The 57,671-nt window shown below is 44.7% G+C and carries 40 protein-coding genes (1 of these 40 cut by a window edge); 20 read left to right on the top strand and 20 right to left on the bottom strand.

Features of this window, described 5'->3' with window-relative positions; genetic code table 11:
* Positions 1–1,215, top strand: partial view of an SUMF1/EgtB/PvdO family nonheme iron enzyme gene (locus GDA45_04155; GenBank protein MBC6414112.1) — the 3' portion only. 789 nt of this gene lie to the left of the window's left edge; 1,215 of the gene's 2,004 nt are visible here — the last part of the coding sequence; the start codon falls outside the window, past its left edge; its stop codon occupies positions 1,213–1,215.
* A gap of 34 nt (positions 1,216–1,249) precedes the next feature.
* Here the strand turns inward: GDA45_04155 and GDA45_04150 are convergent, their stop codons facing one another.
* Together GDA45_04150 and GDA45_04145 are read right to left on the bottom strand one after the other, a co-directional pair.
* Complete coding sequence (locus tag GDA45_04150; protein ID MBC6414111.1) at positions 1,250–1,597, bottom strand: hypothetical protein; 348 nt, start codon at positions 1,595–1,597, stop codon at positions 1,250–1,252.
* Positions 1,598–1,728: 131 nt separating this feature from the next.
* The gene (locus GDA45_04145) at positions 1,729–2,157 is read right to left on the bottom strand and encodes a bacterioferritin (GenBank protein ID MBC6414110.1); all 429 of its coding nucleotides are present in this window, start codon (positions 2,155–2,157) and stop codon (positions 1,729–1,731) included.
* Between the two features lie 205 nt (positions 2,158–2,362).
* Here GDA45_04145 and GDA45_04140 point away from each other — a divergent pair, with 205 nt between their 5' ends.
* From GDA45_04140 to GDA45_04120, 5 genes are all read left to right on the top strand, one after another.
* A complete protein-coding gene (locus tag GDA45_04140; protein ID MBC6414109.1) occupies positions 2,363–2,503 on the top strand; it encodes a hypothetical protein in 141 nt (46 codons plus the stop codon).
* A 13-nt stretch (positions 2,504–2,516) separates the two neighbouring features.
* A complete protein-coding gene (locus GDA45_04135; GenBank protein ID MBC6414108.1) occupies positions 2,517–3,290 on the top strand; it encodes a MotA/TolQ/ExbB proton channel family protein in 774 nt (257 codons plus the stop codon).
* Between the two features lie 13 nt (positions 3,291–3,303).
* A complete protein-coding gene (locus GDA45_04130; GenBank protein ID MBC6414107.1) occupies positions 3,304–4,374 on the top strand; it encodes a VWA domain-containing protein in 1,071 nt (356 codons plus the stop codon).
* Positions 4,365–5,315: a hypothetical protein gene (locus GDA45_04125; protein MBC6414106.1), complete on the top strand. Its 951-nt coding sequence runs from the start codon at positions 4,365–4,367 to the stop codon at positions 5,313–5,315. The genes GDA45_04130 and GDA45_04125 overlap by 10 nt, the downstream gene beginning before the upstream one ends.
* Before the next feature lie 315 nt (positions 5,316–5,630).
* Positions 5,631–6,722, top strand: a complete 1,092-nt coding sequence (locus GDA45_04120) for a Fic family protein (protein ID MBC6414105.1) — start codon at positions 5,631–5,633, stop codon at positions 6,720–6,722.
* A gap of 27 nt (positions 6,723–6,749) precedes the next feature.
* Here GDA45_04120 and GDA45_04115 read toward each other — a convergent pair whose 3' ends face one another.
* Genes GDA45_04115 through surE form a run of 7 tightly spaced genes read right to left on the bottom strand, consistent with a single transcriptional unit; the run spans position 6,750 to position 13,044 of the window.
* Positions 6,750–7,868 (bottom strand): threonine synthase, encoded by a 1,119-nt coding sequence (locus tag GDA45_04115; protein MBC6414104.1) that lies wholly within the window; start codon positions 7,866–7,868, stop codon positions 6,750–6,752.
* A gap of 7 nt (positions 7,869–7,875) precedes the next feature.
* Complete coding sequence (locus GDA45_04110) at positions 7,876–9,195, bottom strand: homoserine dehydrogenase (GenBank protein ID MBC6414103.1); 1,320 nt, start codon at positions 9,193–9,195, stop codon at positions 7,876–7,878.
* Between the two features lie 5 nt (positions 9,196–9,200).
* Positions 9,201–10,376 (bottom strand): alanine transaminase, encoded by a 1,176-nt coding sequence (gene alaC / locus GDA45_04105; protein ID MBC6414102.1) that lies wholly within the window; start codon positions 10,374–10,376, stop codon positions 9,201–9,203.
* Entirely contained in the window at positions 10,366–11,043 is a 678-nt protein-coding gene (locus tag GDA45_04100) for a peptidoglycan DD-metalloendopeptidase family protein (GenBank protein MBC6414101.1), read from the bottom strand. The genes alaC and GDA45_04100 overlap by 11 nt, the downstream gene beginning before the upstream one ends.
* A 5-nt stretch (positions 11,044–11,048) precedes the next feature.
* Positions 11,049–11,627, bottom strand: a complete 579-nt coding sequence (locus GDA45_04095; GenBank protein ID MBC6414100.1) for a DedA family protein — start codon at positions 11,625–11,627, stop codon at positions 11,049–11,051.
* A gap of 3 nt (positions 11,628–11,630) precedes the next feature.
* A complete protein-coding gene (locus tag GDA45_04090; GenBank protein MBC6414099.1) occupies positions 11,631–12,296 on the bottom strand; it encodes a protein-L-isoaspartate(D-aspartate) O-methyltransferase in 666 nt (221 codons plus the stop codon).
* A gap of 1 nt (position 12,297) precedes the next feature.
* The gene (gene surE / locus GDA45_04085) at positions 12,298–13,044 is read right to left on the bottom strand and encodes a 5'/3'-nucleotidase SurE (protein MBC6414098.1); all 747 of its coding nucleotides are present in this window, start codon (positions 13,042–13,044) and stop codon (positions 12,298–12,300) included.
* Positions 13,045–13,077: 33 nt separating this feature from the next.
* Between surE and GDA45_04080 the strand changes: the two genes are divergently transcribed.
* Both GDA45_04080 and GDA45_04075 read left to right on the top strand, forming a co-directional pair.
* Positions 13,078–13,569: a Smr/MutS family protein gene (locus tag GDA45_04080; protein ID MBC6414097.1), complete on the top strand. Its 492-nt coding sequence runs from the start codon at positions 13,078–13,080 to the stop codon at positions 13,567–13,569.
* Positions 13,566–14,828, top strand: coding sequence for a molybdopterin molybdotransferase MoeA (locus GDA45_04075; protein MBC6414096.1), 1,263 nt, complete (start codon positions 13,566–13,568; stop codon positions 14,826–14,828). The genes GDA45_04080 and GDA45_04075 overlap by 4 nt, the downstream gene beginning before the upstream one ends.
* Before the next feature lie 302 nt (positions 14,829–15,130).
* On the opposite strand, the gene pntB is transcribed toward GDA45_04075, so the two are convergent.
* Together pntB and GDA45_04065 are read right to left on the bottom strand one after the other, a co-directional pair.
* Positions 15,131–16,507 carry a Re/Si-specific NAD(P)(+) transhydrogenase subunit beta gene (gene pntB / locus GDA45_04070; protein ID MBC6414095.1) on the bottom strand — a complete coding sequence of 459 codons (1,377 nt, stop codon included), beginning with the start codon at positions 16,505–16,507 and terminating at the stop codon, positions 15,131–15,133.
* A 16-nt stretch (positions 16,508–16,523) separates the two neighbouring features.
* Positions 16,524–18,068, bottom strand: a complete 1,545-nt coding sequence (locus GDA45_04065; protein ID MBC6414094.1) for a Re/Si-specific NAD(P)(+) transhydrogenase subunit alpha — start codon at positions 18,066–18,068, stop codon at positions 16,524–16,526.
* A 190-nt stretch (positions 18,069–18,258) separates the two neighbouring features.
* Between GDA45_04065 and GDA45_04060 the strand changes: the two genes are divergently transcribed.
* From GDA45_04060 to GDA45_04035, 6 genes are all read left to right on the top strand, one after another.
* Positions 18,259–19,080 carry a hypothetical protein gene (locus GDA45_04060; GenBank protein MBC6414093.1) on the top strand — a complete coding sequence of 274 codons (822 nt, stop codon included), beginning with the start codon at positions 18,259–18,261 and terminating at the stop codon, positions 19,078–19,080.
* A 267-nt stretch (positions 19,081–19,347) separates the two neighbouring features.
* Positions 19,348–20,304: a glycosyltransferase family 25 protein gene (locus tag GDA45_04055; protein ID MBC6414092.1), complete on the top strand. Its 957-nt coding sequence runs from the start codon at positions 19,348–19,350 to the stop codon at positions 20,302–20,304.
* 143 nt (positions 20,305–20,447) lie between these two features.
* Positions 20,448–21,125 carry a cytochrome c4 gene (locus GDA45_04050; protein MBC6414091.1) on the top strand — a complete coding sequence of 226 codons (678 nt, stop codon included), beginning with the start codon at positions 20,448–20,450 and terminating at the stop codon, positions 21,123–21,125.
* A gap of 15 nt (positions 21,126–21,140) precedes the next feature.
* Entirely contained in the window at positions 21,141–22,430 is a 1,290-nt protein-coding gene (locus tag GDA45_04045; GenBank protein MBC6414090.1) for an FAD-dependent oxidoreductase, read from the top strand.
* Positions 22,431–22,637: 207 nt separating this feature from the next.
* Entirely contained in the window at positions 22,638–26,087 is a 3,450-nt protein-coding gene (gene mfd / locus GDA45_04040) for a transcription-repair coupling factor (protein ID MBC6414089.1), read from the top strand.
* Positions 26,088–26,684, top strand: a complete 597-nt coding sequence (locus tag GDA45_04035; GenBank protein MBC6414088.1) for a hypothetical protein — start codon at positions 26,088–26,090, stop codon at positions 26,682–26,684.
* A gap of 27 nt (positions 26,685–26,711) precedes the next feature.
* Here the strand turns inward: GDA45_04035 and GDA45_04030 are convergent, their stop codons facing one another.
* From GDA45_04030 to GDA45_04015, 4 genes are read right to left on the bottom strand one after another with little or no spacing between them, the layout of a single operon-like run.
* A complete protein-coding gene (locus tag GDA45_04030) occupies positions 26,712–27,302 on the bottom strand; it encodes a hypothetical protein (protein MBC6414087.1) in 591 nt (196 codons plus the stop codon).
* Complete coding sequence (gene pabB / locus GDA45_04025) at positions 27,299–28,684, bottom strand: aminodeoxychorismate synthase component I (protein MBC6414086.1); 1,386 nt, start codon at positions 28,682–28,684, stop codon at positions 27,299–27,301. Before pabB ends, GDA45_04030 begins: the two co-directional genes overlap by 4 nt.
* Before the next feature lie 4 nt (positions 28,685–28,688).
* Complete coding sequence (locus tag GDA45_04020) at positions 28,689–29,774, bottom strand: hypothetical protein (GenBank protein ID MBC6414085.1); 1,086 nt, start codon at positions 29,772–29,774, stop codon at positions 28,689–28,691.
* 2 nt (positions 29,775–29,776) lie between these two features.
* Positions 29,777–30,763: an ATP-grasp domain-containing protein gene (locus tag GDA45_04015; GenBank protein ID MBC6414084.1), complete on the bottom strand. Its 987-nt coding sequence runs from the start codon at positions 30,761–30,763 to the stop codon at positions 29,777–29,779.
* Between the two features lie 18 nt (positions 30,764–30,781).
* Between GDA45_04015 and GDA45_04010 the strand changes: the two genes are divergently transcribed.
* Positions 30,782–31,444, top strand: coding sequence for a nickel transporter (locus GDA45_04010; protein MBC6414083.1), 663 nt, complete (start codon positions 30,782–30,784; stop codon positions 31,442–31,444).
* Here GDA45_04010 and GDA45_04005 read toward each other — a convergent pair.
* Both GDA45_04005 and GDA45_04000 read right to left on the bottom strand, forming a co-directional pair.
* Positions 31,430–32,155: an ABC transporter permease gene (locus GDA45_04005; GenBank protein MBC6414082.1), complete on the bottom strand. Its 726-nt coding sequence runs from the start codon at positions 32,153–32,155 to the stop codon at positions 31,430–31,432. The genes GDA45_04010 and GDA45_04005 overlap by 15 nt on opposite strands.
* 42 nt (positions 32,156–32,197) lie before the next feature.
* Entirely contained in the window at positions 32,198–33,061 is an 864-nt protein-coding gene (locus GDA45_04000; GenBank protein MBC6414081.1) for an alpha/beta hydrolase, read from the bottom strand.
* Between the two features lie 569 nt (positions 33,062–33,630).
* Here GDA45_04000 and GDA45_03995 point away from each other — a divergent pair.
* The 5 genes from GDA45_03995 (at position 33,631) to GDA45_03975 (ending at position 40,752) form a co-directional block, all read left to right on the top strand.
* Positions 33,631–35,337, top strand: coding sequence for an NAD(P)H-dependent oxidoreductase subunit E (locus GDA45_03995; GenBank protein ID MBC6414080.1), 1,707 nt, complete (start codon positions 33,631–33,633; stop codon positions 35,335–35,337).
* Between the two features lie 12 nt (positions 35,338–35,349).
* On the top strand, positions 35,350–38,115 hold the full coding sequence (fdhF, locus tag GDA45_03990) for a formate dehydrogenase subunit alpha (protein MBC6414079.1): 2,766 nt from the start codon (positions 35,350–35,352) through the stop codon (positions 38,113–38,115).
* Positions 38,116–38,392: 277 nt separating this feature from the next.
* Complete coding sequence (egtC, locus tag GDA45_03985; protein ID MBC6414078.1) at positions 38,393–39,160, top strand: ergothioneine biosynthesis protein EgtC; 768 nt, start codon at positions 38,393–38,395, stop codon at positions 39,158–39,160.
* Positions 39,157–40,311 (top strand): ergothioneine biosynthesis protein EgtB, encoded by a 1,155-nt coding sequence (egtB, locus tag GDA45_03980; protein ID MBC6414077.1) that lies wholly within the window; start codon positions 39,157–39,159, stop codon positions 40,309–40,311. The genes egtC and egtB overlap by 4 nt, the downstream gene beginning before the upstream one ends.
* A gap of 45 nt (positions 40,312–40,356) precedes the next feature.
* Positions 40,357–40,752, top strand: a complete 396-nt coding sequence (locus tag GDA45_03975) for a hypothetical protein (GenBank protein ID MBC6414076.1) — start codon at positions 40,357–40,359, stop codon at positions 40,750–40,752.
* Between the two features lie 395 nt (positions 40,753–41,147).
* Here GDA45_03975 and GDA45_03970 read toward each other — a convergent pair whose 3' ends face one another.
* From GDA45_03970 to GDA45_03960, 3 genes are all read right to left on the bottom strand, one after another.
* Positions 41,148–54,419: a cadherin-like beta sandwich domain-containing protein gene (locus GDA45_03970; GenBank protein MBC6414075.1), complete on the bottom strand. Its 13,272-nt coding sequence runs from the start codon at positions 54,417–54,419 to the stop codon at positions 41,148–41,150.
* 320 nt (positions 54,420–54,739) lie between these two features.
* On the bottom strand, positions 54,740–55,270 hold the full coding sequence (locus GDA45_03965) for a transposase (protein ID MBC6414074.1): 531 nt from the start codon (positions 55,268–55,270) through the stop codon (positions 54,740–54,742).
* Positions 55,271–55,944: 674 nt separating this feature from the next.
* Positions 55,945–57,594, bottom strand: coding sequence for a cadherin-like beta sandwich domain-containing protein (locus tag GDA45_03960; protein ID MBC6414073.1), 1,650 nt, complete (start codon positions 57,592–57,594; stop codon positions 55,945–55,947).
* Positions 57,595–57,671: the final 77 nt, after the last annotated feature.

Raw genomic sequence — 57,671 nt, 5'->3', positions numbered from 1 at the left:
GGCGGACAACTGTTGATTGACGGCAAAACAATGACTATCAACAATAAGCCAGTGGCACTGGATGCAATGCGCGAAAAAATTATCAGCTATTCCAAAGCGGGTTATGCCTCTAAAACTATCAAACGGACATTGAAGCCTGCGCAGCAAGAGAACATTTCTATCTCATTGATTAAGGAATTCGGCACAGTTATTATCAACGCCACCCCGTCAGCCAGCATTAAAATAAACGGCAGAGCCAGTGGAGATACACCGCAAACCGTCACACTGAATACCATACCGCATACTATCGAACTCTCCAAACCCGGCTATCGCAGTGTTAGGAGGACTGTACAGCCTAACAGCCAACGAACAATACAAGTTAACGAAGTACTACTAACCGAACAACAAGCGAACTTAAGTGAAAGCCCTGCACTATTCAAAAACTCCGTCGGTATAGAATTGCTATTATTCAAGCCTGACAAAACACAGCGCTTCGAACTGGGCGCGCATCGTAGCGAAAAAGGACAACGCGCCAACGAAATTTTGCGCACTGTACGCTTAACTAGAGCCTTCTATATCAGCCGTAGCGAAGTGTCAGCACAACACTATCGTGCATACAATCAGCGAACTCCGGTGTCTAATCTGCCAATCAATAATATTACTTGGAACGATGCGGCACTGTTCTGCAACTGGCTGAGCGCGCGAGAAAAACTACCCTCTTTCTATATCACTGATAATAATACAATTGTCGGCTACAACTCGGCTAGCATCGGATACCGCCTACCCAGCGAAGCGGAGTGGGAATGGCTAGCACGCTACGCAAAACGTAGCGCACCGACACAATTTGTTTGGGGCAACCAAACCACCCTTCCCAAAGCGGTAGGAAACCTTGCCGACGAAAGTGCCAAAAACAATGTTGCGGTTTATATCCCCCGCTATAACGACGGCTATCCAGAACTCGCACCGATCGCATCTTTTCCACCTGATAAAGCAGGTCTATACGACCTAGTCGGCAATGTCTCTGAATGGACCCACGATGTCTACAGCGTGGACACTACTAACGAAACACGCAACGACCCACTGGGCAATGCTTATAACACTGGTAGTAGCGGTCATGTCGTCAAAGGCTCCAGTTGGCGTTCTGGCACCTTATCCGAACTACGCTCCGCCTACCGCCTACGCGCAGTTGGCAAAGCCGATGACAGAGGCTTTCGTATCGCCCGCTATATCTATTGAGTATATGTAGGAAACCTATCTATAGCCTTTTCAATTAAGACATTATGAAATACAAAGTGATACCCATAGCCGAATAGTTCAATGCCATTATTGCGACAATCAAATAAACTGCCCGCCAACTCAATTTGATTTCCAAATCTTTGATGTCATCCTTAGTTGCCATCCGAGCTTCCAAATCTTTGATGTCATCCTTAGTTGCCATCCGAGCTTCTAAATCTCTGATGTCATCCTTAGTTGCCATCCGAGCCTCCAAATCTTTGATGGCATCCTTGATGGCTGAATTATTCATTTGGGCAAAGCTATCTATTGCCATATTTACCTCCCTATCAGTTGTATCAGGGATTTTTAAAAATATTTTATTTAAGGCTGATTTGTGTGACATTATACACTCCTTAGTCAAAAATTAAAAAGATGTACTTGCCTAACAGCAAGCTATCTGATTATCCCTTGCTAATATGCAGTTTTTCTCACAATACTGATAAGTGGTAGGAAATAGCCGATAAACTGCCAATTTCAGTGTCCGGGAGGCCTGAGCATTTTTTCTACTTCTGATATATGTTGCTCCTCTTCAAGTATTAAGTTCCTTGAAAAATCTTCCAGCCAGATGATTTGGTCTTGTGCTTTTTTAAGAAGCGCATAGTATAGAGCTAGTTGTTGTTGTTCGTGTTCCAGACTTTCTTTTAGAATATCTTCTATTGTGTGCTTATGTGTCTCTAGAAGAGGGCTTATCTTTAATGACGGATGGCCACCCAAAGTCGTTATATGTTCTCCCACTTGTTGTGCGTGCGTGAGAGATTCTGTTGCTTGGGCACGAAGCCAAGAAACAACAGGAATACGGTTATAACCATAAACCATCAAAGAATAGTGCGTATAGCGCACCACACCTGCCAGTTCATGCTCTAAGATTTTATTCATAATTTCAATGATATCTTTGTTTTTCATGGCGTTTACTTCCTCCTAGGTTGACAAAAATAATAGTGTAGTAAAAAAAATGCAACTTGTAAAACAAATGCACGACGCCATCAGATAGAAAAGAGAGTCAATGTTTATAGATGTTTCTAAGATTTGAGAATACCTGATATCACTACCGGTAAGTTCCAATCTCATCCGACTACGCATGCGCTTCGTATTTTGTTATACTTCCATTATGAAATATAAGCTCTACAAAAAGCGTCGGGCTATGCTCGTACTATTAATAGTCTTGCTGATTACTGGTGTTGCGATTGCTGGTATTGCCAGTTATTCAGTGAGTCTTAATTCACCGGCGGCTTTCCCGGTTGACATCTAAGCCAGCGCTATCTATGGTTAAAAATATGGTTAAAAATTTAGGGGCATTGGTTATATCAGTGTTGGCAGTGCATTTGCTGTACATTGGTTTTATTCTACCCAATGCCGAAATTGCCATTGCGCTAGCCGAAAGTCAAGGGCAAGCCGTGCCACGCAACCTCTTTATCATCATAAAGGATTTAGAACAAGAAATATGCATCATTCTCATGCTATGGGGTAGCTATTTAATCGTCGGTAAAATGATTGCGATCAGCAAAGATCGTTATCTCTTTGACGAAAACTTAATTGCGTTTTCGGATATGCTAGACAACAACAAAATTGCCGTTGCCAAAGCGGCGCGTGAGCAACTCGCTGCGTTGCCTGCTGATGTGGTCAAAACTTCTCTGGTGCAAACACTGATGGTAGGTCTAGACCGATTCCTAATCACTAAAGATGTGCATTACACTGCCGAGGCGATCGATGCAAAAATGGATGCATTGGTATTGAGTATAGAGGCAGAAAACTCGATGATCCGCTATTTGATATGGGCTATACCCTCGATCGGTTTTATTGGTACTGTGCGCGGTATAGGACAAGCATTATCGCAAGCTGACCAAGCGCTTGCTGGTAATATCGCCGGCATGACGAATAGCTTGGGAATTGCATTTAATTCCACTCTGGTCGCGCTCATTATCAGCATATTCTTGATGCTCTTACTACATCAACTACAGAGGATACAAGACGGGCTTATCGTTGATATCAGAGCTTATTGCGAGACGCATATTATGAATCCGATAGGAAAAAGTTAATCATCATCTGGTCGTGAGACATCTTAAAAGAAAGACCGAAGGATTTAACATCGCTTTCCTCGATGTTATGTCGTGCGGCTTGGGTGCTGTCATACTGATATTGATGTTAGTCAAATTTCAAACGGAACTACCCGACCAACAATCCTCTGCACTGCAAGCCGACATCGCAGTTTTAGAATCACAAAACCTTCAATCACAACAATCCGTAGCAGTATTGCAGAACCAAGCCGACGCTAGCCAGGCTATGTTGGCAAAGCTCAATGCGCAGTTGTTAAGTCTGGTGGCGAATATCAATACAACAAAAGATACGCGCCAGTCATTGCAAGCACAACTGGAAAAACTACAAGCACAAGCCGACATAGCGACTCAAGCCCCCCCTGCCCCAGTGCCAGTAGTGAACAGAGGATTGGAAGATTACCTGCTGGGTTTAACAGTAGAAGGTAGGAAAATTGTTATATTGGTCGATAGTAGTGCATCGATGACTGAGGAACGTTTGATAGATATTATTCGTTACAAAATTGCATCGCCAGTAGAACGCCAGCAAAGCCCTAAGTGGCAACGCACACAGCGTATCGTTGAATGGTTGGTAGCCAAAGTACCCGCAGGTAGCGACTATCAAATCATTCACTTTGCTGAACAAGCTGCGATCATCGGTGGTAGTGGATGGAAAAAAGGAGGTGATATTAAAGACGCGGCGACGGTATTATCTGACTTCAAGCAACTCGTACCTGAAGGCGGCACTAATCTACACGCAGCCATTGCTTTAATGCGCAATGTTGCAGTCGGTTTTTCAAATGTTTATTTAGTAACCGACGGTTTACCTACTCAAGGCCGTATCGGAAGAATTGGTGCAGTAAAGTCGTTTTTCTCCGGTTGCAACTCTATTATTGGTACCGCAAAAAATATCAGCGGCAAGTGCAGAATCAAATTGCTTAACAATATCATTTTGTCGTACAAAGAAAATGCACCAGTCAATGTGATCCTGCTAGCTTTGGAAGGTGACTCCGACGCTGCCGGTGCATTCTGGCAATGGACAGCTAGAAGCGACGGCATGCTTATATCGCCTGAATCATCATGGCCGTAAAAAGACGCTCTCGCAATTTTGAGATATTCAATCTATCATTCTTAGATGTCATATCTTGTGGCTTTGGTGCCGTAGTACTGCTTGTATTGCTTTCTAAATCAACGATCGTCGGAGGAACAGTTGACATAGAACGCATTGCCGAATTAATCAGAACATTCAGTCAAGCCCAAACATTGGACAGTGATATCAAATCTCAATCACAGCAGCTTTCATCAACGCTGAACCAGCAAAGCAATAAAGAAACGCAACTTAAAAATGCCATTACCAAAGCGACACAAACGCTTAGCGCGATGCAGTCAGAGAATACCAGACTCAGTGCGGAGGTCACTGCACTCAGGCAAAAACTAAAATCACCCTCGGCGACGATCAGTGCCGACTCTAATGTCACAGAAGAAATCTACGCCGGTGGTATACCAGTGGATGCTGACCACATCATATTCATTGTTGACACTTCAGGTTCTATGCAAGAAATCTGGGCTAGAGTGATGCGGGAAATGGAAAATATATTGAATATACATCCCGAAGTCAAAGGTTTTCAGATACTCAATGACAATGGCATACCCCTGATATCCGCATATAAGGGGAAATGGCTCAACGACACACCTAGTCTACGCAGTCGGGTGTTACGGCTACTCAGGACTTGGCAGGCATTTTCAAACAGTAGCCCAGTAGAAGGGTTACAAGAAGCATTGAGGCGTTATGTGAAGCGTGGTATGAAAGTCTCAATCTATATCTTAGGAGACGACTATACCGGCTCATCGTATGATCCGGTGCTGCAAACCGTTGCCAGGTTAAACACCGACCCGTCAACCGGTAAACCCATTGCTCGCATCCACGGCATTGGTTTCTACAATCAACAAGGCGGCGACATTCTTCGCCTTTCAACCTTGATGCGCGAGGTCGCACGGCAAAGCAACGGAACTTTTATTGCACTGGATTAAATTATAAAACTACTTGTCTGTTACAGGCCAGCTGGTAGCACTGCTGAGCATTGTAGTTTACTGGGTAGATATATAAAATATAACAATTATAGCAACTCATTTAGATGTGATTATGAGACACAAAGTTTATAGTGCTTCATACATGAGACACAAAACTGCTTGCTACTCATTTAGATATAATTATGAGACACAAAGTTTATAGTGCTTCATACATGAGACACAAAACTACTTGCTACTCATATTAGTATAAAAATGATACACAAATAGATTATTATGCTATAATGTATCACTTAGCCATAAATTTGATACAAAAGTATGAAAAAAGCGCATATACCCGAACAATTACCATTACAATCTTTAACTTGGAATGAATTACTTTCATTTATAAGCAGAGGACATCGTGGGCTGGCATATTTTGATGCATTACTGCAAAATTTGCCTGATGCAAATCTATTATTATCACCTCTTGAGATGCAAGAAGCCACTCTCTCTTCCCGCATTGAAGGCACTCAGGCAACCCTAGACGAAGTATTGCGGTTCCAAGCAGGTGGACAAATAGAGACAGAAAAAAGAGACGATATACAAGAAGTTATCAATTACCGTGCCGCTGTAGTGTCTGCATCTAAAGACCTTGAATCATTAAAATTGTCAGGTCGGGTATTGAAAAAAGCGCATCGGATGTTGTTGTCTGGCGTGCGAGGTAAAAATAAGACCCCGGGCGAGTTCCGCACTGGTCCAGTATTCGTAGGCCCCTTAGGCGGAACGCGTGAGCAAGCAAGTTATATCCCACCAGATGCACAGCACATTGAAGCGTTATTTTCAAATTTAGAAAAATACATGAACGATGATGAAAAAGATGTATTAGTCCAAGCAGCTATCGTTCATGCTCAATTCGAGATTATTCATCCCTTTTGGGATGGCAACGGTAGAATCGGGCGTCTTTTAATCCCGCTATTTCTTTATTCCAAAGGGATTATATCGGCACCTTGCCTTTATCTCAGTGAATATCTAGAAGCGCATCGCGACGACTACTACAAGCATCTGAATAATATAACCACCCATGGTAATTGGCAACAATGGATTATTTTTTTTCTGAAAGCGGTCATCGCACAATCGCAACGCAATGCTGAAAAAGCACAAAAAATTATCAATATAAAAGACGAGCTCATAGGTGAAATACAACAAGTCACTCACTCACAATATATTACAAATATCGTCTATTTTATTATTCCAAACCCTATTTTCACAAGCTCTCAACTTAATAGACAAGCAAAAATTCCTCGCCCCAGCATAGCACGACTGCTACTCACCCTAGAGCGAGCGGGAATTATTAGCAAAATATACCCCGGCAGAGGACGGCGGCCGTCGCTGTACGCTTTTGAGCCAATACTGGAAGCTATTGAATAGCTACCTAGTAACCAACCTTATCAATGATCAGTTTTGATTGATTAAATCGTTGATTAAATTGAACTCAGGTGCTACGGTTTGTGTTGCACGATGGGTAGATTGACGAATAGCGACATCAGGGTCTTTGAGACCGTGTCCGGTTAATGTGCAGACAATACGGCTACCGGCTTTTATTTTCTTTGCTACAATATCTTTCATTAAACCGGCAATGGAAATCGCCGATGCTGGTTCGCAAAAAATACCTTCTTTATCAGCCAGCAAACTTTGTGCAGCTAGAATCTCGTCGTCGCTGCAGGTAGCAAGCCAGCCTTCCGATTCTTTGCTTGCATGCAACGCCATTTGCCAGCTTTGCGGGTTGCCTATTCTAATTGCAGTAGCCACGGTCTCCGGTTGATCTACTTTATGTCCAGTGACGATTGGTGCCGCACCTTGTGCTTGATAACCCAACATTTTAGGTCGCTTAGTGGCGATAATCGATGCTGATTTATAATCGTCACCTAGTGACGAACGCGCCTGCTCTATGCAGAAGCTCTGTTGTCCGGCGGCCTCGCTATAACCCATCCAATATGCCGAGATATTGCCAGCGTTACCGACCGGCAGGCAATGATAATCGGGGGCATCACCGAGTGTTTCTATAATCTCTAAAGATGCAGTCTTCTGTCCTTGCAGGCGGTAAGGATTGATAGAATTAACGACTGCTACAGCCGATTGTTGTGCTATTTGCTTGACAAGCTCCATGCCCTGATCAAAGTTTCCTTTAATTTGTATAACCATAGCTCCCTCGATCATTGCTTGTGCGAGTTTGCCAGTAGCAATTTTACCTTCCGGAATTAGCACAAAGCAGCGCATCTCGGCACGCGCTGCATAAGCCGCTGCGGATGCCGAAGTATTGCCGGTCGATGCGCAGATCACTGCCTTTTGTTTTTGTGCAACTGCGTGACTAACTGCCACCGTCATACCGCGATCTTTGAAAGAACCGGTAGGATTCAAGCCTTCATATTTAACATAAATATCAAGTTCTGTATCAAATAGCTTGGGGATATTACGCAATCGTATCAACGGCGTTGACCCTTCGCATAGCGATATTGCTTCGGCATCAGCCGCTAGCGGCATACACTCTCTATATTTCTCTATCAGTCCGCGCATCACTTTGCTAACCAGTTTCTAGGCGATAACTGATGACCTGATCAGCCACTTCTGGAAGTGCCTCTATCTTAGATAATGCTTCTTTGAAATCGCACTCTTTAACTGGATATATCAGCAACACCAGCGGCACCAGTGGGTTATTAATAGTGGCAGTATCCTTTTGCAAAACTGCTTCTATACTAATATTAAACTCGCTCAATATGCGGGTGATGCCAGCCAACACACCGGGCTTATCTTCTACTTGTAAACGTAAATAGCGCGCAGTTTTGGTTTGCCCTATCGCTAAAATAGGTGAATCTGATAATTCATCGGGCTGGAAAGCAAGATGCGGCACGCGGTACTCGGGAGCGGCATTCAAAGCTCTGCTAACATCAATCAGATCGGCAATGACCGCTGAAGCCGTCGCTTCGCCGCCAGCACCGGCACCGTAATACAAAGTCTCACCGGCCGCGTCGCCATCTATCAATACGGCATTCATCACCCCTGATACATTTGCCAGCATTGAGTGTAATGGTATCAACGCTGGATGTACGCGCAACTCTATGCCATCTCCGTTGCGCTTGGCGATACCCAAATGTTTAATTTTATAACCTAATTCTTTAGCGTAAGCAACATCTTGCACTTCTATATTGCGAATGCCTTCGATGTGCACTGCATTGAATTGCAGTGGAATACCAAACGCAGTAGCTGCCATAATCATTAGCTTGTGTGCAGTATCAATGCCGTCGACATCATAGCTAGGATCCATTTCAGCATAGCCTAGTCGCTGTGCTTCGGCTAATGCTTCAGCGAAGCTCCGCTGCTTGTCCTCTACTTCGGTTAGTATATAGTTGGATGTGCCATTTATAATCCCGACTATGCTATGAATACGGTTTGCCGCCAACGACTCGCGTATGGCTTTAATCACCGGTACCCCACCAGCAATTGCCGCCTCGTAGCTTACCATCACACCACGCTGGCGAGCAGCATTGAATATCTCGTTGCCATGATTGGCAATCAACGCTTTATTTGCGGTCACTATATGCTTAGAGTTTTCAATCGCTTTCATAATCAAACTGTAGGCTGGCTGATTGCCTCCTATGAGTTCAACAACGGTATCAATTTCCGGATGTTCAACAATTTGTCTAGCATCGGCAACCAACGGTGTCGCTGATAAATCTACCGCTCGTTGCTTGCGCAGATCTCGCGCGGTCGCTGCCACCACTTCAAGCCTACACCCGGCCCGCCTTTCTATCTCGGCGGTGTTGCGGTTCAACACCTCAATCATACCGCAACCGACCGTGCCTAAACCTAGCAAGCCGATTTTCATGCGCTTATTTTGTTTCATTATATCTATCCTAGTGCTCGTTTAATATTCCTAACTGCCTGCCTGATGCGTTGTTTATTCTCTATCAAACTAAAGCGTACATGGGTGTCACCGTTCTTACCGAAACCAATACCCGGCGACACCGCAATATTTGCTTCTTTGAGCAAAAATTTTGAAAACTCCAATGATCCCTTATCGGCATAATCCTGCGGTAGCGGTGCCCAGGCAAACATGGTTGCTTTAGGTTTTTCAAAATGCCATCCTATTTTATCCAAACCGTCGCATAATACATCACGCCGACTTTCATATAACGCAATAGTCTCAGCGACACACGCCTGAGAGTTTTCCAAAGCACTAATAGCTGCAACCTGTATAGGTGTAAATAAACCGTAATCTAAATAAGATTTCATCCTTGCCAACGCCTGCACCAAAGTGCTGTTGCCACACATAAAGCCAACCCGCCATCCCGGCATATTATAAGTCTTTGATAAAGAGTAAAATTCGACGCCTATCTCCTTAGCCTCTGGCACTTGCAACAAAGACGGTGCTTGATAACCATCAAAGACAATCTCGGCATAAGCAATATCGTTGACGACCCAAATATTATGCTCTCGCGCAATAGCAACCACTTTTTCAAAAAAATCTATCGTCACGCACTGTGTAGTCGGATTACATGGAAAATTAAGTATCAACAGCTTAGGGCGTGGCCAGCTATTTTGTATTGCTCGTTGTAAGCTATCGAAAAAATCATCGTCGCTATTGAGTGTAAGATATTGCACATCGGCACCAGCAATGACGCAACCGTAGGGGTGTATAGGATAGGCCGGCGTAGGTACCAACACACAGTCGCCGGGACCTAGCATCGCCAGCGCAAGATGTGCTAAACCTTCTTTAGAACCTATCGTAACGATTGCTTCACTTTCGGCATCCAGCTCAACATTGTATTTACGCTTATACCAGTTACAAATCGCCGCGCGCAGCCTAGGAATACCTTTAGACATAGAATAACGATGCGTATCTTTACGCTGACAGGTTTCAATCAGTTTGTTGATGACATGCTGAGGCGCTGGCTGGTCGGGGTTGCCCATGCCCAGATCTATGACATCCTCGCCGCGCCCACGCGCTGCTTGCTTTAATTCATTAACGATATTGAAAACATAAGGCGGCAGCCGTTGTATTCTGTAAAATTGCTCAGTGGACATCGCTGATAGATACTTTTATATTCGGTAAATAATTGGCTAATTTTAGTAGTTTATTCGCTTGTCTTAATTCAAAATATAGCTTTGCATCGTCTTGTTGGTCGGATAACCGAGCAATCTCTTGCCCTGATTCAACCTGCTCTTTTTCGGCGACGAAAACCTCTTTATTATGCCCATACACACTAAAAACATCATTTTCATGTTTAATAATAATCAACCCGCGATAATGTTTCAAATTAAAACCACTGTAGACTACAGTACCGTTGGCTACTGCGTGCACAGCTTCAGATGGTGTGCCTTTCATAAAAACCGCATTAGAACTCGGTAATTGTTTGACTTCAGGATTATCTAATGGCCATTGCCAGCCGGATGGCTTGACTGCTTTGCGAGGTGCGATTTTCACCGGCAGCGTAGCTGATTCTGGTGCTTTCAAGCGCAATTTTTGACCGGGATAAATCAAATAATTCGGTGCTTTGATATTGTTCCACTGTGCTAAGTTACGATAATCTAATTCGTATAACCAGGCGATGCTATAAAGTGTATCATCTTTTTTTACCGTATAAGACTCGGCAAATAAACGAACTTTTACTTCATCTATCCAGTATTCCTGCTGCGTAGCACACGCCGACAATAAGACAGCCATCAATAATATCGTTAATAGTTTAGACAAAACGCTCATATTACATACGAGATATAGATAACCAATACTAAAACCGCTACGGTTGCCCAACCGAAAATTTCAATACGATCTTCCATGTAAGGCAATAAACGAGGGCTTGCATAGCGCAATAGCAGTGCGATTAAAAAAAACCGTCCACCTCTGCCAACTAAGGACGCGAAAATAAAAATGGGTAAGCTCTGCGCCAATACACCGGCACTGATGGTAAATAATTTATATGGAATCGGACTGAAAGCTGCAATCAAAATAATCCATGCACCCCACTCGTTAAATAATTCTACCGATTGCAAATAAGCCGGATAATAATCAGATAACTTGATGAGAGGTTCTATTTGATTGAATAAAAAATAGCCTATTCCATAGCCTATTAAACCACCGATAACCGAACAGACTGTAACCCAGAATGCAATATACAATGCGCGTTGGGTTTGCATAGAACAGATAGGTATCATTAAAGCTTCCGGCGGCACCGGGAAAAATACCGACTCTGCAACGCTCAAACCGTATAAGTATTTGAGTGCCTGCGGACGCTTCGCCCAAGCCGTTGTTTTTTTATATAATCCTCGGAAAATCATTAGCTAGTCGCGCTTTTCAATTAAAGGTACGAACTGCACTTTACACAACGATTGCTGATTAGATCCGCGTATCGTCGATGTCAACAAAGTAAGTTGCTGTACTTCGTTCTGACGCCCTAGAGGGATAATCATACGACCTTTGGTTGCCAGTTGCTGGTACAGTTTTTCGGGAACAGTGTCGGCTGCAGCAGTTACGATAATCGCTTGATAGGGTGCAAACTGTTTCCATCCCAAACTGCCGTCGCTGATTCTAAAATGAATATTTTTATAGCCTAATTTTTTCAATAAAGCACGCGCTTTGCGCGATAAGTCGGGAATACGCTCAACCGTGAAAACTCGCGGAATAAGTTGTGCCAAAATTGCCGTTTGATAACCCGAACCAGTGCCTACCTCCAACACCACATCAATATCCTTTTCTATCAATGTCTGTGTCATATAAGCGACGACATAAGGCTGCGAGATCGTTTGTTCGTGTCCTATAGGCAGTGATTGATCTTGGTATGCCAAGTGGGTGTATTCAGCATCGGTAAAAAGATGACGCGGCACATCGTGCATGGCTTGCAATACTCGCTCGTCGCGAATACCTTTGTTACGAAGTAAACGGATGAGTTCTTTCCTAGCGTAATCGAATGCGATGTGCGTATTGGGCATAGCCGATTGTGCTTTCATCTTATACGGTATTCCATATTTCACGCAACTCGGCAAGTAGCTTATGATTTGTTAAATCAATATCCAAAGGTGTAATTGAAACTCGGTTATGATTAATTGCATAAAAGTCAGTGCCCGGACCGGCATCTTGTTCGCTACCTGAAGCACCGACCCAGTAAATCGGATTGCCTTGAGGATCGGTGGTTTCTATCACTGGATCAGACTTATGGCGTGCACCTAAACGAGTGATCTCGGTACCAACGATCTGTTCATAAGGTAGATCAGGGATGTTGATATTGAGAATATCGGCTGAAATCGGACTGCTCAGTAGCCTCTTAATCAAATTACAGGCAATACGCACTGCACCGTTTATTTGTGTCGGTTGTCTATTGGTAAGCGAGACCGCAATTGCAGGAAAGCCAAGAAAACGCCCTTCCATTGCTGCGGCAACAGTGCCAGAGTACAATACATCGTCGCCTAAATTGGGGCCGTGATTGATGCCTGAGACAACCATATCCAAAGTGGTGTCCTTGAGCAATCCGGTGAGCGCGAGATGTACGCAATCAGTAGGTGTACCATCAACTGCATAGAAATTCTTATCTATCGTGTAAGTCCGCAACGGACGATCCAAAGTTAACGAATTGCTAGCAGCCGAACGATTGCGTGTCGGTGTCACCGCCGTCACTTGCACAAATTCCGATAGTGCTTCAAAGAGTAATTTAGTGCCACGGCTTAGGTAGCCATCATCGTTACTAAGTAAAATATGCATATAATACGCTATAGTAAAATTTTGAATATTATTATGTCCGATAAAGAATTAAATTTCAGCGAATTATTTGAAAAATCAAAAACCAAGCCGAGACGCAACTCGTCAACTGGCACGGTGTCTAAACAGAACCCGCAACCGATTTATGATGCTCATTATATAGAAAATATTCCTTTTGATATAGATGCTATTCCGAAGGCGTATCAAAAAGATGGCGTCAATCGCGCAAGCCTTCGTCGCTTTAAGAAAAATTACAGCACTATAAAGGCACACAGTATAGACTTGCACCATCATACCAGAATAGAAGCTGCTGAAGCTCTGACTGACTATATTGCGCAATGCCAAAACGACGGAATATCGTATTTTTTAGTAATCTTCGGCAAAGGTTTATCTTCATCAGAAAAACCAGTGCTTAAAAAAATTGTATGCGCTTATCTCATCAATTACCCGGAGGTGCTTGCTTACGAGTTTGCTAAACCCGGCGACGGCGGCGACGGTGCCGCTTATGTTATGTTAAGAAAACAATGACTATTAAAACTGCACCCAGCTGTGCCGATGACTATGACCCGCAAAGCTTGAGCGTCGCTGCTGCACTGCGTACTATCAATGCCAATGCCAACGCAGTCAAAGGCGTAGAACAGCTTGCGTTAAAAGATGCCTTAAACAGAATTCTTGCCGAGGATTTGGTATCGTCTATTAATGTACCAGGACATAACAACTCGGCGATGGATGGTTATGCGATACGATACGCCGATTTAGCAACCGATACCGACACTAGATTCACAATGACAGATACAGCCCTCGCCGGCCATCCTACTGAGAAATCGATTCGCTACCGTGAATGTATACGTATTATGACTGGCGCAGTGATGCCCGAAGGTGCCGACACCGTAGTTATGCAAGAACATGTGATACAAGACGGCAATACCATAACCATTGCCAACAATCAGCACCGCCAAGCCCAGAATGTGCGATACGCAGGCGAAGATATTGCAATTGGCGATATGGTTTTGCAACGCGGCAGGAAATTGACCGCGGCAGATATTGGCTTGGCAGCCTCTTTAGGTATGGCTCAACTCAGAGTATACCGTCGGTTAAAAGTCTGCTTCTTCTCAACTGGCGATGAATTACGCGCAGTAGGAAATCCGTTGGCTAAAGGTGAGATATACGACAGCAACCGCTATACCTTATACGCTATGCTCAAGCGAATCAATGTACAAGTAACCGATTTAGGCATCGTTGGAGATCAGCCTGAAGCACTCAAAGCCGCCTTTGAAGCCGCCGCATTAGAACACGATGTGATTATAACCAGCGGCGGTGTCTCAGTCGGAGAAGCTGATTATTCTAAAGCAGTATTTGAAGCGATAGGCGACATCAGCTTTTGGAAGATCGCGATGAAACCAGGGCGCCCACTGGCCTTCGGCAAGATAGGTCAGAAACTCTATTTTGGTCTGCCCGGCAATCCGGTTTCGGTGATGACGACTTTCTATATATTCGTACAACCAGCATTGAAAAAAATGAGCGGAGATAATACCCAAACTATACTCAAGATCAAAGCAACCGTACTGAATGACCTACACAAACGTCCTGGTCGTACCGAATTTCAACGCGGCAAATTAGTCATGTCTGATGACGGCGACCTGCAAGTCTCATCTACTGGCTCACAAGGTTCGGGCATATTGAGTTCGGTGAGTAAAGCCGACTGCTTCATCGTATTGTCAGAGGATACATCAAAAGTATCGGCAGGTGATTCGGTCACCGTAATACCCTTTGGTGGATTAATTTGAGAGAAACGATACTCTCTAGTATTTCCAACAATTAAACAGATGACTGCTTGGGCGCGTGTAATCGTGTATCCATCGCATCAGATCAAAGCAAGTCTAGCTATATTTGCTGAGAGCCACTAGAAATTAACATGAAGAAATTGATATTATTCGTTGTGGGAGCGGATTGAATACTGTGTGTAAATACTTGTACTGATCGCACAAGATGGCACAACGGCACAACAATAGGGAGGTCAATATTCTCTTCTAAAACTAAATAATTGAGCATATGATCTATGCCTTCAGCTCTACTGACGCATGGTAGTTTATAGATTTTGCAATATAGAGCGCACGCTGGCTTCAGCATCGCCAAATTGCATGCGGGTGTTCTCGTTAAAGAATAGCGGATTATCTATACCAGCATAGCCGGTCGCCATACTGCGCTTGAATACAATCACGGTGGCGGCTTTCCAAACTTCTATCACTGGCATACCGGCGATCAGGCTATTCGGATCTTCGGAAAGTGGATTAACTATATCGTTTGCACCGACGACCATCACCACATCAGTATCAGGCAAGTCAGGGTTTATTTCATCCATCTCCATGACAATGTCATAAGGCACATCGGCCTCAGCAAGTAAGATATTCATGTGTCCTGGCAGACGACCAGCGACTGGATGTATTGCAAAGCGAACATTGATTTTTTGCTCTCGTAATAGTTTGACGAGTTCACTGATAGCATTTTGTGCCCGCGCTACTGCCATACCGTAGCCTGGCACAATCACCACCGACGATGCCTCTTTGAGTATGCGAGCAGTCTCATCGGCGTGGATCTCCTTAATATCACCTTCGACATCGGCACCGCTACCAGCGTCGGTGCCAAAACCACCGAGTATCACACTGATAAAACTGCGGTTCATCGCACGGCACATAATATAACTTAAAATCGCACCGCTCGAACCCACCAGTGCTCCGGTAATAATCAGCAGGTCGTTGTTCAGCATAAAGCCGGTCACCGCAGCTGCCCAGCCTGAATAGCTATTTAACATGGACACCACTATCGGCATATCAGCACCGCCGATTGCTGCCACTAAAAAAACACCCAGCAATAAAGCAAGTGCGGTCATTATCAACAAACTAAACCAGGCGGTATCGGCTGACGCGGTCAAGAACAAATAACCCAAGATAACCGTGACGATAACAATCAGTAGATTGATAAGATGTCGCGCCGGCAGCATCAGTGGTTTGCTTGAAAAAACACCTTGTAATTTCCCGAAAGCTACCACAGAACCGGTAAATGTAATTGCACCGATAAAAATTCCCAAGTAAATCTCTACCGCATGTATCGTATGCTCAACGCCAGTATATTGAATATTCGGATCTAAATGGTTGGCAAAACCGACCAATACAGCAGCGACACCCACAAAGCTATGTAGCAAAGCAACCAATTGTGGCATTTGTACCATTTCCACACGGCTAGCAGCAAAGGCGCCTATAGCCGCACCAATCAGCATTGCCGGCAATAGATATTCAACGCGAATGATTTGCAGAGCAGCCAGTGTCATCGCCAGTGCAATAATCATGCCGGCGATGCCGAATAAGTTGCCGCGGCGAGCGGTTTCTTGGTGGCTCAAGCCGCCTAAACTGAGTATAAAAAATACGCCAGCAATGACGTATGACATAGTGATTAAACCTTGACTAATCATCCGATAAAACCTCTTAACTCTTACGAAACATATTCAACATACGATAGGTAACCAAAAAGCCACCAGCGACATTAATCATAGCGACCAATACAGCAATAATCGCTAACCACAGAACAACTGAAGTACTACTAACGGTTTGTACCAAAGCACCAATGATAATGATGCCGCTGATTGCATTGGTAACACTCATCAGCGGTGTGTGTAGTGCTGGAGTGACATTCCATATCACCTGCCAACCGACAAAGCAAGCCAGTACAAACACCGTGAAATGCGTCATAAATGACGCTGGTGCCACTTGGCCTAGAGCCAATAGAGAACCTAAACCAATGGCACTGAATAGCAGTGTCTTAAATAGCCGTTTGCGCGGTGGCTCAGCGACGGTTTGTTCAACAACCGCTTCCGCTTGTTTCACTTGTGGTTTGGGTGGTGGCTGAGCACTCGCCGGTGGTGGCCACAACACCTCTTTTTTATGCGTGATTATCATGCCGCGCACGACTTGATCGTCCAAATTAATCGCTAAGTTACCGTCTTTCTCAGGGGTCATATCGGTTAATAAATGTTGCAAATTGGCGGCATAGAAACGACTTGATTGAGATGCCATCCGACTCGGCAGGTTGCTATAGCCAATTATCGTAACTCCCTGTTTGACTACCGCCTTATCCATTTCGGTTAACTCACAATTGCCTCCCTGTTCAGCAGCAAGGTCAACAACTACGCTACCAGCCTTTAGTGCTTTGACGGCATCAACGCTAATTAAGCGCGGTGCCGGTTTGCCAGGGATCAAAGCAGTGCTGATAATAATGTCTACTTCCTTGGCTTGCTCTAAAAACAATGCGCGCTCAGCTTCTAGGAATGCGTCGCTCATTTGCTTGGCATAGCCACCACTACCGCTACCAAGCTCTTCCATGTCGATGGTCAAAAACTCTGCTCCCATGCTCTCGATCTGTTGCGCAACTTCAGGGCGCGTGTCAAACGCGCGCACGATAGCGCCCATTGATCGCGCGGCACCAATGGCTGCTAGTCCGGCTACTCCGGCACCAATGACCAGCACCTTAGCCGGTGCTGCACGACCGGCAGCAGTACTCTGCCCACCGAAGAAACGGGTGAAATGATTGGATGCTTCAACGACTGCGCGATAACCAGCAATGTTTGCCATTGAACTCAGCGCATCGAGCTTTTGCGCACGGGTAATACGCGGCACTTGATCCATCGCCAATACCGTACTACCTTTGTGCTTAAGTTTGTCAACCAGCTCTTTGTTTTGTGCCGGCCAGATAAAGCATATTAGTATGCTATGCTCAGTCAGTAATTCGGCTTCTTGTTGTGTAGGTCCTTTAACTTTTAATATTATATCGCTGTGTTGCCATAGTGATTTACTATCGTCGCTGATTTCGGCACCGGCTTCTCTATAGGCAGCATCGCTAAAATCGGCGGCAACACCCGCTCCTTTCTCAACGACGACTTCATAACCTAACTTGATAAAGTGATTGATACTATCTGGTGATGCCGCAACGCGACTTTCACCATCTTGAATTTCTTTCAGAATTGCTATTTTCATTGTAATCGGATTGATTGTCATTCGGATTAAAGCGCATATGATAATCTAAAACGAAAGCAACATCAAACCTTAACAGTACATGATACCTCTCTTGGGTATCGTACAGCTCGTAGCATCTGTGGAGAACATGGTTTAAAATGAAATCTCATCCATGCCATGAACCTGAAAAAAAGAAAGGTCACAATAACAGATGATTATTTCACATAAACTAAAATTCATTTATATAAAATTGATGAAGATAGCAGGGACATCGTTTGAAGTAGCACTCTCAAAATACTGTGGTCCGAAAGATATTATCACACCAATAAATGATCAGGAACACAGACGAAAATCTTTAGGGTTTTGCGGTGCACAAAATTATTCTTATTCAGACAACCCTTATTTAGACTCCTACTTAAAACTAAGGCTTTATTATTTTATACCAAAAGTTATACATCGTCTTTTAGACTTAAACCATCCAATAACAGAGTTTTCGGCTCATACAAGCGCTCGGGAAATAAAACGAAGGTTACCTTCCACAGTCTGGAGAAATTATCTAAAAGTAGCAACTATACGTTGTCCTTACGATACTTATATATCAGCGTACTATTATTTTAAATACTCAGAGTTTGAAATAATACATCAAAAAAATAAACCAATTGAAAATTTCAAAAAATTTGTTACCAAGCATCAAACAGTACTTGATTATATATTAGAATTGCACGATAAAAATGGCAAAATGCTGACAGATTTCTTAATCAGGTATGAACATATAAATGAAGATATTGAATCACTGAGTAAGAAAATAAACACCCCAGGGCTCCTGAGTACATTCGAAGCCCATAATGTAGGAGGCGATTTACGACCTAAACTGAGGGCTTCCTCTTGTGAAATGTATACTAAATATCCTAATGCCAAATTAATATTAGATGAGAAATTCGGCAAATATGCGGATAGATACGAATTTTTCGAACAATACTGGCCGTCATATAAATCTGCATTAGAAGAAGCCATAAAAGAGCATAGCTTATGACGAGCGAATAGTAAAAACGCTGCCACTTTTGCTCGTCTGGGTGAAACGGTGTTCCCCAATCATATCACCCAAAAGATATGGCATCGTACAGCCACATCTTGTAATGGCATGTATAATAGATTGGTGAGAGTATGTAGTATTTGATTCATAAGTAATCTCCTTAGTTAGGTTTTATGATGAAAGAGATTATACAATTACTTACATATCCTCACTTATCAAATTCTGTGACTAAAACTTTCTAGTGCCAAATATGTTTATAACTAAGAAATGTCTTATCCACCTATCTATATTATTAGCTTAAAACGGACACCGGAAAGACGGCTTTCCATATCAAGACAACTTGATGCTTTTAACCTACAGCATCAATTCATAGATGGAATAGATAAATTTGATTTGCACTCTCAAGCATATCGTGAGGCGATAGCAGACCAACTAGACATAGATGAGCAACAGCTAGATTATTTTTTCAAAAAGTATCATAAATCTGATTTAGGTCTTGTTGCTTGTAGCCTGAGTCACATTAAGGCCTATGATTTAATGATAAAAAACAACATTTCCCGAGTTTGCGTATTAGAGGATGATGCCCGGCTATTACCCACTTTTCCGCAGATATTGGCTGAGTCCCAAGTATTTCTGCGCGATATCATAATGTTCGGTCATTTATCCGGTGTTATTAATGCTATATTTAAAGAATATACGCGGGGTTTTAGAAGTAAGGCAGGAAAGAGATCAATAAGAAATATTTTTAGCATTTATGCGTGCAGTATATCTAATTATGCGTGCAATATATCTAAACTGATAAGATATAAAAAGTATTACCCGCAACTACCTTTATATATGGTATATTCCATTTTTTTGGCTATCGTCAGAGGTGCTTTTCTGCGTTTTTTGAAATCAAAAAAAGCCCGAACAAATTCAAGAATGAGCATAGTTAAAATAGGTGGTATACCCTCTTTGGATAAATCTCCTAGGTATAGGTTTAGTTCTAAACACAGCCTTATTAATCCTTGGCCGGCCATGGGTAACGGAACGTCTGGCATGGGTTATATGCTAACGCGTTCGGCAGCGATTAAATGGAAACAGGCTACTATGGATCTGCGTGTAGCTTTTGATATAGTTCACGGGGTATTATATTGCCGAGGAGATTTAGATCTCCTTATTGTTCATCCTCCTTGTATTATGGCACTACCCGCCTACACACACTATCGTGTCCACACTAATTAATAGATAGCCTTTACTCATCAGCCCTTCATTACAACTTTAGACTAACAGCATCGTACAAAACCTTGCACAAAAACATTATTCAAGGTAACATGCCAAATCAAATATCCAATGGCTCAACTTTATCACTAGATTGAGGTTTTATAATGATTAGAAAATTTAATTTAATTTCGACTTCCCTGCTTTTGCTGTTCGGTACTATAGCGGTCGGGCACGCTGAGATGGCATCCCCACAAATGTTAACAAATACTTGTATTGCTTGCCACGGTACTGGTGGCGTTAGCGAAGGTCCTGCTATTCCGTCTCTCGCCGGGATAACCACAAATTATTTTATAGGTGCTATGCTTGCTTATAAATATGCCGACGACGAGCTTGGTTTAGAGAGTACACTACAAACTTTATACCAAGACGAAGCCTATCAAGATCTAGAAGTATACGCTCGCTACAGCACCATTATGTCTCGCATCGCAGCTGGCTATAGCGTTGAAGAAATTATCTCTATGGCACCAGTGTTTGCAGACACCGAGGTAGTCCCAGTTGAGCAAAATTACGACCAATCTAAAGTTGCGATAGGTGAGGAATTGCACGAAGAATATTGTAGTAATTGCCACGAAGACGGTGGTCTTTCAACAGCTGACGATGTCGGCTTGCTGGCCGGTCAATGGTCGCTTTACTTGCAATATACCTTAGAAGATTATATGGCAGAGCCAGAGCGCCGTGAAATGCCCAAGAAAATGCGCTCTAAGCTCAAAGATATGCACGAAGCACACGGCAAGGAAAGCATACATAATTTACTGCAATTCTACAGTAGCGCAGGTAACTAAAAAGGAGATACTGAGATGGCAAATATCAACCGAAGAGATTTTATTAAATTAAGTGCTAGCGGTACTGTTGCTGGCGGTATTGCAACTTTAGGCTTTCCGCATATAGTTCTAGGTGCTGCACACAAAGTCGTGGTCGTCGGCGGTGGCGCCGGCGGTGCAATCGCTGCTAAATATATCAAAATGATGGACGAAGCAGCTGATGTGACATTGGTTGAAGCAAATCCAACCTACTACACATGCTTTATGAGCAATGAAGTGATTGGCGGCGAGCGTAGCTTAGCCACCTTGCAGTTCGGCTACGATGGTCTAAAAGCGCGCGGCATCAAGGTTGTGCACGAAATGGCAGAGACTACTGATGCAGAGAAAAAGGTAGTGACGACCGCCGCAGGCACGCAGCTACCCTACGATAAACTGGTGTTGTCGCCAGGCATAGATTTTCGCTGGGATGCGGTTGAAGGATATATCGAAGCTGCTGCTGAAGTGATGCCACACGCTTACAAAGCAGGTGAACAAACTACGATACTCAGGCAACAACTAGAAGACATGCAAGATGGCGGACTGGTGATCATTGCTCCGCCAGACAATCCTTTCCGTTGCCCACCAGGTCCTTATGAGCGCGCCTGCCAGATAGCGTACTACTTAAAAAATAATAAACCCAAATCAAAAATTATGATTGTCGATGCCAAAGATAAGTTTTCCAAACAAGGACTTTTTATGCAGGCATGGGAAGCTCGTTATCCAGGCATGATTGAATGGGTCTCAGGATCTGATACGGGTGGTAGAGGCGTTGTTGCAGTGGATACCGCGCAGATGATGGTCTCGACTGAGTTTGACGATTTCAAAGCCGATGTCATTAACCTAATCCCACCCCAGAAAGCTGGACGCATTGCCGAAAATAGCGGTGTGACTGATGACTCGGGATGGTGCCCAGTGCATTTAGATACCTTCGAGTCAACGATACAAAAAGATATATACATCATAGGCGATGCAAGCATCGCACTTGGATTGCCCAAATCCGGCTACGCAGCAAACTCAGAAGCCAAAGTCTGTGCATCAGCAGTAGTTGCATCACTAAACGAACAGCCGATGGGCACACCCTCTTATGTTAATACCTGTTATAGTATAGTCGCACCGGATTATGGTATCTCAGTCGCTTCAGTACACAAACTGTCAGCAGATAAAAGTAATATTGAAAAAATAGCCGGTGGTCTCACTCCTAGCGATGCTCCCGACTATGCACTAGAAAGAGAAGTTCAATACGCCTACAGCTGGTTTACGAATATTGCGCACGATATGTTCAGCTGATAAAAAACCACTATCTGTATGAATAGCTTGACAAGACAAGATAGCTACTCTGTAACGCATTAATCAGTAATTTGGCTGATACCAAATTGAATATATAATTACCAAAAGTCTTACCGTCGGCGGCAGTGTCGCAGATGGTCTACGGCAAAATAAAGAGATGTGTTAACAGCACCTCCGTAGTAATTGCTATAATTCTATGCGCTTTATATGACGAAACCTAAATCACTACGCTGGGGTGAATTACTAGGATGTAGCCTCGCCTATCAGATTGCGTGCTTATATCAGCAGCAAAAGCAACCCTTATTACTCATTGCACCTGATGCTACGGCAGTCAACCGCCTATACAATCAGCTACAATTCTTTCTAGCCGATTTTTTGGCCGATAGCAAATTATTGCTATTGCCGGGTTATGAAACACTCGCTTATGACCGCTTCTCGCCGGACGAGAATATTCTTGCCACCCGCCTGGCTATATTGTCACAGCTACTATCTGCAGGTAGTCAAATATGTATTGCATCAGTGGCTACGGTATTACAGAGATTGCCGCCCTGCTCGTTCATCAAAAAAAACACCAGCATTATTACGGTGGGCGATGTTATCGATCGAGAGGATTTTCGCGCGCGGCTATTCACGCTCGGCTATACTTCAGTCTCGCAAGTCCAATCTTACGGAGAATACGCAGTACGCGGATCGATTATCGACTTCTACTCTCCAGCATCCGACTACCCTACGCGTATAGATTTATGGGATGACCGCATAGATAGCTTACGCATATTCAATACCGACAATCAGCAAACTATAAAAAAAATAGCTTCTACCACTATACTACCGGCGCGTGAGTTTTTAATCGACAAAAAGAACATTGAGTCTTTTAGATATAAGTTCCGCTCAACTTTCACTGCGCAACCTGATCAATGCTATATATATACGAGTATCAGCGAGAATATTATTCCGGCAGGTATAGAATACTATCTGCCGCTTTTTCATAACGAGAGCGCAACATTGTTTGATTATCTCGCCGACCACACAGTGTGCATCTATCCGCAAAGCATTAGCGAAGAAGCAACTAAGCATAACGATTATATCGAGGAAAGATACCAATTACTCAGCCACACAAAAGAACGCGCATTGCTAAAGCCGGCACAGCTCTACCTCAATGGCGACGAGTTGCTAGCACAGATAACGAGCTTTGATAGTATTGAAACCCAAACCTTCAAGTATCATAGCGAAACACAGCAAAAATATACTTGCAATTTCAAAACTCGTAAACCACCGCCAGTAGCATTGGATCATCATCAAAAACAACCAGCATTGAAATTGAAAAATTTCATCCGAGATTACGACGGTCACATCTTAATGACTGCACCCACACAAGGATATCTGGAGCAATTATTAGAAATTCTTCGACCGTATCGCATCTCTCCGAAGCCGATAGAAAGCTGGCAGGCTTTTATCAAACAGAAGCCTAAACTAGGCATAACTTGTGCCGACTTACAACAAAGCGTAATACTCAACGACCCGCATATCGCACTGATTGATTACCACGATATCACCGCAACGGCCCACGCCAGCGGGACAAAGTCTAGGCAAGCCCGCAATGCTGCAGCACTGATACAAAGCATAGGAGATTTAGAAATAGGTAATATTACCGTGCATCAAGATCACGGTATCGGTCGTTTCGTAGGTATAAAAACGATGACCGTAGGTGGTTATCTAGCTGAATTTTGCGTGCTTGAGTATGCCGATCAAGATAAGTTATATGTGCCGGTCGCAGCACTACATTTGTTGAGCCGTTATAGCGGCAATACTTCCGAGCAGGTTAAATTGGACAAACTAGGTAGCCGACAATGGAACGCGGCAAAGCGCAAAGCAGCGATGAAAGCATACGATGTCGCTGCCGAATTGCTCGATACACAAGCGCGTCGTAAAGCATCGGCTAATATCCGCTTTGACATAAACCATTCCGATTACCATAGCTTCGCTAGTGATTTTCCTTATCGCGAGACACCTGATCAGCAAAGTGCTATCAATGATGTGTTACAGGACATGAATCTCGACAAAGCGATGGATAGAATCATCTGCGGAGATGTAGGCTTCGGTAAAACTGAAATTGCAATACGTGCAGCCTTCATCGCGGTGCATAACCGAAAACAAGTCGCAGTATTAGTGCCTACTACACTGCTGGCAATACAACATTTTGAATCTTTCAGAGAACGGTTTGCAAAGTGGCCAGTACATATAGAAATGTTGTCGCGCTTTGTCTCCAATAAGCAGAAAAAGAAAATTCTAGCCGATCTACAAAAAGGTCGCGTAGACATTGTCATTGCGACCCATACCTTGTTGCGTACACCACCAGACTTTAATAATCTAGGGCTTATCGTCATCGACGAGGAACACTGCTTCGGTGTCCAGGATAAAGAAAAGATAAAATCGCTGCGCACTTCGGCTGATGTACTGACATTGACGGCTACACCGATACCGCGCACATTGAGCATGAGCCTTGGTGGTTTGAAAGATTTATCAGTCATTGCAACACCGCCACCTGGGCGTCAAGCCATTCGAACTTTTGTCACACAATGGGATGATACGCTCATCTACGAGGCGTGCATCCGAGAACTACGACGCGGCGGGCAGATTTTCTTCCTGCACAATGAAGTAAAAACGATTGACGATGTTGCCGAAAATCTAAAAGAACTTTTGCCCGATGCGACAATTGCGGTTGCGCACGGGCAGCTGCCGAAAAGAGAATTGGAACAGACGATGATGGATTTCTACAACCATAAGTATCATATCTTAGTTTGCACTACTATCATAGAAAGCGGTATAGACATACCCAATGCAAATACCATGCTAATCAATCGCGCTGACCACTTCGGCTTAGCACAACTACATCAACTACGCGGGCGCGTTGGTCGCTCGCATCACGCGGCTTATGCTTATCTGCTTATTCCTTCGCGTAGCGCAATTACCGACGATGCGATCAAACGGCTTGAAGTTATAGAATCGCTTGAGGATTTGAGCATCGGCTTTACTATATCAAGCCACGACTTAGAGATTAGAGGCGCCGGTGAATTACTGGGCGAAGAACAAAGCGGACATATACATAAAGTCGGTTTCGCAATGTATAATAGGCTACTGAGACAAGCTGTTGACACACTCAAAGCCGGCTTAGTGCCCAACATAGATCAACCATTAGATACCGTCACTGAAGTCAACCTGGGTGAACCCGCGCTCATTCCACCCGAATATATCGCAGATGTTAATTTGCGGCTGGTATGCTACCGCCGCATCGCCGCTGCCGATGACGAACGAAGCCTAGCGACTCTCAAAGTGGAGATGATAGATCGTTTCGGTGTGCTACCCGACTATGCAAAAAATCTATATACCAATGCAAGGCTGAGAATAATATGCCACAATATAGGCATACGAAAACTAACTGCCGATGAATCCGAGTTGCATATCTTCTTTGAAGAGCAACCGAGGTTGGATTTAGATAAGCTGATAGCTATGATTAAAAAGGAACCGGCAAAATACCGTTTCATAGGCAAGCATAAATTGATTATTAACGAAGGTGAAAATAGTATGGAAGATATCGCTACGCGTGAATCTAAATTACAAGACTTTCTCGACCTTCTAGCATTGCAGCGGGCTGCTTAAATGAAAGCTATCATCGTTGTAGTATTGCTGCTGGTATGCACCGCTTATGCCCACGCACAAGACAGTGCCGAACTGTATCAAGCAGAGATTATCGTATTCAAGCAAATAGACGCGGATTTAGAGTTAAGACAAATACAAGATATCAGTCCTCTAGCTAGCGAACAAAACCGAGAACGTGCAACTCTAGATTTGTATCAAACCACCGCCCACAGCAGTGTGCGAGCGGTACCATCAAACCGTTTACAACTAGCTGCTGAAGCACAGCGCATTGAACGAGATAGCCGCTACCAACTGCTCTATCACGGTGCCTGGCAACAACCTCCTTATGATCGCTCCAGAGCACCGCATATCAATATCTTAAGAGAACCTCAAAATGGCTTACTCAAAGGCACTGCCTGGATGGGCTATGGGGGTTATTTCAAACTACTGCTGGACTTTCAATACGATCCCGACTATGACCAAGCATCGGAGGTCTTAGATGTGCCGCAAACTTTTTCGGTGCCGATCAGTGTAGATAGGATTATTGCTGAGAACAAGCTATTTTACATAGACCACCCAATCATCGGTGTCATCACCCTCATCACTAAAACACAATGAGGTTTGGCTGAACTTATCAACAGCGCGCTATGAAGCAATCCGATAACGCATCAGTTCGGCTAAGCTATTCAACTGCAGACACTGATCTGCCGATAGACAAATCACTTGCACTGAAGTGTCTCGCATCAAACCGATAAAACATCTATCGACCAGTTTATCAAAAGAATGCGCTTGCTCGACTGATATGGCTTTCAATAATACTAAATACTGTGCGCCTATATTTTTTGCCAAGCAAAGTGATATAGAATCTGAAGTGAAATCCCAATCCAATAGCTCGGCAGGAATATCAGCTAGGCAAGCTGGTATCGGCGTATCGCTCGGCAACCATATAGCACATTGTGCATCATCTGGGTCGTCAGTATAGCGCACCGGCAGTTTTGATAGACCGGCCAATAGCCGACCGTATAACCGCATACCTAATATCGCCATGCGATGTGCTGTCGTATCGTCTAACCGCCATTGCTGGTAGGCAGCGCGCACTTGATCAGCGAAAGGACCACCGCCCGGCACTATCGTAAAGCTGTCACTGGCAAGCGATAGGTCTCGCAGATGCGTCAGTAATTGCGCTAACATTGGATAAGCATACAAACTGCCACCCAACTTTAAGACCCAGTTCATTCGCTGGCCAATTCCTTTAATAAATCCATCATTGAAGAGACTTTATCGATCGTTTCTTGGTATTCCGCTTCACCATCGGAGTCCGAAACGATACCGCCGCCACCGTAAAATACAAATTGTTGGTTTTTATATACTGCAGTGCGTATCGCAATATTGAGTACCATATTACCGTTGCGGCTTAAATAGCCTATCGCACCGCAGTACACGCCGCGTCTATGCGGTTCTAGCTGCTCAATAATTTCCATCGCCCGCAATTTAGGCGCACCAGTGATAGATCCGCCTGGAAAACAGTCTTTTAGCAAATGTAGCGCATCTTTATTCCTTGCCAAAATTCCGCAAACGCTACTCACCATATGATGCACATTATCAAAGCTCTGTATAGTGAATAAATCTTCGGCAATAATAGAACCAGGCATACAGCTTTTACCAAAATCGTTGCGTAATAAATCGACAATCATTAGGTTTTCAGCTTTATCTTTAGCACTATTGGATAATGCTTCTATTTGCTTCTTATCTAGGTGTGGATCACGGTGGCGCGGGCGCGTGCCTTTGATAGGGTTGGTCTCAGCACAACCGCTGTGCAAATCTAAAAACCGCTCAGGGGAAATACTCAAAACTTGAAATTCTCCAAAATCCAAATATGCCGAATAAGGTGCTGAGTTAATCAAGCGCAAGCGACGATATAACTGCCAGGCATCAGCTTGCAGTGCGACGGCAAAGCGTTGCGCTAAATTAATTTGATAGCAATTACCCTGATAGATATGCTCCTTTACCGCATTGAAACATTTCATATAGGTGGTACGATCCATATTTGATTGTAACGGTGCCAATTGTAGGCAGGCAGTTTTAGCCCGCGGCGGTGGCGGATTACTGAGTAGTGTTTGCCAATAGTTAAATTCTTTATCACCAAATTGAGCATTCGGATGGGCGATTAAGTAGGTTCGCTTTAGCGCATGATCGGTGATGACAGCCCAATCGTATATGCCTAGCATAAGTTCCGGTAAATTATCTGCATCAGCGGCATGCTGTGGTAATTTCTCAATGCGCCGACCAAGGTCATAAGCGAAATATCCGATAGCCCCAGTATGAAAAGGCAAATATCTATCACATTCTATGTCGTTGAAAGCAATTTCTGAGCGCACGATCGCAAAGGGATCATCGCGATAGCTTTGTGCACGACCGTCAGCGTAGGTTACGGTCGTGATGCCGTCTTTGCTGTGAATGAGACGCGAAGGCGCAGCTGCTAAAATATCATAACAAGCCCGTTCGTGCGGACGGCTACCACTGTCGAGAAATATCGCCCCAGGTTGTCCGACCAAACAATCGAATAACCGAGTGCTGTCGCTTTGATATTCCAAATCTTTTATCCACAATGCAGACATATCTCTATCCGTATTTTAGGTGCGCCAGTGCAGCAACCGAAACCGCAGTGGCACAACAGCATACGATATCCTCTAAATCATCTGATAAATTATCCCACAAACGATAATAAGGTATAAACTGTATGCCGAGGCTCTCAGCAATGCGCTGGACAATTTTATAGCCTGCTCCGGCACCTATGATGCGCGTACTATTGGCTAGTTGCTCTCTTTGCAGCAATGCTACGATAGCGTGCCTAATCTTTTGCTGCTGCACCTGTGCGATTGCTCTTGCTTTAATGCGCGTCCCCGCGAGATCCTCGTTCCAATCCAAACCAAACATTCGCTCCAATCGCCGAGCACTGCTAGCAATCGTCTTATCGGCATTATCCGAAGTAGGATATAAGTCTCTATCTTCTTCTAAATTATCTAAAATCCTATAAACATCTGCGATTGTCGAAAAACTTTCTGCCATTATAGGATGGCTGATACCATTTATAATAAACTGCTCGGCGATCGCCATAACGGGTGTCCTGCTGATACCGCTGTAAATTAACTCTCCGCACTGCATGCGTGTCGCATCGTCATACCCTCGCACTGCTATGCGCCCAGATTTGAACGGCACTATGTCAGTAGTAGTGCTTCCCATATCAACCAGCATTCCTTCGTCATAACGAACAGCAAGCCATTCGGCGCTCGCCCGCCAATTCATCGATGCAACTGATGCGGTGTCGGTTATAGTTTTATTATTGATGATGCCGCGATCGCTGGTATAAACCAGAAAGGAGTATGCCAACAGTCGTTGCATCGTACTTAGAATACTACACACACCCTGCTCTCTATCGTTAAAGCCATCGGTCAATTCACCGGTCATCGTAACGACATGCACACTGTTTGAAGACACATCAGCCAAAGTTGGAATCTCATTGCATAGCGAGTAGTATGCATCCTCCAGTTTATCAATACCACACCACAACGGGCAGACGATTTGCCGCACCGCTTCAATATTGCCGGTCGATAATATCTGCGCAACTTTAAGATGCGCACCGCCTATATCCCATCCTATATAGCGCTTGGGTTGATTGGAGCCCTTGGGTTGATTGGAAGTGTCCATTTTTATCCGCCGCGAAAATCTATCGTGTGGGTGGTGAACTCGCTACGCATAGGATAGTGTAAAGGGTCACCACGAACTGCCGCTAATAACATCGCACATGGATTCATCGCAATGGTTTTTTCCAGACCGGCAAACGAAGTCGTCACGCGCGGGTTTATTTCCAGCACATAAGGAATGTTATCGTCAATGATAAAGTCAATACCGACATAGCCGATGAGACCGCTAAAGCATCGTTGTAGCGCCACGGCTAAGCCATCAAAATCCAAATCCAAATGAGCCAGTGCATTCACATGACACGCCTGCAATTCAAAACTCCCGTGCTCGTCTATCGTTATTCCTTGGCGATTAACGCCTAAAATACAAGGTTTTGCGTGCGCGCTATAAATGACACTCAAGCTCGCAGTCGTACCGGATAAATAAGGTTGACATATATGTGCATGCCGTCTTTGTTCCGCAGTGGGTGTATCGCCGGCACGAATCAAATAAGTGTGATTACAAGCGATACTGTCGTTTGGTTTAATCACTCTATCCTCAGGCATTGGGAAAACACACTCATCTATGTTACAACAGGCAACGCAAGGAATACCATGCGCTTTTAGTTTTTTTAATGTGTCGTATTTATCGGTGGTTTGATGTACCGTCTCAGCCGCACTGTTTAGCAACAGGCAGTCGGTTGCGGTTGCTATTGCGCATAAGCTTTCAAGCAAAGCATTACTCTCTGGTGCCACTGGTATATAGGCATCAGCACCGTGTAGTGTGTCGGCTAATATCGCGCGCCAATTATCTTTCTCAGTTAGCGCAATAATTTTAGCTTCAAATTGCGGCGGTGGCCAATACGGAGCACGAAACAACAACACCTCGCAACCAGCATCTACCATGCCTTGCCCTAGAGCATTGACCATTAAATCTGCTTCAGCGATTAAATCCGAATATAATAACTCGGATAGATATGCACCACTGCTGACATATTCAAATATAACTACTTTCATGATTCTATATACCTAATAATGAAGCTCATACCGGCAATCGACTTAATGGGCGGCAAAGTTGTTCAAGCACAAGGCGGAATACGCAGAAGATACCGCCCGCTACGCACCAATTACTTCACAGACGCTTCACCTATAAAGGTGATACAAACTCTGTCGAAGATGCTAGACTTGCGTATTATATATCTAGCCGACCTAGATGCGATTACCAAACAAGGCAATCATAATCGGCTGATTGCTGATATTCACCGAAATTTCCCTGAACTTGAATTATGGGTCGACTCCGGCATAGCTACATACACCGAACTCACCACACAGGATCTGTCCGACTCGCTCACTGCCATCGTCGGCACCGAAACACTCAATCAAAACCTGAGCTACTTTGTTGATGAAAATTATATCTTATCTCTGGACTTCCAAGGTAAACAATTACTTGGACATAATGTACTTAGACAAATACAGTACTGGCCCTCTCGCACCATCGTCTTATCGCTGGATCGCATCGGCAGTTGTAGCGGGACGAATATTGAGCGGTTAAAACAGCTACGCACGCGCTACGCTGGCGAGCTCTATGTCGGCGGTGGCATTCACAATCAAGCTGATCTAAAAGCACTCGCTAATTTAGGTGTTAGCGGAGCTTTGGTGGCGACTGCTCTTTATACTGGCACGCTACTGGGCAGTTGAATACAATACCTTGTCTTTAGGCATCTGTAGCAGATAGAAGAATACCGCAATCGCACCCGCGGCAAAAATCATGCCCATAACGACAATTTGATAACGCACCGCTATCAGAGGAGAGATACCAGAGAGTATTTGACCGGTCATCATCCCCGGCAAAGAGACCAAACCGACTGCAAAAAAAATATTCAGCGACGGAATCAATGAAGTTTGCATAGCCGTCTTACGCGCCGCGAAATAATCAGCATTATTGCTGCGTTCAATATCAAATCGTTCGGCAGCCAAGCTCAGCGAGTTCATCGCTTGCGCGTAGACCATCCCAGCCAATGGGATTAAATAATTTGGTGCCAGCCAATTATCTAGTTCTAAAACAAACTCCAGAGTAAAAAATAAAATCAGCGTACCGCTCAACGCTATCGCCGATAAAGATTTAACATAGAGCCGCGAATCTTTGTGTGCCAAAGGACGCAGTGCTATCCACGCCGACACAGATATCATCACACCCAGCACCGCGATAAAAATAATATCTTGTTCGGCAGCAAATAAATAGTTCAATAAATAGCCGACCAATATCAACTGCGAAAGCATACGCACCATAGCATATATAGTGGTGCGTATTTCTATCGTCCATAGATAAAATATAAAAACACTGACCAACAGCGGAATAAAACTTAACGCTAAATTAAACAATGAGATATTAGGAATGGTATTACTCATAAAAATGTCCTTCTAAGTGTTGAAAATAGGATGGAGGTGGGCCTACGAACTGAGAAAGTCCCCTATCCAGCTCCAGTAATCGGGGCCGGCTGAGCGGCTAAGACCATAGTGTCCAGCACCTTTTATGGCTTTGAATGTTTTATCATCCGCAGCATAGCTTAGGTATAAATCGTAGCCCTGATTAAACGGGGTGACGCCATCCTCAGTGCCGTGTACAAAAAGCGCCGGCACTTCGAGATTACGCACTTTGGACGCTGAATCAAAGGGATTATTTAAGCCCGGCACCCATCCCAAGCCTCTGCTCTCAGCCATCCGCCGACCACTATAAAAAGGCGACTCTAGTATCAGTCCTGCGTACTCGTTACGCTGCACCAGTCTCTCCAGCCCACCAATCGCCACTGCTGCCCCCAGCGATCGACCGTATATATAAGTCTGCGTAGTGGCAAAACCCAACTGCTCAGATGCATACTTAAATGCACCTAAGGCGTCTTGGTAAACACCAGCCTCTGAAGGTGTTCCAGTGCTTTTGCTATAACCTCTATAACTCACTGCAAACACATTGGCAAACTTAGATAATCTAAAGTTGTGCGACAGGCGATAATAAATATGCCCACCATTACCGTGGAAATAGATGATCAGCTTTTGCGATTCAGGGTTAGGGAAGAATAGCGCATGCAATTTAATTTGCGGATCCAGAGACGGAATAAAAAACTCTTCAACTTCGTCGTGCTCACAACTACGATGCGGCACCCATTTATAGTAATCGCATACACTGACATCAGCATCCAGCTGTCCGGCTGGAGCAAACGCAATTTTCTCAAAAATCTCATCACCACAACCGTGCAACAACGGCACAAGCATCAACATATAAAGTATCGGCGATACAATAATTTTTGTTTTAATCATATTCAATTGACCATCAATTTTTGAGTACTGTCGCTGTCAGCACATCAGTATGCGACAACATCTACAGACTGCAGAGGACTCATTTTACAACCATTTTCGCATCTGCGTCTTAACTATGCTGATAAATTATTGCGCTATCTTGATAAAGATATACCGCGATAAGTCGAGTGAAAATATAGCCTGGTGGCGCTGAATTTTATTATTCTTGGCTAAGAGAATAGGGGCAATCAACACATGCTCTGATTTATCAACAATCGGTTTATATTCTGGCTAGTCGAGATGTTTTTATCTTCCGCCATTCAGATGTGATCATTTCCTTGTTTTTAGGCGATCATTGAGAGGATCTTTGTGTATGTTATTTTTACATAGGGTATCGATCCTCTATTCAAAACACAGCGTTAAGATCAATTATACAATACGCAATGACCCACTATATACAGTTATCAACTATAAATTTTGTCTAAACTCAAACTTTCTAGCCCTGCTTATTTCTACATTGTAGTACAATGATAGCCAATCTTTTATATATAACCTTGTTCGGTTATGATGTACGCACTCTATAGCAAATAATGACAGAAACAACGATTAAGTTAAAACAAAGTAAACGGCGTAAACGCAAGCGCGGTGAAGCTAAAGGCAGGTGTGCTAGTAGCGCATCCTTATCGGCAATCAGAGCCTTGCTCGGCAACCGCCCTCGGCGACGCGACCTGCTACTCGAATACTTACATTTGATACAAGACCGCTACGGTCATATTGCTGCAGATCACTGTGTCGCACTTGCCGAAGAAATGAAAATATCGACATCAGAGGTCTACGAGGTTGCAACTTTTTATCACCACTTTGATTTAGTCGATGATAATCAAACACCGCCGCCGCCATTGACCGTTAGGGTATGTGACTCTATCACTTGTGAAATGGCAGGATGCGAGGCTTTGATAAAAACACTGCAACAAAAGATAAATCCCAACGAAGTACGCATCCAGCGCGTACCTTGCGTAGGCCGCTGCGAACAGGCACCGATAGCAGTGGTTGGCACGAACCCTATAGAGAAAGCCACCGTGGATAACATTAGCAACGCCATACAGCTAAAAGCATCTGTCTGCCCTGCTACCAGCACACACCTAAGCTATGCGGCATACTGCAAGAGGGGTGGCTATCAATTGCTCAAGGCACTACATAACGGCGAGCGCGACACTGAGTCAGTCATAAAAGCCTTAGAAGATTCTGGACTACGCGGTCTGGGTGGTGCAGGCTTCCCAGCCGGACGCAAATGGCGTATCGTCAAAGACCAACCGGCACCCCGCTATCTAGCAGTCAATATAGATGAAGGTGAACCAGGCACATTCAAGGATCGTTATTATCTAGAGCGAGATCCACATCGCTTCTTTGAGGGTATGCTCATTGCAGCATTTGTCGTAGAGTTGGATGCCATTTACATCTATTTACGCGACGAATACGCCGGTTTGCGCAAAATGTTGGCACAAGAATTGGAATTACTGCAAAAGCAATGCAACTTGCCATTGCCAGCTATAGAACTACGGCGCGCTGCTGGTGCTTATATCTGCGGTGAAGAATCAGCAATGATAGAGTCGATAGAAGGCAAGCGCGGGATGCCGCGCTTACGTCCACCGTTCATAGCGCAAGTCGGCTTATTTGGCAGGCCGACCTTAGAGCATAATATGGAAACCTTATATTGGGTGCGCGATATCGTAGAAAAAGGTAGCGAATGGTTCTCGTCCGAGGGTCGCAATGGTCGCCAAGGATTACGCTCATTTTCGGTTAGCGGACGAGTCAACAAGCCAGGCGTGCATTTGACACCGGCGGGTATCACAGTGCAAGAATTAATTGACGAATATTGCGATGGTATGCAAGCAGGACATACCTTTTATGGCTATTTTCCAGGCGGTGCATCAGGCGGTATTCTGCCGGCATCCATGGGCGATATCCCGCTTGATTTTGACACCTTGAACGAGTACGGCTGTTTTATTGGATCAGCGGCGATTATCATACTATCGGATAAAGACCGCGCACGCAATGCGGCACTCAATGCGATGCGATTTTTCTCACACGAATCGTGCGGCAAATGTACGCCGTGTCGAGTCGGCACATCCAAAGCAGTCAGGTTGATGGAAAAAGAACAATGGGATATACCGTTGATGAACGAGTTGAGTCAAGTGATGGCCGATGCCTCTATTTGCGGGCTTGGTCAAGCCGCTCCTAATCCTTTACAATGTGTGATTAAGTACTTTCCATCCGAGCTAGAGAACAACGATTAGAGAGCTAAAACTATGGCAGCAAATCCCGAATACTTTTCAAATTTGCAAACGATAGAGTTCGCACTAAACGGCAAAACCATAACCGCTTATGAAGGCGAGACCATTTTGCAAGCTGCACAGCGCCACGGTATAGACATCCCGCATCTGTGCTTCAAAGAAGGCTTGCGTGCTGACGGTAATTGTCGTGCGTGTATGGTCGAGATAGAAGGCGAGCGCGTACTGCAACCTTCGTGTGTACGCCAACCGACCGCTGAGATGAAAGTCACTACCGACAATCCTCGCTCTAGACATGCGCAGCGCATGGTACTAGAACTATTGCAGTCCGATATGGCACAGCAAAGTTATACCCTCAACAATGAATTAGATCATTGGAGTAAACATTTAGACCTCGGCTTGCCGCGCTTTGAAAGCCGTAGCAACCCGCAAGCCGATAACTCACATCCGGCAATCGCAGTCAATTTAGATGCGTGCATACAATGCACCCGTTGCTTGCGAGCTTGTCGCGAAGAACAAAACAACGATGTCATCGGCTATGCGCATCGCGGTGCCAGTTCAGCAATCGTCTTTGATTTAGACGATGCAATGGGAAACAGTAGCTGTGTGGGATGCGGAGAATGTGTGCAGGCCTGTCCGACGGGTGCACTGATGCCATCGGCCGAAGCTGGTATGCAAGAAGTAGACCGCAAGGTTGATTCGGTCTGCCCTTATTGCGGAGTCGGCTGTCTGTTGAGCTTCAATATTAAAGACGACAAAATCATCTATGTTAACGGCCGAGATGGTCCGTCCAACCACAGTCGGCTATGCGTCAAAGGCCGCTACGGTTTTGATTATATACACAATACAGAACGGCTGACCAAACCGCTCATCCGAATAGCAGATGCTGAGAAGGTCGCCGATATAGATACGCTCAGCAATGACGATATTGGGCAAATGTTTCGTGAGGCAACCTGGGACGAGGCTCTAGATTTTGCCGCCGAAGGTTTGAAGAAAATATACTCCGAAAGTGGAGCCTCGGCGATTGCCGGCTTTGGTTCCGCTAAAGGTACGAACGAAGAAGCCTATCTATTTCAAAAGCTAATACGCACCGCATTTGCGACTAATAATGTTGACCACTGCACTCGTCTATGCCATGCCTCATCAGTGGCCGCGCTGTTAGAAGGCATTGGTTCGGGAGCAGTCTCTAACCAAGTATGCGATGTCAAAGAATCCGAAGTCATCGTCGTTATTGGTGCTAACCCGACTGAAAATCATCCAGTGGCAGCAACCTTTATTAAGAATGCCGCACGCTCGGGCAAATGCCTGATAGTCATCGACCCGCGTAAAGTAGAACTTGCCAAACACGCCGATTATTATCTGCAGTTCAAACCCGACACTGATGTCGCATTGCTCAATGCACTGATGCATTCAATCATCAAGCAAGGATTGGTCGATGAAAAATTCATCGCTGAGCGCACCGAAGGTTACCAAGCACTGAAAAAACACTTGCAAGATTATGCGCCCGAAGTCATGGCGCCTATCTGCGGTATAGATTCAGAAACAATCCATCAGGTCGCCAGGCTTTATGCCAGCTCTAAAGCATCGATTATCTTCTGGGGTATGGGTATATCGCAACATATACACGGCACCGACAACGCCCGTTGCCTGATAGCCTTATCTTTGATGACTGGACAAATCGGCAAACCCGGCAGTGGATTACACCCGCTACGCGGACAAAATAATGTGCAAGGTGCATCGGATGCTGGTCTAATCCCAATGGTGTTCCCTGATTATCAACGAGTCGACGACACTGCAGCTCTGCAACGGTTTGAAAAGCTCTGGGGCTGCACGCTAGATAAAAAACCAGGCTTGACGGTCGTTGAGATTATGCACGAAGCCGAAAAAAATAAAATTCGCGGTATGTATATTATGGGTGAAAACCCGGCAATGTCTGACCCGAACCTCAACCATGCCCGCAAAGCTCTAGCAACACTAGACCATTTGATCGTGCAAGATCTATTTATGACTGAGACTGCATTATTTGCCGATGTCATCTTACCAGCGTCGGCTTTCCCGGAGAAAACTGGCACTGTAACCAATACTGATAGACGCGTGCAGTTGGGCAGACAAGCCCTCAAACCACCTGGTGAAGCACGACTGGACTTGGATATCATACAAGACATAGCACGGCGCATAGGACTGAACTGGCACTACGAAGATGTCTCCGATGTATTCAACGAAATGCGCGAGTGCATGGACAGCATCAAAGGTATTAGCTGGGATCGCCTTGAGCAAAGCGGTTCAGTCACTTATCCGTGCGCCGATACTGACGACCCCGGACAACCGATACTATTCAAAGAAAATTTCCCCACTACAAACGGACTCGGACGCTTCGTGCCGGCACACTTCAGCCAAGCCGATGAAATACCAGATACAGACTACCCATTCATATTCATCACTGGCCGCCAACTCGAACACTGGCACACGGGTGCGATGACGCGACGGGCTAGCGTGTTGAACACAATAGAACCCCACCCAGTAGCTTCGGTGCATCCCGACGATTTAGCCGAAATAAATGCACACACCGGCGATACGATTAGATTGACATCGCGGCGCGGCACAGTGGAGTGTCTAGCACGGATCGACCGTGGCTTGATGCGCGGCCAAGTATTTATGCCTTTCTGCTATCAAGAGGCAGCAGCCAATTTATTGACCAACGCAGCATTAGACCCGTATGGGAAAATACCTGAGTTTAAGTTTTGCGCATTGAAACTAGAAAAAGTAGCGCAAGCACTTCAATGAGCAACCTCCCCGAAAAATTTTTGTTCGAGCATTATTGTTAATAATAATGTTTGCATAATTTTCTCTTATCCTAAGTTAGTAATGTTTTTCCTGACCAGATGTCAGGTGTTTGCGACAGAGATCTCAGAGCGGTGAGCGAGCTAATTTGTGATGCTTTATAGCTTTGGATATAATAGCAGGCATAAAAATTGTGAAATTAAAAACATTATTTCAGACTGAGTCACTATCAAAATCTAGGGCAAATACTTAACTCTCATACTAAAGTGTAAAGTGTAAAATGTGTCGACTCGCCGCCTACATAGGCAAAGCTATTCCTCTACGCAGACTATTATTGGATGCCAAACATAGCCTTTATGTACAGTCGTGGCAACCTAAGGAACTGCAGTATGCAAAACTCAATGCCGACGGTTTCGGTTTCGGCTGGTACCAGCCGGACGGACGTACTGCAGTATATAGAAATCCGATGCCGATCTGGTCGGATGCCAATTTAAGTGACCTAGCAGATAGTTTGTGTAGCGAGCGATGGCTAGCAATGGTGCGTAGTGCAACCAGTAATTTTGCTACCAGCATAGATAACACCCAACCTTTTAAGGATGGCTGCTATCTTTATATGCACAACGGCTATATAAAAGACTTCAATAACACACTGCGCCAAGCTATCATCGCCGAATTAGCTGACTCGATTATCGCATCGCTACGAGGGCTCAGCGACTCAGAATATCTGTTTGCACTACTACGCCAACTGATAGCCGATAACCCGGATAAAGAATTTGCCATCATTATCAAAGATTTCATCGCCTGGCTGATGACTCATATCAACGAAGATGAAGCACTACTGAACATAATTGTCAGCGATAGCCATGCCATTTATGCATTACGCTACGCTATTAATGGCAACGCACCCTCTTTGTATTACCTGGCAGAAAAGGATCGACTGTGGATTGCATCAGAGAAATTAGACGATACACAAGACTGGTGTGCGTTTTCAGAAAAAAGATTAATGATTGCCCGATTAGGCGCTACCATTCAATGGTTAGATTTATGAAATATACTGAACTGGTAGAAAGCCTCTCGCAACTGCAAAACACCGTACAATGCTTAACCGCTTCGGTAGAAGATATTGATTATCGCCGGCAATACCATCCCGACTTAAGTCCACTGGGCTGGCATTACGGACATATCGTTTATACCGAAATTCTCTGGCTATGGGATACCTTGTTAGGCGCAGGTATCCTAAAAGAAAGCGACCACCAACTCTACAACCCTCGCAACACACCCAAACCTTTGCGTGGCAAAGCACTCAGCCACCGCGATATAACGCTAGAGCAAGGACAGCAACAATTTAATGATAACATCGCATTGCTAGGCGACCCACCGCAGACTTTAGTCAAACACCGACTGATGAGAGATTCATACCTACTAAAATTTATTTTGCAGCACCACGCCATGCATCTAGAAACAATGAAAATGGTAATGACTCAAAGGTGCCTGCAAGGGGCACCGTCAAACTGCGATGATGATGGTCTTAACGAAGCTACTGAAATCAGCAAATATCCTCTGTTGTTTGCCGATAAATCCTACCGAATCGGCGGAGTGGATAATTGGTCTTTTGACAACGAACTCCCGCAACACACCATAAAACTCAATGCCTTCGCTATCAACCACAAACCAGTGAGCAACGCCGAATATCTAGGATTTATGGAATCCGGCGGCTACCATGAGCAACGATATTGGAGTCCCGAAGGCTACGCCTGGCTGAAAAAAACTAAAGCAACAGCACCCGATGGATGGCATTACCAGGATGGATGGTTCCAAGCAACCCCTGCTGGTTATAAAAGTTTAGATGCCGACTCCGCAGTCTATGGTCTATGCTATTACGAAGCCCAAGCCTGTGCACGCTATGCCGGTGCAAGACTGCCGCACGAATACGAACGAGAAGCCGCGCACCCGCAAATAGATCAACCTACTGAGGTATGGGAATGGTGCCTGAACAACTTTCATCCCTACCCTAACTATAAAGACTTCCCGTACACAGAATACTCAACACCGTGGTTCAACGGACATCACTATGTGCTACGCGGCGGTTGCAGTCATAACAAAGCCGACTATCATCTACGCCCCAGCTTTAGGAACTTCTACGAAAAAGATAAACGACACACCTTCGCCGGACTTAGATTAGCTTATGATTGCGAGTAAGCATATACGCATATTGAGAGAAGCTATTACCAAATGCAGCCAATCATGCGAGCGATAGCAATTCAATGTGTAGCAATAGTATTGCTATGCCTGACTACCATCACTATTGCGGTTGCACATCCTGGCCGGACAGCTGCTGACGGTTGTCATTATTGCCGGACTAATTGCGCTGCTTGGGGCGAAGTACATGGGACGAGGCATTGTCATAATGGTGGTATAAACAAGCAAGGCGATATCGAGCTGGATAAGCTGCGGTTAAAACTGGATAAACAGCGTAACGAACTCGAACTGAAGCGCGCCAAAATACGGGCTATGGAAGCAGCTGCCGAACTGAGGCGCGCCAAAATACGGGCTATGGAAGCAGCTGCCGAACTGAGGCGCGCCAAAATACGAGCTAACGAAGCATTACCCACATCGAGTTCAGTAGCACCGCAACCCTGATTATTGCCTATATTGGCACTAATACCGATCGTATGACATAGCTACGAAGTAAGTGCATCCGAGCATGCCGATAGTGTAGGTATGACTGAGTGGCTAAAATGAAGAAGTGCCGAGTGCACGCCGATAGTGAGCGCGTACAAGCAAGGCATGCATGCTGTTCTACTATTACCATCCGTACAGCCGGCCGAAAGCGGCAGCTCTAATTCCCGAAGTGCTTCACGGTTGTGCTCCCAGAAGACCTTTTCTGTTCGTAAGGCATCCCAAAAAGAATGCGATAGAAAGTGACCTTCCCTCTTTTTTAGGTCCATTTTCAAAGAGAGTTTTTCCGAAATATACGAGAAGTCTTGGTTGTGCTATAGGCAACAGCCCTAGTGGTGTATTGACCATCCTACCAGCTAGCGTAGTGGACCCTCCAAGAAGACCTTAACCCGGACACGGATGCCAGCAGGGCGCGGTCGGCTCACGGCTATCATGTAAGTATTTGTGTTGCCAGCTTGGGCAGTCACTACGACCGTAATCGTGGTGACTTCACCTGCGGCTAATTCAATGGGTTTACTTGCATTGCCACTCTCTACTGGCACAGTATTTACCGTGATAGTTGCATTGGCATTAGTCGCCGTCGGCGTCACTGTTAGTCTCTCAACATCATTTTCAACCGACACTGTATAGTTCAGGGTTGTGCTATCAAAGGTCTCGCTTAGTGCGCCTGGTGATACCTCTAAATTACTTAAGCTCGCATTACTACTCGCCTCTCGGCTCACGGCTATCGTGTAAGTATTTTCAGTGCCGTCTTGGGCGGTCACTACGACCATAATTGTGGTGACCTCACCTTCGGCTAATGTAATGAACCCGCTTGCATTGCCACTGTCTACTGTCTCATCATCTACCGTGATAGTTGCATTGACATTAGTCGCCGTTGGTTTCACAGTTAGCTGCTCAATATTATTAGCAACCGATACTGTATAGCTCAGTGTCGTGCTATTAAAGTCCGGGCTTAGTGTGCCTGATGATACTGTCAATGCACTTAAGCTCGCATCGGCACTCGCTGCTCGGCTCACTGCTATCGTGTAAGTATTTTTGGTGTCATCTTGGGCAGTCACTACCACCATAATTGTGGTGACTTCACCTTCGGCTAATTCAATGGGATCAGTTGCATTGCCATTGTCTACTGCTGCAGCATTTACCGTGATAGTTGCATTGGCATTAGTTGCCGTCGGCGTCACGGTTATCGTTGCTGTCGCATTAGCGACCTCAACTGCGTAGTTTCGTCTATCGCTATTAAAGGTTGGATCTAATTGTCCTTCCGACACCACCAAATCAGATAAGCTCGCATCACTACTCGGCGCTCGGTTCACTATCACAGTATAGCTATTCGTCGTCGTTCCATTTGGAGCGGTCACGACTATCTCTATATTGGTATCTGTGCCGGTTTCACCTAAATCAACACTCACTGAAGCACTACTGGCTACAGTATCATTATCTACCCTAATCGTTGCCATTGCACCTTCGGTCGCTACCGGCATCACTTGAACTGCAGTCACCGTTTCTGCCACTCTCGCAGTGTAGTTAGTCACCGTTGATGCAAAATCAGGAGTCAATGCAATCATATCCTCCTCAGTACTCGTTAGCATTAAAGCACTCAAGGTTGCATTGTTGCTCAGTGCTCGATTCACGGTCACCGTATAACTCACTGTAGCGCTACTATTTTCTGCGGTGACTATAACCACTATCTCAGTAACTTCACCGGGATCTAGAAGTGGAACATTTGTTGGATTCCTATTCTCGGCATCTTCATTATTTATCGTGATACTCGTCACATTATCGTTGTTCGCAATTGGGGTCACTTCTAAACTAGCTACTGTATGGGCTACATTCACTGTATAAGTTGTCATCTCGCTAACAAAGTCTAAAGCTATACCCTCACCATTCGCCATCAGTTCTATATTAAACAGGGTCGCATCATTATCTAGTGGTAGTGGAGCACGATTCACAGTTACCAAGTAGGTCCTCATCGTTATTCCATTCTGAGCAGTCACGACTATCTCAACATTCGTCGAACTACCTGCTTCAGGCAATGCTATATCAAGCATTCCACCACTTGCCACATCACTGCCGTTCACTGTAATCTCTGCATTCTCGTTATCAGTTGCTAATACCGACACGGTAAGCGTTGACACTGTATGATGCACTTCTGCAGTGTACTCCAATGTGTCCTCAGCAAAAGGTTCTACCTTGATCAAATTATCCTCACCAGCCACTGTTAGTGTCAAGGCACTCAAAGTCGCATCATCACTCAATGCTCGGCTCACTCTCACCATATAACTATTCGTCGTCGTTCCATTCGGAGCGGTCACGACTATCTCTATATCGGTGTCTGTACCGGGTACTCCTAAGCTGATATTGGCTGAATCACCACTGGCTACAGTATCATTACCTATCCTAATCATTGCCATCATACCTGCGCTCGCTACTGGTGTCACTTGCACTTCAGCTACCGTATGGGCTACGCTTGCCGCATAGCTGGTCACCGTTGACACAAAATCAGGCACCAGTGCAATCGTAATGCCGTTACTATCAGTAAGCGCTAAATCACTCAAACTTGCATCAGGACTTGCTGCTCGGGTCACTAGCACTGTATAAATATTCATGGATCTATCTTGGGCGGTTACCACAACAGTAATCGTGGTTGTGCCACCTTCGGTCAAGGCTATGCTGTCACTTCCCATGCCACTAATCACATCTGCATCATCTACCGAGATAGTTGCATTCTCATTAGATGCCGTCGGCGTCACGGTTAGATTCTCAACATCATTTTCAACCGATACCGTATAGTTCAGTGTGGTGCTGTTAAAGGCTGGGGTTAATGTGCCTGACGATACCTCTAAATCACTTAAGCTCGCATCGGCACTTGGGTCACGGTTCACTGCTATCGTGTAAGTATTTTCGGTGCCGTCTTGGGCAGTCACTACCACCATAATTGTAGTGACTTCACCTTCGGCTAATTCAATGGCAGTGCTTGTAGTACCACTCTCTACTGCCTCATCATCTACCATGATAGTTGCATTGGCATTAGTCGCCGTCGGCATCACGGTTAGCTGCTCAATGCTATTAGCAACCGACACTGTATAGTTCAGTGTCGTGCTATTAAAGTCTGGACTTAGTGTGCCTGCCGATACTGTCAATGCGCTTAAACTCGCATCGGTACTTGCCGCTCGGCTCACAGTCACCATATAAGTATTTGTTGTTCCATCTGGAGCGGTCACTACTATCTCTATATTGGTATCTGTGTCGGTTGCTCCTAAATCAACACTCACTGAAGCACTACTGGCTACAGTTTCATTATCTACCCTTATCATTGCCATCATACCTTCGGTTGCTACCGGTGTCACTTGCACTTCACCCACCGTGTCTGCCACGCTCGCTCTATAGCTGGTCATCATTGGTGCAAAAGTAGGAGACAATTCAATCATATTATCCTCAGTATCAGTTAGCACTAAAGCACGCAAGCTGGCATCGTTGCTCAGTGCTCGGCTCACTGTCACTGTATAACTCATAGTCGTGCTATCATCTTCGGCGGTGACTATAACGACTATCTCAGTATCTTCACCGGCCACTTCAAGCACAATATCTATCGGATTCCTATTCTCAGCCTCATTACCATTTATACTGATACTAGCTACATCATCGTTGTTTGCAATTGGGGTCACTTCTAAACTAGCTACTGTATGGTCTACATTCACTGTATAAGTCGTCATCGTGCTAACAAAGTCTAAAGCTATGCCCTCACCATTCGCCATCAACACTAAATCAAACAGGGTCGCATCATTATCTAGTGGTAGTGGAGCACGATTCACGGTTACCAAGTAGGTTCTCATCGTTGTTCTATTCTGAGCAGTCACGACTATCTCAACATCCGTAGAACTACCTGCTTCAGGCAATGCTATATCAAGCATGTCACCATTTGCCACATCACTGCCATTCACTGTAACCTCTGCATTCTCGTTATCAGTTGCCAATACCGTCACGGTAAGCGTTGACACTGTATGGTGCACTTCTGCAGTGTACTCCAATGTGTCCTCAGCAAAAGGCTCTACCCTGACTAAATTATTCTCACCAAATCTATTTGTTAGGGTCAAGGCACGCAAAGTCGCATCATCACTCAATGCTCGGCTCACTCTCACCGTATAGCTATTCGTCGTCGTTCCATTCGGAGCGGTCACGACTATCTCTATATCAGTATCTGTGCCGGGTACTCCTAAGCTGATATTAGCTGAATCACCACTGGTTACAGTTTCTTTACCTATCCTAATCGTTGCCAACATACCTTCACTCGCTACTGGTGTCACTTGCACTTCAGCTACCGTATGGGCTACGCTTGCCGCATAGCTGGTCACCGTTGTTGCAAAATTAGGTATCAATGCAATCGTAATGCCGTTGCTATCAGTAAGTGCTAAATCACTCAAACTTGCATCAGGACTTGCTGCTCGGGTCACTGCTATCGTGTAAGTATTTGGTGTGCCGTCTTGGGCGGTCACCTCTATCGTAATTGTGGTGACTTCACCTGCGGCTAATTCAATCGTAGTGCTTGTAGTGCTACTCTCTACCTCTTCCGCCTCTACTGTGATAGTTGCATTATCATCAGATGCCGTTGGCGTCACAGTTAGCCTCTCAATATCATTTCCAACCGACACTGTATAGTTCAGTGTTGTGCTATTAAAGTCTGGGGTTAATATGCCTGCCGATACCGTCAAGTCAGTTAAGCTCGCATCATTACTCAGCGGTCGGCTCACTGCTATTGTGTAGCGCTCCATCTTATTGCCGCCTTGGGCGGTCACTACGACCATAATCGTGGTGACTTCACCTGCGGCTAATTCAATCGCAGTGCTTGTAGTGCCACTCTCTACTGTCTGTGTCTCTGCCTCTGCTGTCTCCACTGTGATAGTTGCACTGGTATTAGTCGCCGTCGGTGTCACTGTTATCGTTTCTGTTGTATTGGCTACCAACACTGTGTAATCTCGTGTATTGCTATCAAAGGGCGCGCTTAATGTGCCTTCCGATACCACCAAAGCACTTAAGCTCGCATCACTACTCAGCAGTGAGTCCGTTGTCATCACTGGAATAGGCAATAAGGTGCCACAGTCAGGTTGCCCAGAAGTACCGCAGGCCGGATTATTATTAGGGTCGGAACCTATGGCATATCTAAGCCTTGGATATTGCAATGAATTACCAAAATCCCAGTTGGCAGTACTCCATTCGCTATATATGCCGGTTGCTGTAGTAGGCATCTGCAGTGCCGCAGTACTCTGAGGGCTACTGTTCGTAATATTATCAATTCTGAACTCATTACCACCCTCTCCCAAATTACTACCACCATTGAAGCCGACTAGACCTCCTACATCACTATCCCCCATCACATTGCCCGTCGCATAGCTATTTATAATGCTAGCATCCAGAATGATGAGCCCAACTAAGCCTCCTACATCTCCACTCCCCATCACACCACCTGTCGCATAGCTATTCATAATGCTAGCACCAGCAGTATCCATGAGGCCGGCTAAACCTCCTACCTGTTCACTCCCTATCACCTCACCTGTTGCATAACTGTTCGTTATACTACTTCTACTGTCGCCGACCCCAACTAAACCGCCTACACTAGTCTGCCCATTCACATCACCCGCTGCATAGCTGTTCATAATATTACCCTTATTTAATCCTACTAAGCCTCCTACAGGTTCATTCCCCATCACCTCACCGGTCGCATAACTGTTCGTTACATCAGCTTCATTCCAGCCGATTAAACTACCTACATTATTCTCCCCTGCAATATCTACATCTAACAAACCAAGATTAGTGATAATAGAATCAGAACCTGTGAAACCAAATAACCCTATATAAGAACTATCAGATCTATCAATTATTAGGTTAGATATGGTCTGTCCGTTGCCTTCAAATACTGCATTGAATGGCTGGTCTCTACTGCCTATCGGTAACCATCCTGCATTCATAGTCCATGCTGTATTAATGCGCTCACTGTCATAGCTATCAGCATCTGCAAAATCTAAACTCCGAACCAATTCGTAACCACGACAGCCTCTCTCAGGACATCCTGTCGTTATAATGTCCATATTGCTACCTGCTCGATAACCACTCCCATCCAGCTGATGGCGTATCGCCTCCAATCCCTCTAGATCGCACAGTTCTATCAGACCATCACCATCTTTATCTATATCTATAGCCGCTGACACACCGTCACCATCAGTATCCGGTATGTCTAGAGTACAGGAGGGTAATAGACTTACTTGAACGGTCAGCAGGTAATTCCCCGCCGACCTTTCATCTGGAACAGACACATCAATCGTAATCGTGGTACCATCGCCTGTAGCGATAAGAATTTCTTGCCTGATGGCATCGTTAGTAGCTTGCCTTCCTAATCTATCACTATCAATGGTAATAGACTTGCCTGTAGCTATTGCTTGCAGTACTATTGAATTGACATTCTCACCAACGACCACATCATAGACTAATCTCTGTGGATTAAACTCAGGCACCAATAGGCTATTGGACACTGTGAGATTATCCAAAAAGCTAATAAATTGATTAGATAATAAACTGCCACAGCTAGATTGCTCAGAAAAACCACATGTTAGATTGCTAATATCGGAACCACTTGCATATTTAAGTATTGGATATTGCAATGAACTACCAAAATCCCAGTTAGCAGTACTCCATTCGCTATATATGTCGGTTGCAGTAGTAGGCGACTGCAGTTGCGCAATGGTCTGATACATGCTGTTTGTAATATTCCCACTATTAGAACCCACTAAGTCTCCGGCATCTGGACTCTGTGCTGCCGTATCATTCGTTGCATAGCTGTTCGTAATACTACCGGTATTCATGCCGACTAAACTGCCTACCTGATTATTCCCAGTCCCATTACCCACTGCATAGCTGTTCATAATACTACCCCTACGGTTAATGCCGACTAAACTGCCTACTTGATTATTCCCAGTCACATCACCTCTCGCATAGCTACTCGCAATACTTCCGGTATTCAAGCCAACTAAACTACCTATCTGATCGCGGCTGCCAGTCACATCACCGGTCGCATAGCTATTCGCAATACTGCCGGTATTCAAGCCGGCTAAACCGCCTACTTGATTATTCCCAGTCACATCACCTATCACATAGCTGTTCGCAATACGACCTTTGCGGTTCATGCCGACTAAACCGCCTACCCTGTTATCTCCTGTGTTATCTACATTTAACAGACCCAGATTAGTAATTTTAGAATTAGAATCTATCAAACCAAATAAACCTATATTACTAATAGAAGATTTAACTATTGTTAGGTTAGATATGGTATGTCCGTTGCCTTCAAATACCGCATTGAATGGCTGGTCTCTACTGCCTATCGGCAGCCATCCTGCACCCGTCGTCCATGCCGTATTAATGCGCCCACTGCGATAGCTGTCAGCATCTTCAAAGTCTAAACTCTGAACCAACTCGTAGCCACGACAGCCTCTCTCAGGACATCCTGTCGTTATAATGTCTATATTGCTACCTACTCGATAACCATTCCCCTCCAGCTGATGGCGTATCGCATCCAATCCCTCTAGATCGCACAGTTCTATCAGACCATCACCATCTTTATCTATATCTATAGTTGCTGAAAAACCGTCATCATCAGTATCTGGTATGTCTAGAGCACAGGAGGGTAATAGACCTACTTCAACGGTCAACATGTAATTCCCTGCCAAACTTTCATCTGCAGTAGACACTTCAATCGTAATCCTAGTGCCACCGTCTGTAGCGATAAGAATTTCTTGATTGATGGCATCGTTGGTAACTTGCTCTACTAATCCATCACTACGAATGGTAATAGATTTACCCATAGCCATTGCTTGCAGTGCTATTGAATTGACATTCTCATCAACGACCACATCATAGACCAATCTCTGCGGATTAAATTCAGGCACCAATAGAGCATTAGATATCGTAAGATTATCCAAAAGACTAAGAGATTGGTTAGATAACAAACTGCCACAGCTAGGTTGTCCAGCGACACCACAGGCTGGTCTGGTATATTTCAGCATTGGGGATTGTGAGGCATTACCAAAATCCCAGTCGGCAGTACTCCATTTGCTATATATGCCGGTTGCTGTAGTGGGTGCCTGCAGTTGCGCAATAGTCTGATACATACTATTTGTAATATTCCCACCATTAAAACCAGTTAGGGTTCCGGCATCCAGACCTTCTGCTGCCACACCACTCGCCGCATAGCTGTTCGTAATATTACTGATATTCAAGCCGACTAAACCACCTACCCGATTATTCCCAGTCACATTACCAAATGCATAGCTATTCACAATACGACCAGCATTCAAGCCGACTAAACCACCCATCTGATTATTCCCAGTCACATTACCAAATGCATAGCTGTTCGCAATACGATTAGCATTGAAGCCGACTAAACTGCCTACCTGATTATTCCCAGTCACATTACCAGATGCATAGCTGTTCGCAATACGACCATTATTGAAGCCGACTAAACTGCCTACCTCATCGCTGCGACCAGTCACATCACCTGCCGCATAGCTACTCGCAATACTACCTTCGCGGTTCATGCCAGCTAGACCGCCTACTCTGTTACGCCCTGTGATATCTGCATTTAACAGACCCAGGTTAGTAATTTTAGAATTAAGACCTATCACGCCAAATAAACCTACATGACCCATAGAAGGTCTATCTATTATTAGGTTAGATATGGTATGTCCGTTGCCTTCAAATACTGCATTGAATAACCGATTTTCATTGCCTATTGGTAGCCATCCTGCACCCATAGCCCATGCTCTATTAATGCTACCATTGTCATAGCTATTATCATTCTCAAAGTCTAAACTCCGAACCAACTCGTAGCCACGACATCTATTATCAGGGCAGCCTGCAGTTATCAGAGTCGCAGTGCTATTCGCTTGATAGCCATTACCGGTCAACTGATAGCGTATCGCATCTAAACTATTCAAATCACACAACTCTATCAGACCATCACCATCTTTATCTATATCAATGGCAGCTGCCACACCGTCATTATCGGTATCCGGTATGCTTTGAGTACAAGAAGGCCGTACATCAAAATCTCGGCGCACTGCTATCGTGTAGGTGTTTAGGGTGCCGTCTAGTGCGGTCACTTCTATTGTTATTATCGTTATGCCTCCTTTGGTTAAAGGAATGCTATCACTTGCACTACCATTATTAACGGTAGTGCCATTCACTACGATAGTCGCAGAAGTATTACTTGCCATGGGGGTCACCGTTATCGTTTCCGTCTGGTTAGCAACTGATACTGTATATGCTTGTTCATCATTCATAAAAGCTGGTATCAATGTTCCTTCCGATACCACTAAAGCTGTTAAGCTCGCATCAGAACTCGGCTGCTGGCTAGGGAATTGATTAGGTAATAAATCACCACAGCTAGGTTGCCCGGCGATACCACAGGCCGGATGGTTGACATCAGAACCTCTGGTATATTTCAGTGCTGGGTTTTGTGCTGAATTACCGAAATCCCAGTTTGCAGTATCCCATTCGCTATATATACCAGTTGCCGTAGTAGGTGCCTGCAGTGCCTCAATGGACAGATGTTGGCTGTTTATAATATTATTATTTATACTGGCACCTACTAACACTCTTGCATCCTCACCAGCTATTCTCACATTACCGATCGCATAGCTGTTCGTTACCCTACCAGAATTGTTGCCGACTAAACTGCCTACCGAACTTACCCCATCCACATCACCTCTCGCATAGCTGTTCGTTACCCTACCAGAATTGCTGCCGACTAAACCGCCTACCACACCAAACCCAGTCACATCACCACTCGCATAGCTGTTCGTTATACTACCTCTTCTATTGAAGCCGACTAAACCACCGACCTCCGCAGTCCGCCCGGTCACAGTACCCGTCGCATAGCTGTTCGTTACACTACCAGTATTTCTGCCGACTAAACCGCCTACGCTACCGCCTACTCTAGACCTCCCACTCACATCGCCGGTCGCATAGCTACTCGTTATACTACCGTCATTGCCACCAACTAACCCGCCTACAGAGGCATTTCCTGTGATAGCCACATTTAACAGACCAATATTAGTAATTTTAGAATCACGGCTTATTGCGCGGAATAAACCTATATTGTCAGCAAATCTATCTATCATTAAGTTAGATATCGTATGACCGTTACCTTCAAATACTGCATTGAATGGCTGAATGCTAGTGCCTATCGGCATCCATCCGTCACCTATCCTCCATGCCATATTAATGCGCTCGCTGTCATAGCTGTCAGCATCCTCAAAATCTAAACTCCGAACCAACTCGTAGCCACGACAGCCATCATCCTCAGGGCATCCCATTGTTATAATATCCATATTGCTATCTGCTTGATAGCCACTCCCGTCCAGCTGGTGGCGTATCGCATCCAATCCCTCTAAGCTACACAGTTCTATTAATCCATCACCATCTTTGTCTACATCTATAGCTGCCGGCACACCGTCGTTATCAGTATCCGCTATGGCATGAGTACAGAAAGGTAAATTTATTAGCATAACGGTCAACAGGTAGTCGGTTGCCGTTCTTCCATCAGATACTTCTATCGTAATCAGGGTGGCATCATCTTCGCTTACAGGAATATTTTGACTGATGTCATTGGTGCCAGTTCGCTCTTCTATGCCATCACTACGAATGGTAATAGACTTATTCGCCGCCATTGCTTGCAGTGTTATTGAATTCATCTTACCAATCGTCACATCATAGACCATTCTCTGCGGATCAAACTCAGGCATCAATAGACCGTTGGATGACACTGTGAGATTATCCAAAAGATTGGGAAGTTGATTAGGCAATAAACTACCGCAGCTAGGTTGCTCAGCGACATCGCAGGTCGGGTTTCTGATATCGGACCCTCTGGTGTATTTAAGTGCTGGTAATTGTGATGTATTACCGAAATCCCAGTTTGCAGTACTCCATTCGCTATATATGTCAGTTGCCGCAGTGGGTGACTGCAATGCCTCAATGGACCGATATTGACTGTTCATAATATCATCATCTATACTGATGCCTACTAAAACTCTTGCATTCAGTCCTGCTATACCTGACGCATAGCTGTTCATAATGGTGCCACTATTTTCGCCGACTAAACCGCCTCTATCGCTTCTACCGAGTAGATTGAACCTACCCACTCTACCTGTCGCATAGCTGTTCGTTATGCTACCAGTATTTGAACCGACTAAACCACCTAATTTAGAATCTCCGCTCACATCACCCGTAGCATAGCTACTTTTTATGCTACCTATATTGAAACCGACTAAGCCGCCTACCCGACTAATCGCACTCACATTAGCTGTCGCATAGCTGTTCGTTATGCTACCAGTATTTGAACCGACTAAGCCGCCCATCCGATTAAGCCCTATCATAGACATAGAACCCGTCGCATAGCTATTCGTTATGCTACCAGTATTTGAACCGACTAAGCCGCCTATCCGATTAAGCCCTGACATAGACATAAAACCCATCGCATAGCTATTCGTAATACTACCATCATTGAAGCCGACTAAACCGCCTGTATTGTTCCTTCCTTTGATATCTACATTTAACAGACCAATATTAGTAATTTTAGAATTGGCACCTGTGTCACTGAATAAACCTATATTATCAATAAACCTATCTATCGTTAAGTTAGATATCGTATGGCCGTTGCCTTCAAATATCGCATTGAACGACTCATCACTAGTGCCTATCGGCATCCATCCTGCACCCGTCGTCCATGCCGTATTAATGCGCCCACTGTCATAACTTTCAGCATCCTCAAAATCTAAACTCCGAACCAACTCGTAGCCACGACAGCCTCTCTCAGGACAACCTGCCGTTATCCGGGTTGTAGTACCACTCGCTCTATAACCACTACCATCCAGCTGGTGGCGTATTGCATTCAATCCTTCAAAATCGCACAGTTCTATTAGACCATCACCATCTTTGTCTATATCCAGAGCTGCTGGCACGCCGTCGTCATCAGTATCCGGTATGTTTCGCGTACAGGAGGCGGGGGATAATTGCGCTACTTGAACAGTCAATATATAGATCCCTGTTGCCCTTCCATCCGCTTCAGACACTTCAATCGTAATCATAGTACCATCGTCTGCAGCTATGGGAATACCTTGACTGATGGTAGCGGTGGTCGATTGCTCTTCTATGCTATTACCACGAATAGTAATAAACTTATCCGTCGCCATTGCTTGCAGTGTTATTGATTTGACCGTCTCACTAACCACCACATCATAGACCATTCTCTGCGGATTAAACTCAGGCACCAATAGACCGTTAGAGGATACCGTGAGATTATCCAGAAGGCTGGGAAGTTGATTAGGCAATAAACTACCACAACTAGGTTGCCTACCAATACCACAGGCCTGGTTATTAGAGCCTCCGGTGTATTTTAGTGCCGGCAATTGTGATTCATTACCGAAATCCCAGTCTGCAGTACTCCATTCGCTATATATGTCATCAGTGGGTGACTGCAGTTCTTCAATGGACAGATGTTCACTGTCTATAATGCTACCTCGATTTACGGCAAATAAACGGCTTAAATTCTCTCCCGTCGCATAGCTGTTCGTAATGCTACCATCATCATTGATATTGACTAAACCGCCTACCTGACTATTCCCAGTTACATCACTGGTTGTATAGCTGTTCATAATATTACTAGATAAATTGGCACTGACTAAGCCGCCTACCCGACTATTCCCAGTCACAGAACCGGTCGCATAGCTGTTTGTTATATTGCTAAATTGATGAGAACCAACCAAGCCACCTACTTGATTATTCCCAATCACAGCACCCGCTGCATAGCTGTTCGTAATATTAGCAGATAAATTGAAACCGACTAAGCCGCCTACCCGACTATTCCCGGTCACATCACCTCTCACATAACTATTCGTAATAGTGCCATTATTACTAGAACCAACTAAGCCGCCTACCTGACTATTCCCAGTCACATCACCGATCGCATAGCTGTTCGTAATATCACCCCCATTATTGATGCCGACTAAACTAGCCACATCACTATCTCCTGTGATAGCTACATTGAGCAGACCAATATTATCAATTTTAGAATTAGTATTTATCTGACTGAATAAACCTATCCTATTCTCATCCGGTCTATCTATCGTGAAGTTAGATATAGTATACCTGTTGCCTTCAAATACCGCATTGAATGCATTATCTGCAATGAATGCCTGATTGCTGCCTATGGGTCCTATGGGCAACCATCCTGCACCCGTAGTCCAGGCTATATTAATGTTGCCACTGTCATAACTGTTAGCATCTTTGAAGTCTAAACTCCGAAACAACTCATAGCCACGACAGCTACCTCCGGGACAACCTGTCGCTATCCGGTCTGCGGTGTCACTCGCTCTATAGCCAGTGCCGTCCAACTGATAGCGTATCGCATCCAATCCTTCTAGGCTACACAGTTCTATTAATCCATCACCATCTTTGTCTACATCCCTAGCTGCAGGCACAGGGTCGTTATCAGTATCTGCTATGGTTTGCGTACAAGAAGGTAACGAAGGTTGCTGCGCAATCGCCGGTTGCCACAATGTAGCCGCCACTAGCACAATCAACAAAAATGTGCTTAAAGACAGTGACTTATAATTCTTTATAGTTATATAAATATAACAATAAAGGGAATTATACAGATAACTTGACAAGCCACTCATTATTTCACTTATCTGAGTGTAGGTTTGCCATTTCTACCTAACTGCATAACATAATCAGCTCTTCTTTTATAGAAGTGCGTCTTTTACGCTTTGGTGCTTACCAGCAGGCTAGCAACGATTTCTCGGCTCTAACTAGGTCTTTTTGCTCCATATTTCACTTCCTTGTAATTTGTTGTCTACATAAATCTACAGTTCCCTCTATATTTCCCTGTTATATTACCCCGTTATATTACATTGTTGTTGATCTTGACCTCCTTTCTTTTTTGTACTATTTTTGATGCTAATTTCTGCACAAATACACTAAGCGGTTGATAGCCTAGTGAACGGTGCAACCTTACTCTATTGTAATCAATAAACCAATTTTCAATGGTTGTCTTTGCATTTGTCAATGGATAAAGCCAATACTGATTCAGACAACTATCTTGGGACTTGCCATAGCAACTTCCGATATACGCATTCTGCGTCCGTTTTCCAGATGGTATGCAGTCCAGCTGCGCACGACTCCAGTAAAACATGTAAAACATAGCTTTGCTGGTAAACTCCGCGCGGTTGTCGCAAACGATGCTTTTCGGTTTCACTTGCCTAAATTGTATCAGCTGAGATAGATAGTTTGCGATACACAAACCGCTAATTGATAATGCGATGATTTGCCCGATACATATTCGGCTGTAATCATCTACTCTATTTAATATACGAAATCGTCTGCCATTGCGGAATTGTTCGTGGATGAAATCCATAGCTCCGCGTTCATCCATGGCTATAGGAAGTAATGCAATGCAATAAGAACGGCAGAACTTTTTGCGTTTGGTTCTTATTTGAAGCCTGAACTGTCTATACAGATTATAGGTTCGCTTTTTGTTCATCCTATAGAAGGTCTGCCAAACTATACTCATCTCTCTGCATATCTCCGATACTTAGACATCAACCTCGTGTGATTTTAATGCCTAGATGATTTGTGCTTTATTAAAACCATTCTCTTTTCATATCAAGTTCTCTTTTCTAGATTACTAATGTATAACAAAAAAAACTCTTGTCAATAGTGGAATGAAATTTTTTTAGACCAAAGCGTAAAATTGTAATGTGGGGCTGTCGAAGCAGTCTCCAGCATAAGTGACAGTAAATAGCCAATGGGAATAGAGAATGAAATACGCAACGATGCGCTAGAGCTGGTGCGCCAGCATTACCTAGAGTTCAGGAGTTCAGATTTACTTTTACACTGATTGACGGTTCCCACTAGGATTAGCTTGAAAGGTGCACTGTGCCTTGCACCTTACACTTTCATAGAACTTTCCCGTTAAATTTTGAGAGATAGGACAGGTACCTGATGATAGCCTTTGGCAAATATGCTAGAAGGATAATCATAAGAGAAGCATTGATTTGCGCTACAGCTGGCAACTAACTCTAGTGATGCCTGAACCTACCCTACCAGCTAGCGTAACGGCCCCTCCAAGAAAACCTTAACTCGAACACGGATACCAGGAAGCGCTCGAGTCACTGCTATCGTGTATTTCCTCATTGTGTTGCCATCTTGGGCAGTCACTACGATTGTAATCGTGGTCGTGGCACCTTCACCTTCGGTTAAGTCAATGGGTCGACTTGCATTGCCACTAACCACTGTCTCTACCTCTGTCTCATCAACAGTCACCGTGATAGTTGCATTGTTATTAGTCGCCGTCGGGGTCACTGCTATAGTATCTACTGTATCGGCGACACCTGCGTTGTAGCTAGTTCTCGGTGACGCAAAAGCAGGAGACAATTCAATCCTAGTGTCGTCAGTATCCGTTAGCCTTAATGCTAAATCAAACAGAGTCGCATCATTTAACGCTGGCGTCTCAGCACGATTCACAGTTATCGTGTAGGTGTTAGTCGTCATTCCATCCTGCGCAGTAACTTCTATCTCTATAACCGTATCAGAACCTGGATTACCCAATGCCACATCAAAGCCGGTGTCACTTTCCACTTCATCACTATCCACTCTAATCTCTGCATTCCCATTAGTCGCCGACACCGTCACTGTAACCATTGACACTGTATGTAGAACACGCGCTGAGTATTGAAGTTTATCTGGACTAAAAGAATTTATATCTCCTGTAACCGGAGTTTCACTCAATCTATCTGTTAGTGTCAAGAAACTCAAAGTCGCATCATCACTCAATTCTCGGCGCACAGTCACCGTGTAGCTATTCGTCGTCGTTCCATTCGGGGCGGTCACGACTATCTCTATATCTGTATTTGTGCCGGCTGCACCTAAGCTGATATCAAATGAATCACCACTTTCTACAGTCTCATTACCTATCATAATCGTTGCCACCATGCCTTCGGTTGCTATCGGTGTCACTTGCACTTCATCGACTGTCTCTGTCACGCTCGCAGTGTAGTTAGTCATCGCTGATGCAAAGACAGGAGTCAATGTAACCTCGCCACTAGTATCGGTTAGCACCAAAGCAGCTAAGGTTGCGTCGGGTGAAAGTTCTTGTCCACTCTCTTGTCCGCGTAATAAAGTGCCACATCTAGGCTGCTGAGAATTACCACAAGCAGGATTAGCTTGATCATCACCACTCCCATATTTAAGCAATGGATATTGCTCGCTTGTTCCAAACGACCAATTATCTTCGCTCCACTGATAATACGGGCTATCCATATCATCAAGGTTTGCTGCTGTCGGCATTTGCAAGTCCATCGTGCTATATCCTCCTGAGTTTTCATCACTGCCATCGGAATTGGTGGTTTCAACAATTCTCATTGTTCCTCCCCACTTTTCGTTATCATAGTAGCTACTGCTAATGGATCCTTGATTACTAATCAGCAGAGCGGCGGAGCCTCCGCTGGTTTTTACTGCATAATAGGCATTCTCTATGGAGCCTTTATTCGTGTGCATAAAACTTCGTGTATTACGAGCGTTCATGGCGTTTCCGATAACATAACTATTGGAGACTTCAGTGTTTGCACCACGATTTTCACCGACTAATAAACCGTGCATGGAACCGTTAAACTCGATGTCTACATAACTGTTAAGTATCTTGCCTTCATGGTCCCTTACAAAACCGGAAAATTGATTGGTGCCATTATAATTGGACACTCCTGTTATATAACAGTTTATAATACGACCCGTTGCTCTTACCTCATAAATGAAAATAGCACCGCGCTCGTTGCCTC

The sequence above is a fragment of the Chromatiales bacterium genome (genome assembly GCA_014323925.1).
Classification (GTDB): Bacteria; Pseudomonadota; Gammaproteobacteria; order Poriferisulfidales; family Oxydemutatoraceae; genus SP5GCR1.
This window is presented reverse-complemented; position numbering and strand designations above follow the sequence as displayed.

Excerpts from the sequence above, each read along its gene's own strand:
- GDA45_04045 (MBC6414090.1), top strand. The coding sequence starts at position 21,141 with ATGGCAAATATCAACCGAAGAGATTTTATTAAATTAAGTGCTAGCGGT.
- egtB (MBC6414077.1), top strand. The coding sequence starts at position 39,157 with ATGAAATATACTGAACTGGTAGAAAGCCTCTCGCAACTGCAAAACACC.
- GDA45_04005 (MBC6414082.1), bottom strand. The coding sequence starts at position 32,155 with ATGAGTAATACCATTCCTAATATCTCATTGTTTAATTTAGCGTTAAGT.
- surE (MBC6414098.1), bottom strand. The coding sequence starts at position 13,044 with ATGCATATTTTACTTAGTAACGATGATGGCTACCTAAGCCGTGGCACT.
- GDA45_04110 (MBC6414103.1), bottom strand. The coding sequence starts at position 9,195 with ATGAAACAAAATAAGCGCATGAAAATCGGCTTGCTAGGTTTAGGCACG.
- GDA45_03965 (MBC6414074.1), bottom strand. The coding sequence starts at position 55,270 with ATGGATGAACGCGGAGCTATGGATTTCATCCACGAACAATTCCGCAAT.
- GDA45_04015 (MBC6414084.1), bottom strand. The coding sequence starts at position 30,763 with ATGAAAGTAGTTATATTTGAATATGTCAGCAGTGGTGCATATCTATCC.
- GDA45_04055 (MBC6414092.1), top strand. The coding sequence starts at position 19,348 with ATGTCTTATCCACCTATCTATATTATTAGCTTAAAACGGACACCGGAA.
- mfd (MBC6414089.1), top strand. The coding sequence starts at position 22,638 with ATGACGAAACCTAAATCACTACGCTGGGGTGAATTACTAGGATGTAGC.
- GDA45_04125 (MBC6414106.1), top strand. The coding sequence starts at position 4,365 with ATGGCCGTAAAAAGACGCTCTCGCAATTTTGAGATATTCAATCTATCA.
- GDA45_04075 (MBC6414096.1), top strand. The coding sequence starts at position 13,566 with ATGACTATTAAAACTGCACCCAGCTGTGCCGATGACTATGACCCGCAA.
- GDA45_04090 (MBC6414099.1), bottom strand. The coding sequence starts at position 12,296 with ATGAAAGCACAATCGGCTATGCCCAATACGCACATCGCATTCGATTAC.
- GDA45_04135 (MBC6414108.1), top strand. The coding sequence starts at position 2,517 with ATGGTTAAAAATATGGTTAAAAATTTAGGGGCATTGGTTATATCAGTG.
- GDA45_04020 (MBC6414085.1), bottom strand. The coding sequence starts at position 29,774 with ATGGACACTTCCAATCAACCCAAGGGCTCCAATCAACCCAAGCGCTAT.
- GDA45_04030 (MBC6414087.1), bottom strand. The coding sequence starts at position 27,302 with ATGAACTGGGTCTTAAAGTTGGGTGGCAGTTTGTATGCTTATCCAATG.
- GDA45_04140 (MBC6414109.1), top strand. The coding sequence starts at position 2,363 with ATGAAATATAAGCTCTACAAAAAGCGTCGGGCTATGCTCGTACTATTA.
- GDA45_04150 (MBC6414111.1), bottom strand. The coding sequence starts at position 1,597 with ATGTCACACAAATCAGCCTTAAATAAAATATTTTTAAAAATCCCTGAT.
- GDA45_04050 (MBC6414091.1), top strand. The coding sequence starts at position 20,448 with ATGATTAGAAAATTTAATTTAATTTCGACTTCCCTGCTTTTGCTGTTC.
- GDA45_03975 (MBC6414076.1), top strand. The coding sequence starts at position 40,357 with ATGCGAGCGATAGCAATTCAATGTGTAGCAATAGTATTGCTATGCCTG.
- GDA45_04035 (MBC6414088.1), top strand. The coding sequence starts at position 26,088 with ATGAAAGCTATCATCGTTGTAGTATTGCTGCTGGTATGCACCGCTTAT.
- GDA45_04120 (MBC6414105.1), top strand. The coding sequence starts at position 5,631 with ATGAAAAAAGCGCATATACCCGAACAATTACCATTACAATCTTTAACT.
- GDA45_04010 (MBC6414083.1), top strand. The coding sequence starts at position 30,782 with ATGAAGCTCATACCGGCAATCGACTTAATGGGCGGCAAAGTTGTTCAA.
- GDA45_04065 (MBC6414094.1), bottom strand. The coding sequence starts at position 18,068 with ATGAAAATAGCAATTCTGAAAGAAATTCAAGATGGTGAAAGTCGCGTT.
- GDA45_04000 (MBC6414081.1), bottom strand. The coding sequence starts at position 33,061 with ATGATTAAAACAAAAATTATTGTATCGCCGATACTTTATATGTTGATG.
- GDA45_04060 (MBC6414093.1), top strand. The coding sequence starts at position 18,259 with ATGATTATTTCACATAAACTAAAATTCATTTATATAAAATTGATGAAG.
- GDA45_04145 (MBC6414110.1), bottom strand. The coding sequence starts at position 2,157 with ATGAAAAACAAAGATATCATTGAAATTATGAATAAAATCTTAGAGCAT.
- GDA45_04095 (MBC6414100.1), bottom strand. The coding sequence starts at position 11,627 with ATGATTTTCCGAGGATTATATAAAAAAACAACGGCTTGGGCGAAGCGT.
- egtC (MBC6414078.1), top strand. The coding sequence starts at position 38,393 with ATGTGTCGACTCGCCGCCTACATAGGCAAAGCTATTCCTCTACGCAGA.
- fdhF (MBC6414079.1), top strand. The coding sequence starts at position 35,350 with ATGGCAGCAAATCCCGAATACTTTTCAAATTTGCAAACGATAGAGTTC.
- GDA45_03995 (MBC6414080.1), top strand. The coding sequence starts at position 33,631 with ATGACAGAAACAACGATTAAGTTAAAACAAAGTAAACGGCGTAAACGC.
- alaC (MBC6414102.1), bottom strand. The coding sequence starts at position 10,376 with ATGTCCACTGAGCAATTTTACAGAATACAACGGCTGCCGCCTTATGTT.
- pabB (MBC6414086.1), bottom strand. The coding sequence starts at position 28,684 with ATGTCTGCATTGTGGATAAAAGATTTGGAATATCAAAGCGACAGCACT.
- GDA45_04115 (MBC6414104.1), bottom strand. The coding sequence starts at position 7,868 with ATGCGCGGACTGATAGAGAAATATAGAGAGTGTATGCCGCTAGCGGCT.
- GDA45_04080 (MBC6414097.1), top strand. The coding sequence starts at position 13,078 with ATGTCCGATAAAGAATTAAATTTCAGCGAATTATTTGAAAAATCAAAA.